The 55871-nt window shown below is 67.2% G+C and carries 54 protein-coding genes and 1 tRNA gene (1 of these 55 running past the window's edge); 15 read left to right on the top strand and 40 right to left on the bottom strand.

Annotated features, from left to right (window positions below):
• Window positions 1–333: 333 nt before the first annotated feature.
• Both tadA and M8R19_RS23080 read right to left on the bottom strand, forming a co-directional pair.
• Window positions 334–852: a tRNA adenosine(34) deaminase TadA gene (gene tadA / locus M8R19_RS23085; protein WP_083426738.1), complete on the bottom strand. Its 519-nt coding sequence runs from the start codon at window positions 850–852 to the stop codon at window positions 334–336.
• A complete protein-coding gene (locus M8R19_RS23080) occupies window positions 840–2231 on the bottom strand; it encodes a multicopper oxidase family protein (RefSeq protein WP_249919022.1) in 1392 nt (463 codons plus the stop codon). Before M8R19_RS23080 ends, tadA begins: the two co-directional genes overlap by 13 nt.
• Window positions 2232–2440: 209 nt before the next feature.
• On the opposite strand from M8R19_RS23080, the gene M8R19_RS23075 reads away from it, so the two are divergent.
• Window positions 2441–3226, top strand: a complete 786-nt coding sequence (locus M8R19_RS23075; RefSeq protein ID WP_249919021.1) for a crotonase/enoyl-CoA hydratase family protein — start codon at window positions 2441–2443, stop codon at window positions 3224–3226.
• Window positions 3227–3311: 85 nt separating this feature from the next.
• Here the strand turns inward: M8R19_RS23075 and guaA are convergent, their stop codons facing one another.
• A complete protein-coding gene (guaA, locus tag M8R19_RS23070; protein WP_116422920.1) occupies window positions 3312–4892 on the bottom strand; it encodes a glutamine-hydrolyzing GMP synthase in 1581 nt (526 codons plus the stop codon).
• Window positions 4893–4993: 101 nt separating this feature from the next.
• Complete coding sequence (gene guaB, locus M8R19_RS23065) at window positions 4994–6463, bottom strand: IMP dehydrogenase (protein WP_009616195.1); 1470 nt, start codon at window positions 6461–6463, stop codon at window positions 4994–4996.
• A 137-nt stretch (window positions 6464–6600) separates the two neighbouring features.
• Between guaB and xseA the strand changes: the two genes are divergently transcribed.
• Both xseA and M8R19_RS23055 read left to right on the top strand, forming a co-directional pair.
• Complete coding sequence (gene xseA, locus M8R19_RS23060) at window positions 6601–7980, top strand: exodeoxyribonuclease VII large subunit (protein ID WP_249919020.1); 1380 nt, start codon at window positions 6601–6603, stop codon at window positions 7978–7980.
• 328 nt (window positions 7981–8308) lie between these two features.
• A complete protein-coding gene (locus M8R19_RS23055; RefSeq protein WP_249919019.1) occupies window positions 8309–9145 on the top strand; it encodes a M23 family metallopeptidase in 837 nt (278 codons plus the stop codon).
• A 3-nt stretch (window positions 9146–9148) separates the two neighbouring features.
• Here M8R19_RS23055 and M8R19_RS23050 read toward each other — a convergent pair whose 3' ends face one another.
• The 4 genes from M8R19_RS23050 to M8R19_RS23035 form a co-directional block, all read right to left on the bottom strand.
• Window positions 9149–9556: a DUF6491 family protein gene (locus M8R19_RS23050; RefSeq protein ID WP_249919018.1), complete on the bottom strand. Its 408-nt coding sequence runs from the start codon at window positions 9554–9556 to the stop codon at window positions 9149–9151.
• A 102-nt stretch (window positions 9557–9658) separates the two neighbouring features.
• On the bottom strand, window positions 9659–10171 hold the full coding sequence (locus M8R19_RS23045) for a copper chaperone PCu(A)C (protein ID WP_249919017.1): 513 nt from the start codon (window positions 10169–10171) through the stop codon (window positions 9659–9661).
• Window positions 10172–10289: 118 nt separating this feature from the next.
• Window positions 10290–12413, bottom strand: coding sequence for a TonB-dependent copper receptor (locus M8R19_RS23040; protein ID WP_502942954.1), 2124 nt, complete (start codon window positions 12411–12413; stop codon window positions 10290–10292).
• A 98-nt stretch (window positions 12414–12511) separates the two neighbouring features.
• Entirely contained in the window at window positions 12512–12922 is a 411-nt protein-coding gene (locus M8R19_RS23035; RefSeq protein WP_074979111.1) for a DUF2946 domain-containing protein, read from the bottom strand.
• A 404-nt stretch (window positions 12923–13326) separates the two neighbouring features.
• On the opposite strand from M8R19_RS23035, the gene leuA reads away from it, so the two are divergent.
• Entirely contained in the window at window positions 13327–14997 is a 1671-nt protein-coding gene (gene leuA / locus M8R19_RS23030) for a 2-isopropylmalate synthase (RefSeq protein ID WP_074978951.1), read from the top strand.
• Window positions 14998–15319: 322 nt separating this feature from the next.
• On the opposite strand, the gene M8R19_RS23025 is transcribed toward leuA, so the two are convergent.
• A complete protein-coding gene (locus M8R19_RS23025) occupies window positions 15320–15655 on the bottom strand; it encodes a DUF5629 family protein (protein WP_249919015.1) in 336 nt (111 codons plus the stop codon).
• A gap of 65 nt (window positions 15656–15720) precedes the next feature.
• Window positions 15721–16587 carry a 4-hydroxy-tetrahydrodipicolinate synthase gene (gene dapA, locus M8R19_RS23020; RefSeq protein ID WP_249919014.1) on the bottom strand — a complete coding sequence of 289 codons (867 nt, stop codon included), beginning with the start codon at window positions 16585–16587 and terminating at the stop codon, window positions 15721–15723.
• Between the two features lie 343 nt (window positions 16588–16930).
• Here dapA and M8R19_RS23015 point away from each other — a divergent pair, with 343 nt between their 5' ends.
• Both M8R19_RS23015 and M8R19_RS23010 read left to right on the top strand, forming a co-directional pair.
• Window positions 16931–17884 (top strand): aldo/keto reductase, encoded by a 954-nt coding sequence (locus M8R19_RS23015; RefSeq protein ID WP_116422913.1) that lies wholly within the window; start codon window positions 16931–16933, stop codon window positions 17882–17884.
• Window positions 17885–17983: 99 nt separating this feature from the next.
• The gene (locus M8R19_RS23010; RefSeq protein WP_249919013.1) at window positions 17984–18913 is read left to right on the top strand and encodes a sulfotransferase; all 930 of its coding nucleotides are present in this window, start codon (window positions 17984–17986) and stop codon (window positions 18911–18913) included.
• 552 nt (window positions 18914–19465) lie between these two features.
• Here the strand turns inward: M8R19_RS23010 and M8R19_RS23005 are convergent.
• From M8R19_RS23005 to trmJ, 21 genes are all read right to left on the bottom strand, one after another.
• Window positions 19466–20260: an amidohydrolase gene (locus M8R19_RS23005; RefSeq protein ID WP_249919012.1), complete on the bottom strand. Its 795-nt coding sequence runs from the start codon at window positions 20258–20260 to the stop codon at window positions 19466–19468.
• On the bottom strand, window positions 20248–21396 hold the full coding sequence (locus M8R19_RS23000) for a pyridoxal phosphate-dependent aminotransferase (protein WP_249919011.1): 1149 nt from the start codon (window positions 21394–21396) through the stop codon (window positions 20248–20250). The genes M8R19_RS23005 and M8R19_RS23000 overlap by 13 nt, the downstream gene beginning before the upstream one ends.
• A 117-nt stretch (window positions 21397–21513) precedes the next feature.
• Entirely contained in the window at window positions 21514–23001 is a 1488-nt protein-coding gene (gene der, locus M8R19_RS22995) for a ribosome biogenesis GTPase Der (protein ID WP_064584189.1), read from the bottom strand.
• 86 nt (window positions 23002–23087) lie between these two features.
• On the bottom strand, window positions 23088–24230 hold the full coding sequence (gene bamB / locus M8R19_RS22990; protein WP_099049079.1) for an outer membrane protein assembly factor BamB: 1143 nt from the start codon (window positions 24228–24230) through the stop codon (window positions 23088–23090).
• Window position 24231: 1 nt separating this feature from the next.
• A complete protein-coding gene (locus M8R19_RS22985; RefSeq protein WP_074978967.1) occupies window positions 24232–24876 on the bottom strand; it encodes a YfgM family protein in 645 nt (214 codons plus the stop codon).
• A gap of 26 nt (window positions 24877–24902) precedes the next feature.
• Window positions 24903–26192, bottom strand: a complete 1290-nt coding sequence (gene hisS, locus M8R19_RS22980; RefSeq protein WP_074978970.1) for a histidine--tRNA ligase — start codon at window positions 26190–26192, stop codon at window positions 24903–24905.
• An 18-nt stretch (window positions 26193–26210) separates the two neighbouring features.
• Window positions 26211–27323: a flavodoxin-dependent (E)-4-hydroxy-3-methylbut-2-enyl-diphosphate synthase gene (gene ispG, locus M8R19_RS22975; protein ID WP_249919010.1), complete on the bottom strand. Its 1113-nt coding sequence runs from the start codon at window positions 27321–27323 to the stop codon at window positions 26211–26213.
• A 2-nt stretch (window positions 27324–27325) separates the two neighbouring features.
• On the bottom strand, window positions 27326–28360 hold the full coding sequence (locus tag M8R19_RS22970; RefSeq protein ID WP_074978972.1) for a helix-turn-helix domain-containing protein: 1035 nt from the start codon (window positions 28358–28360) through the stop codon (window positions 27326–27328).
• The gene (gene pilW, locus M8R19_RS22965; protein WP_009616172.1) at window positions 28357–29112 is read right to left on the bottom strand and encodes a type IV pilus biogenesis/stability protein PilW; all 756 of its coding nucleotides are present in this window, start codon (window positions 29110–29112) and stop codon (window positions 28357–28359) included. The genes M8R19_RS22970 and pilW overlap by 4 nt, the downstream gene beginning before the upstream one ends.
• A gap of 18 nt (window positions 29113–29130) precedes the next feature.
• A complete protein-coding gene (gene rlmN / locus M8R19_RS22960; RefSeq protein ID WP_074979114.1) occupies window positions 29131–30273 on the bottom strand; it encodes a dual-specificity RNA methyltransferase RlmN in 1143 nt (380 codons plus the stop codon).
• Window positions 30274–30300: 27 nt separating this feature from the next.
• Window positions 30301–30732 carry a nucleoside-diphosphate kinase gene (gene ndk / locus M8R19_RS22955; protein WP_074978975.1) on the bottom strand — a complete coding sequence of 144 codons (432 nt, stop codon included), beginning with the start codon at window positions 30730–30732 and terminating at the stop codon, window positions 30301–30303.
• Between the two features lie 407 nt (window positions 30733–31139).
• Window positions 31140–31340, bottom strand: a complete 201-nt coding sequence (gene iscX / locus M8R19_RS22950; RefSeq protein WP_074978977.1) for a Fe-S cluster assembly protein IscX — start codon at window positions 31338–31340, stop codon at window positions 31140–31142.
• A 10-nt stretch (window positions 31341–31350) separates the two neighbouring features.
• Window positions 31351–31689 (bottom strand): ISC system 2Fe-2S type ferredoxin, encoded by a 339-nt coding sequence (gene fdx / locus M8R19_RS22945; protein WP_074978979.1) that lies wholly within the window; start codon window positions 31687–31689, stop codon window positions 31351–31353.
• A gap of 6 nt (window positions 31690–31695) precedes the next feature.
• Window positions 31696–33555 carry a Fe-S protein assembly chaperone HscA gene (gene hscA / locus M8R19_RS22940; RefSeq protein ID WP_074978981.1) on the bottom strand — a complete coding sequence of 620 codons (1860 nt, stop codon included), beginning with the start codon at window positions 33553–33555 and terminating at the stop codon, window positions 31696–31698.
• A gap of 45 nt (window positions 33556–33600) precedes the next feature.
• Complete coding sequence (hscB, locus tag M8R19_RS22935) at window positions 33601–34122, bottom strand: co-chaperone HscB (protein ID WP_043273029.1); 522 nt, start codon at window positions 34120–34122, stop codon at window positions 33601–33603.
• A 7-nt stretch (window positions 34123–34129) separates the two neighbouring features.
• A complete protein-coding gene (gene iscA / locus M8R19_RS22930) occupies window positions 34130–34453 on the bottom strand; it encodes an iron-sulfur cluster assembly protein IscA (protein WP_009616165.1) in 324 nt (107 codons plus the stop codon).
• A gap of 25 nt (window positions 34454–34478) precedes the next feature.
• Window positions 34479–34865: a Fe-S cluster assembly scaffold IscU gene (iscU, locus tag M8R19_RS22925; protein ID WP_074978984.1), complete on the bottom strand. Its 387-nt coding sequence runs from the start codon at window positions 34863–34865 to the stop codon at window positions 34479–34481.
• A 28-nt stretch (window positions 34866–34893) separates the two neighbouring features.
• Window positions 34894–36108 (bottom strand): IscS subfamily cysteine desulfurase, encoded by a 1215-nt coding sequence (locus M8R19_RS22920; protein ID WP_074978986.1) that lies wholly within the window; start codon window positions 36106–36108, stop codon window positions 34894–34896.
• 28 nt (window positions 36109–36136) lie between these two features.
• The gene (iscR, locus tag M8R19_RS22915) at window positions 36137–36634 is read right to left on the bottom strand and encodes a Fe-S cluster assembly transcriptional regulator IscR (RefSeq protein ID WP_009616162.1); all 498 of its coding nucleotides are present in this window, start codon (window positions 36632–36634) and stop codon (window positions 36137–36139) included.
• Between the two features lie 140 nt (window positions 36635–36774).
• Window positions 36775–37551, bottom strand: coding sequence for a serine O-acetyltransferase (gene cysE / locus M8R19_RS22910; protein ID WP_249920213.1), 777 nt, complete (start codon window positions 37549–37551; stop codon window positions 36775–36777).
• The gene (trmJ, locus tag M8R19_RS22905) at window positions 37544–38323 is read right to left on the bottom strand and encodes a tRNA (cytosine(32)/uridine(32)-2'-O)-methyltransferase TrmJ (RefSeq protein WP_074978989.1); all 780 of its coding nucleotides are present in this window, start codon (window positions 38321–38323) and stop codon (window positions 37544–37546) included. The genes cysE and trmJ overlap by 8 nt, the downstream gene beginning before the upstream one ends.
• A 152-nt stretch (window positions 38324–38475) precedes the next feature.
• On the opposite strand from trmJ, the gene suhB reads away from it, so the two are divergent.
• Complete coding sequence (suhB, locus tag M8R19_RS22900; RefSeq protein WP_009616159.1) at window positions 38476–39291, top strand: type III secretion system regulator SuhB; 816 nt, start codon at window positions 38476–38478, stop codon at window positions 39289–39291.
• A gap of 398 nt (window positions 39292–39689) precedes the next feature.
• On the opposite strand, the gene M8R19_RS22895 is transcribed toward suhB, so the two are convergent.
• The 6 genes from M8R19_RS22895 to queA all read right to left on the bottom strand — a co-directional run bounded on the left by M8R19_RS22895 (window position 39690) and on the right by queA (window position 45821).
• Complete coding sequence (locus M8R19_RS22895) at window positions 39690–40226, bottom strand: glycine zipper 2TM domain-containing protein (RefSeq protein ID WP_009616158.1); 537 nt, start codon at window positions 40224–40226, stop codon at window positions 39690–39692.
• Between the two features lie 182 nt (window positions 40227–40408).
• On the bottom strand, window positions 40409–41326 hold the full coding sequence (secF, locus tag M8R19_RS22890) for a protein translocase subunit SecF (RefSeq protein WP_009616157.1): 918 nt from the start codon (window positions 41324–41326) through the stop codon (window positions 40409–40411).
• 13 nt (window positions 41327–41339) lie between these two features.
• On the bottom strand, window positions 41340–43202 hold the full coding sequence (gene secD, locus M8R19_RS22885; protein WP_249919009.1) for a protein translocase subunit SecD: 1863 nt from the start codon (window positions 43200–43202) through the stop codon (window positions 41340–41342).
• Window positions 43203–43268: 66 nt separating this feature from the next.
• The gene (gene yajC / locus M8R19_RS22880; RefSeq protein ID WP_249919008.1) at window positions 43269–43607 is read right to left on the bottom strand and encodes a preprotein translocase subunit YajC; all 339 of its coding nucleotides are present in this window, start codon (window positions 43605–43607) and stop codon (window positions 43269–43271) included.
• A 39-nt stretch (window positions 43608–43646) separates the two neighbouring features.
• Window positions 43647–44765, bottom strand: a complete 1119-nt coding sequence (gene tgt / locus M8R19_RS22875) for a tRNA guanosine(34) transglycosylase Tgt (RefSeq protein WP_134163504.1) — start codon at window positions 44763–44765, stop codon at window positions 43647–43649.
• Window positions 44766–44777: 12 nt separating this feature from the next.
• The gene (gene queA, locus M8R19_RS22870) at window positions 44778–45821 is read right to left on the bottom strand and encodes a tRNA preQ1(34) S-adenosylmethionine ribosyltransferase-isomerase QueA (protein ID WP_009616153.1); all 1044 of its coding nucleotides are present in this window, start codon (window positions 45819–45821) and stop codon (window positions 44778–44780) included.
• Between the two features lie 103 nt (window positions 45822–45924).
• Between queA and M8R19_RS22865 the strand changes: the two genes are divergently transcribed.
• The 3 genes from M8R19_RS22865 to M8R19_RS22855 all read left to right on the top strand — a co-directional run bounded on the left by M8R19_RS22865 (window position 45925) and on the right by M8R19_RS22855 (window position 48006).
• Window positions 45925–46010 (top strand) — tRNA-Leu (locus tag M8R19_RS22865).
• Between the two features lie 133 nt (window positions 46011–46143).
• On the top strand, window positions 46144–47589 hold the full coding sequence (locus M8R19_RS22860; RefSeq protein ID WP_249919007.1) for a SulP family inorganic anion transporter: 1446 nt from the start codon (window positions 46144–46146) through the stop codon (window positions 47587–47589).
• Window positions 47590–47679: 90 nt separating this feature from the next.
• Window positions 47680–48006 carry a hypothetical protein gene (locus M8R19_RS22855; protein ID WP_249919006.1) on the top strand — a complete coding sequence of 109 codons (327 nt, stop codon included), beginning with the start codon at window positions 47680–47682 and terminating at the stop codon, window positions 48004–48006.
• A gap of 93 nt (window positions 48007–48099) precedes the next feature.
• On the opposite strand, the gene M8R19_RS22850 is transcribed toward M8R19_RS22855, so the two are convergent.
• Window positions 48100–49641, bottom strand: coding sequence for an EAL domain-containing protein (locus M8R19_RS22850; RefSeq protein ID WP_249919005.1), 1542 nt, complete (start codon window positions 49639–49641; stop codon window positions 48100–48102).
• 168 nt (window positions 49642–49809) lie between these two features.
• Here M8R19_RS22850 and M8R19_RS22845 point away from each other — a divergent pair, with 168 nt between their 5' ends.
• Window positions 49810–50322 (top strand): RDD family protein, encoded by a 513-nt coding sequence (locus M8R19_RS22845; RefSeq protein ID WP_249919004.1) that lies wholly within the window; start codon window positions 49810–49812, stop codon window positions 50320–50322.
• A 286-nt stretch (window positions 50323–50608) separates the two neighbouring features.
• On the opposite strand, the gene lptG is transcribed toward M8R19_RS22845, so the two are convergent.
• Window positions 50609–51676, bottom strand: coding sequence for an LPS export ABC transporter permease LptG (lptG, locus tag M8R19_RS22840; RefSeq protein ID WP_249919003.1), 1068 nt, complete (start codon window positions 51674–51676; stop codon window positions 50609–50611).
• The gene (gene lptF, locus M8R19_RS22835) at window positions 51669–52793 is read right to left on the bottom strand and encodes an LPS export ABC transporter permease LptF (RefSeq protein WP_249919002.1); all 1125 of its coding nucleotides are present in this window, start codon (window positions 52791–52793) and stop codon (window positions 51669–51671) included. The genes lptG and lptF overlap by 8 nt, the downstream gene beginning before the upstream one ends.
• Before the next feature lie 200 nt (window positions 52794–52993).
• Here lptF and M8R19_RS22830 point away from each other — a divergent pair, with 200 nt between their 5' ends.
• The 4 genes from M8R19_RS22830 to M8R19_RS22815 form a co-directional block, all read left to right on the top strand.
• Window positions 52994–54481 carry a leucyl aminopeptidase gene (locus tag M8R19_RS22830; RefSeq protein WP_249919001.1) on the top strand — a complete coding sequence of 496 codons (1488 nt, stop codon included), beginning with the start codon at window positions 52994–52996 and terminating at the stop codon, window positions 54479–54481.
• Window positions 54482–54515: 34 nt separating this feature from the next.
• On the top strand, window positions 54516–54944 hold the full coding sequence (locus tag M8R19_RS22825) for a DNA polymerase III subunit chi (protein WP_249919000.1): 429 nt from the start codon (window positions 54516–54518) through the stop codon (window positions 54942–54944).
• Between the two features lie 15 nt (window positions 54945–54959).
• Complete coding sequence (locus M8R19_RS22820) at window positions 54960–55331, top strand: DNA polymerase III subunit chi (protein WP_249918999.1); 372 nt, start codon at window positions 54960–54962, stop codon at window positions 55329–55331.
• Window positions 55332–55849: 518 nt separating this feature from the next.
• A protein-coding gene (locus M8R19_RS22815) for a valine--tRNA ligase (RefSeq protein WP_249918998.1) crosses the window boundary here: on the top strand, window positions 55850–55871 show its beginning. The gene runs 2828 nt beyond the window's last position; 22 of the gene's 2850 nt are visible here — the first part of the coding sequence; the start codon lies at window positions 55850–55852; the stop codon falls past the right edge of the window.

Genomic DNA, 55871 nt, shown 5'->3' with positions numbered 1-55871 from the left:
AGGAGGTCATGCGACATGGATGTCGCGAGAGCCCCGCGGGCTACAGGGACGTACCCTCGGGGCGGGCCTCCGTGGCGGGGGAATTCGTGAGGGTAGCCCGGCTCCATCGGGCCCGTATGTTGGGGCAAGCCTTTTTGGTTCCTTTTGTGGCGTTTGACAAAAGGGACTCGCCCGAGGGGGCGAAACAAAAAATCTCCGCAGACTCGGAGCGGCGCGGTACACCCAAACAAGAAGGCAGCTGGGTTCCCGCGTTCGCGGGAATGACGGGGGTTAGGTTGGGTGCGCAAGACCAAGGTTCGCGAGCAAGCTCGTTCCTACACGCACCTATAAACCCTACCCCTTGCGCCTCGCCTTGAAGAAGGCCGACAACATCGCACTGCACTCCTCCGCCAGCACCCCGCCCTCCACCAACACCTTGTGATTGAGGAAATCCTGGGCAAAGAACTCCCCCCGGCTGACCACCACCCCCGACTTGGGCTCGGTGGCGGCATAGACCAGGCGCTGGATGCGCGCGTGCACCAACAGGCCGGCGCACATGCTGCAGGGCTCCAGGGTGACATAGAGGGTGCTGCCGGGCAGGCGGTAGTTGCCGGCCGCCGCCGCAGCCTCGCGGATGGCGATCATCTCGGCATGGGCGCTGGGGTCATGGGCGGTGATCGGCTGGTTGAAGCCACGGCCGATGACCTGGCCTTCCAGCACCAGCACGGCGCCCACCGGCACCTCGCCCAGGGCCGCGCCCTGCTCGGCCAGGGCCATGGCCTCGCGCATGAATTCGCGGTCGCGGCTGCGGTCGATCACAGGGGCCAGCCCCTTCACCGTCGGGTGGCCCTTGCTGTTGGTCAGCCGCACCAGGCGTCACCCACGGCGATGGTGCCCATCAGGCCGGTCTCCATATGGTCGATGACGTGGCAGTGGAACATCCACAGGCCAGGGTTGTCCGCCACCAGCGCCACCTTCGCGCTCTCGTTCTTGCCCAGCAGGTAGGTATCACTGTAGTACGGGATGATCTTGCGGCGGTTGGACGCCAGCACCTTGAAGGTCATGCCGTGCAGGTGGATCGGGTGCTGGTACTGCGTCAGGTTGCGCAGGGTGAAGATATAGCTCTTGCCCAGCTCCAGCTTGGCCAGCGGCGGCGCGTTGTGCTTGTGCTCCTCGCCGCCCTGCCAGGCCACGCCGTTGATCTGCCACAGCGACGGGGTCGCCTGGCCCTTGGAGTAGTCGGTCATGGCGCCCACCCACTCGAACTTGAAGTCGATGGTCTCGGCCTTGTCCAGGTCCGGCTCGCTCACCGGGTTGTGCGGCAGCGCCGGCGGCCATTCGGCGGAACCACCCTGCAGCGGCGCCACGCCGCGCACCGTGCCCAGGCGCACCACGCCGTCGCGCAGGGACAGCTCCTGGCCCTCGGCCGGACCGCGGATGGCCAGCTCCAGGCGCATGCCCGGGCCGATCCAGTATTGCTCGTCGAGGTCCCGCGGCTCCACCGGGTGGCCGTCAATGGCGTAGATCTTCGCCTCGCTGCCCGGCAGGTTGAGCCGGTAGGTCACGGTGTTGTCGATGTTGAGGATGCGCACGCGGGTCACCTGGCCGGCGGGCAGCTCGATCACCGGCACGTGCTCGCCGTTGATGGTCGACAGACTGCCGCGGGTGCCCTCGCGAGCGGCCTCGCGCGGCACGCTGAAGGCGGTGAAGGCGCCCTGCTCGTCCACGTGCCAGGTCTTCAGGCAGAGGATTCTCTCGTGGCTGAAGCCGCTGGGCTCGCGCTCGTCGATGATCAGCGGGCCGACCAGGCCGCGGCCCAGCTGCTCGCTGCTCATCAGGTGCGGGTGGTACCAGTAGCTGCCGGCGTCGGGGGTCTTGAACAGGTAGACGAAGCTCTGCCCCGGCTGCACCGGCGGCTGCGAGATGTAGGGCACGCCGTCCATCTCGATGGGCAGGCGGATGCCGTGCCAGTGGATGGTGGTCGGCTGGTCCAGCTTGTTGGTGAAACGCACGCGCAGCCAGTCGCCCTGGCGGGCGCGGATCTCGAAGCCGGGGAAGCGGTTGCCGTAGAGCAGCGCCGGGGTCTTGTGCCCGGGCACCAGCTCCAGGTCCATGGGCGCGGCGATCAGTTCGTAGTCGTGCTCCGCGGTCACCTGCGGGCGCGCCAGCCATAGACGCGCGCCGCCGGCGCCGAGGCCGACCACGGCGAGGCCGGCGATGCCACCCAGTACCTGTCTGCGGGTAAAGCTCATGTCTCCCCCAACCCCTGCGGGTATCTCGCAAATGCAAGATTTTCTCATTTTCCCGGTGGCAAGGCGAGCACGAAGGCGCTGCGCGATGTCGCATCCCGGGCAACCGCAGCAAATGCCTGACAGACATGGACAGCCACGCCACGGAAGGCTATCTGAATAACTTCGCTTCCACGGCGATACACCGCCATTGACGACGAGAGAGACGAGGCATGAGCCAGAAACTGAAGGTGGAACGCAAGGGCCATGTGCTCTGCATCGGGCTGAACCGCCCGGAGAAGTACAACGCCATGGACGTGGAGCTGTACCTGACGCTGGCCGACGCCTACGGTGAACTGCAACGCGACGACGAACTGCGCTGCGGCCTGCTCTACGGCGAAGGCAAGCACTTCTGCGCCGGCCTGGAGCTGGACAAGTGGGGCCCGCAGTTCGCCAGCGGCCGCTTCCCCGAACTGCCTCCAGGCGCCTGCGACCCCTTCGGCCTGGACCCGGCTCGGCGGGTGGCCAAGCCGATCGTGGTCGCTGCCCGCGGCGTCTGCTTCACCGCCGCCCTGGAACTGATGCTGGCCGCCGACGTGCGCATCGCCGCGGAAGATGCCCGCTTCGGCCAGATCGAGGTCAAGCGCGGCATCTATGCCGTGGGCGGCGCGACCATCCGCTTCGTGCAGAACATCGGCTGGGGCAACACCATGCGCTACCTGCTCACCGGCGACGAATTCGACGCCCGGGAAGCCCACCGCATAGGCCTGGTGCAGGAAGTGACGGCCCCCGGCGAGGAATTCGCCGCAGCCCTGGCCGTAGCCGAACGCATCGCCCGCCAAGCCCCGCTGGGCGTGCGCGCCACCCTGGCCAGCGCGCGCCTGGCCCTGGCCGAAGGCGAGACGGAAGCCGCCCGTCGCCTGCTGCCGGACCTGCAGCCGCTGATGGGCAGCGAGGACGTCAAGGAAGGCGTGGCCTCCTTCCTCGAACGCCGCGAGGCGAACTTCGTCGGCCGCTGAAACGACGACGGGGCGGCGTGGATGACCACGACCGCCCCGTCTTCCAGCTGCCGGCGCCGCGTTCAGCGGCGCCGGATCGCTGGGATCACTCCCACTCGATGGTCGCCGGCGGCTTGCTCGACACGTCGTAGGTGACGCGGGAGATGCCTTCGATCTCGTTGATGATGCGGTTGCTGACCTTCTCCAGCAGCTCGTAGGGCAGGTGCGCCCAGCGTGCGGTCATGAAGTCGATGGTCTCCACCGCGCGCAGGGCCACGACCCAGGCGTAGCGACGGCCGTCGCCGACCACGCCGACGGATTTCACCGGCTGGAACACCACGAAGGCCTGGCTGGTCTTGTGGTACCAGTCGAAGTTGCGCAGTTCCTCGATGAAGATGTGGTCGGCGCGGCGCAGCAGGTCGGCGTATTCCTTCTTCACTTCGCCGAGGATGCGCACGCCCAGGCCCGGGCCCGGGAACGGGTGGCGGTAGACCATGTCGTAGGGCAGGCCCAGTTCCAGGCCGATCTTGCGCACTTCGTCCTTGAACAGTTCGCGCAGCGGCTCGACCAGTTCGAACTGCATGTCTTCGGGCAGGCCGCCGACGTTGTGGTGCGACTTGATCACGTGGGCCTTGCCGGTCTTGGCGCCGGCCGACTCGATCACGTCGGGGTAGATGGTGCCCTGGGCGAGGAACTTCACGTCCTGCAGCTTGGTGGCTTCCTCGTCGAAGACCTCGATGAAGGTGCGGCCGATGATCTTGCGCTTCTCTTCCGGGTCGGCGACGCCGGCCAGGCGGCCGAGGAACTTGTCTTCGGCGTTGGCGCGGATCACCTTGACGCCCATGTTCTCGGCGAACATGGCCATCACCTGGTCGCCCTCGTGCAGGCGCAGCAGGCCGTTGTCGACGAAGACGCAGGTCAGCTGGTCGCCGATGGCCTTGTGCAGCAGGGCCGCGACCACCGAGGAGTCGACGCCGCCGGACAGGCCCAGCAGCACCTTGGCGTTGCCCACCTGGGCGCGCACGGTGGCGATGGCGTCGTTGACGATGTTCGACGGCGTCCACAGGGCTTCGCAGCCGCAGATGTCGAGGACGAAGCGCGAGAGGATGCGGCCGCCCTGCTTGGTGTGGGTCACTTCCGGGTGGAACTGCACGCCGTAGTAGCCGCGGGCGTCGTCGGCCATGGCGGCGATCGGGCAGCTCGGGGTGCTGGCGAGGATGTGGAAGCCCTCGGGGATGTCGGTGACCTTGTCGCCGTGGCTCATCCACACGTCGAGGCCGAACACGCCGTCTTCATCGACGTGGTCCTCGATGCCGTCGAGCAGGCGCGCCTTGCCGACCACGTCGACGCGGGCGTAGCCGAACTCGCGCAGGTCCGAACCCTGCACCTTGCCGCCCAGTTGCTCGGCCATGGTCTGCATGCCGTAGCAGATGCCGAACAGCGGCACGTTGAGGTCGAACACCGCCTTGGGCGCGCGCGGGCTGTCCAGCTCGTGCACCGACTCCGGGCCGCCGGCCAGGATGATGCCGCGCGGGGCGAAGGCGCGGATGTCGTCGTCGCTCATGTCGAACGGGTGGATTTCGCAGTACACGCCGATCTCACGCACGCGGCGGGCGATCAGCTGGGTGTACTGGGAACCGAAGTCGAGGATCAGGATCCGGTGAGCATGGATATCTTGATGGGCCATTTTCTTCCCCTGGGGAAATGGCTGAAGGCTGAAGGCTGAAGGCTGAACGAAAGAGCAATCTCGTCCAGCCTCCAGCCTCCAGCCTCCAGCGAAAGAGCGGTTTAGCCGACGCGGTAGTTCGGCGCTTCCTTGGTGATCTGCACGTCATGCACGTGGGATTCGGCCATGCCGGCACCGGTGATGCGTACGAACTGCGGCCGGGTACGCATGTCCTGGATGTCGGCGCTGCCGGTGTAGCCCATGGCTGCGCGCAGGCCACCCATCAGTTGGTGGACGATGGCGGTCAGCTGGCCCTTGTACGGGACGCGGCCTTCGATGCCCTCGGGGACCAGCTTCTCGGCGCCGGCGGAGGCGTCCTGGAAGTAGCGGTCGGAGGAACCGGTGGCGCCGGCCATTGCACCCAGGGAGCCCATGCCGCGGTAGGACTTATAGGAACGGCCCTGGAACAGCTCGATCTCACCCGGAGCCTCTTCAGTACCGGCGAACATGGAGCCCATCATCACGCAGTAGGCGCCAGCCACCATGGCCTTGGCCAGGTCGCCGGAGAAGCGGATGCCGCCGTCGGCGATCAGCGGGACGCCGGTGCCTTCGAGGGCGGCGGCGACGTTGGCGATGGCCGAGATCTGCGGCACGCCCACGCCGGCGACGATGCGGGTGGTGCAGATGGAGCCCGGGCCGATGCCGACCTTGACCGCGTCGGCGCCGGCGTCGGCCAGGGCCTTGGCGGCTTCGCCGGTGGCGATGTTGCCGCCGATCACCTGGACCTGCGGGAAGGTTTCCTTCACCCAGCGCACGCGATCGATCACGCCCTTGGAGTGGCCGTGGGCGGTGTCCACCACCACTACGTCGACGCCGGCGGCGACCAGCGCGGCGACGCGCTCGGCGGTATCGGCGCCGGTGCCGACGGCGGCGCCGACGCGCAGGCGGCCCTGCTCGTCCTTGGACGCCAGCGGGTAGGTCTTGGCCTTCTCGATGTCACGGAAGGTGACCAGGCCGGTGAGGCGGAACTGCTCGTCGACCACCAGCATCTTCTCGATGCGGTTCTCGTACAGCTTGGCCTTGATCTCTTCCAGGGCGGTACCTTCGCGGGCGGTGATCAGCTTGTCCTTGGGCGTCATGATCGCCGCCACGCTGTCGCCGACGTTCGGCTTCACGCGCAGGTCGCGGCCGGTGACGATGCCCACCAGCTCACCCTCTTCCACCACCGGGAAGCCGGAGAAGCCGTATTCGCGGGCGATCTGCAGCAGCTCGATGATCTTGGTCGAGGGCGTCACGGTGACCGGGTCGCGAACGATGGCGGTCTCGTGCTTCTTGACCTTGCGCACCTCGGCAGCCTGCTGCTCGATGCCCATGTTCTTGTGGATGATGCCGATACCGCCTTCCTGCGCCATGGCGATCGCCAGGCGGGATTCGGTCACGGTATCCATGGCGGCGGACACCAGCGGGATGTTCAGTTCGATGCCCCGGGTCAGGCGAGTCTTCAGACTCACGTCCTTGGGCAGGACCTCGGAGTAACCGGGGATGAGGAGGACGTCGTCGAACGTCAGGGCTTCTTGGCTGATGCGCAGCATGGCGAGGGCTCCCACACGGGAAAATGGAAGCGCGGCATTATACCCCAGCTTCACGCTCGGGCTCAACGCGCCCGACCGCTGGATTCGCGGGTTTCGCGCTGGCCCTCGGCAAGGCCCCGGGCTTATCATCCAGCGCCATGTTCAATGACCCTTTCCAACGGCTGGGCCTCGACCGCGAGGTGCTGACCGTCAGCCAGCTCAACCAGCGCGCCCGCCAGCTCCTGGAGGACGTGTTCCCGCAGGTGTGGGTGGAAGGCGAGATCTCCAACCTCGCCCGCCCCGCCTCCGGGCACATCTATTTCACCTTGAAGGACGGCAACGCCCAGGTGCGCTGCGCGCTGTTCCGCCAGCACGCCCTGCGCGTGCGCCAGGCCCTGCGCGACGGCCTGGCGGTCAAGGTGCGCGGCAAGGTCTCGCTGTTCGAGGGCCGCGGCGACTACCAACTGATCGCCGACGCCGTCGAACCGGCCGGTGACGGCGCCCTGCGCCTGGCCTTCGAGGCACTGAAGCAGAAGCTCGCCACCGAGGGCCTGTTCGCCGCCGAGCGCAAGCGGCCGCTGCCGGCCCATCCGCGGCGCATCGGCATCGTCAGCTCGCCCACCGGCGCGGTGATCCGCGACATCATCAGCGTGTTCCGCCGCCGCGCGCCGCAGGTCGAGCTGACCCTGGTGCCCACCGCGGTGCAGGGCCGCGAGGCCACCGCGCAGATCGTCCGCGCCCTGAAGCTGGCCGATGCGCGCGGTTTCGACGCCATCATCCTGGCCCGCGGCGGCGGCTCGCTGGAAGACCTCTGGTGCTTCAACGAGGAAGTCGTGGCCCGCGCCATCGCCGCCTGCGCCACGCCGGTGGTCAGCGCCGTGGGCCACGAGACCGACGTTTCCATCAGCGATTTCGTCGCCGACGTCCGCGCGCCCACGCCCTCGGCCGCCGCCGAGTTGCTGGCGCCGCACGCCGGCGACCTGCAGCAGCGCCTGGACGGCCTGCGCCGCCGGTTGATCCTGCGCATCCAGGACCGCCTGACCCGCGAGCGCCTGCGCCTGGAAGGCACCGCCCGGCGCCTGCGCCACCCCGGCGAGCGCCTGCGCCAGCAGGCCCAGCGCCTGGACGACCTGGACATGCGCCTGCGCCGCGCCTTCGAGCGCCAGCTGCAGGTGCGCCAGGAACGCATCGGCCGCCTGCAGACGCGCCTGCAGGCACAGCACCCGGGCCGCGCCCTGGCGCTGCTGCGGCAGAAACTCGACAGCCTGGCCGCGCGCCTGCCCCACGCCACCCGGGCGATCCTCCGCGAGCGCCGCCAGCGCCTCGACGGCCTGGCCCAGAGCCTGCACATCGTCAGCCCGCTGGCGACCCTCGGGCGCGGCTACAGCATCCTCCTCGACGAGCGCGGCCAGGCCATCCGCCGCGCCGCCCAGGCCCAGCCCGGCCAGCGTCTGACCGCGAAACTGGGCGAAGGCCAACTGGAAGTGCGGGTGGAAGACAACCACCAGGCCCCGGTCACCCTCTCGCTGCTGGACTGACCTGGGCCTTGGCTGTGACATGCGCCGAAATCGCGGACGGAGTCCGCTCCTACGTTTCCAAGAAGCACGGCTCTTCGTAGGATGGTGTTGAGCGAAGCGATACCCATCACCACGACCGCATGGGTTTCGCAGGCTCAACCCATCCTACGAAGAGCCCTCCGGTGCAAGATTGCCCCGTAGGATGGCGTTGAGCGGAGCGATACCCATCACCCCGGCGCAGCCGGCAAGACAGTTGCTCCTACAGGGACTGATGAATAACCGCCAACGGTTACACGCCCGACGTTCGCGCCATGTAGACTGCCGGCTTTACCGGATTTACGGAAAGCCCATGTTCCGCGTCTTCTGCCTGCTGTTCGCCACCCTTCTCTCCCTGCCCGCCCATGCCGAGGGTTTCATCAGCCGTACCCTGAACAAGCCGGTGCCCGGCGGCGTCGCCGTGGTCCAGCTGGGCAGCGCGGGGCCGGCGCCGAGCGCCAGCTACCAGGGCAAGCCGGTGCTGGTGGTGCGCGAGGAAGGCCGCGACTGGATCGCCGTGGTCGGCATCCCGCTCAGCGTCAAGCCGGGCCAGCAACAACTGCAGGTGAAGCAGGCCGGCGCCAACCGCAGCCTGCCGTTCCAGGTCGGCAGCAAGCACTACCGCGAGCAGCGCATCACCCTGAAGAACACCCGCCAGGTCAACCCGCTGCCCGAGGACCTCAAGCGCATCAACCGCGAACTGGCCGAGCAGACCGCCGCCTACCGCAGCTTCAGCCCCGGCACGCCGAGCAACCTGGTGCTGGACAAGCCGGTGAACGGCCCGCTCTCCAGCCCCTTCGGCCTGCGCCGCTTCTTCAACGGCGAGGAACGCAACCCGCACTCCGGGCTGGACTTCGCGGTGCCCGCCGGCACGCCGATCAAGGCCCCGGCGGCGGGCAAGGTGATCCTCATCGGCAACTACTTCTTCAACGGCAACACCGTGTTCGTCGACCACGGGCAGGGCTTCATCAGCATGTTCTGCCATATGTCGAAGATCGACGTGAAGCTCGGCGACCAGGTCCCGCGCGGCGGCGTGGTCGGCCGCGTCGGCGCCACCGGCCGGGCCACCGGGCCGCACATGCACTGGAACGTCAGCCTCAACGATGCCCGCGTCGACCCGGCGATCTTCATCGGCGCCTTCAAGCCCTGAGGTTCATTCTGCGCGGCTGGGCACCCGCTCCAGACGATAGAGCTCGCCGATCAGGCAGGGCTCGGGGATACCGGTCGAGTCGTACGAGAGGATGCGGTCGAGCCTGGTCACCGCTCCCACTGTGCTGCTGATGTTCAGGCGGTTGCTGAACGACAGGTTGTCGCAGGGCGAGGAGAAGGCCACCAGGTAGCGCCGGCCGGGCGCGTGGCCGAGGACGATGTGGCCCTTGTCGAGGTATTCCCAGCCCTGGGTTTCCCACACCGGGATCGACTTGACCATCTCGCCCTGGCGGTAGCCGAGGCGTTCCAGGTGCTGGTCGAGGGGCAACTGGTCGTTGCGCAGCCCGGACTGGCTGCAGGCGGCCAGCAGGACGGCAACCGCCAGCATGGCGGCACTGCGGACATTGCGCATGCTCACCTCCCGGCCACGGATGGGTGGCCCATGTCGAGCCGAAACCGGCCCGGCTCCATTTTCCCACCCTGGGAAAAGGCCGGCGCGCGGCCGGCCGGACGGTCAGTTCATCTTCATCCCGGGCATGTCGTGGCCCGACATATCGTGGCCGGACATGCCGTGCTCACCGGCCTCGGGCGCCTGTTTCTGCACCTGTACCTCGACCTTGAGGTCGCCGGCCTGCTGGAAGTGCAGGGTCACGGGGAAGCGCTCGCCGTCGGCCAGCGGCTTCTTCAGGCCGAACAGCATCAGGTGGTAGTGGCCCGGGGCGAAGGTGACGGTGCCGCCGGCGGGGATGTCCACGCCGTCGACCTTCTGCATCTTCATCATGCCGTCCTTCATCTGGTGCTCGTGGACCTCGGCGCTGGCCGCGCGCTCAGTGTCGGCGCCGAGCAGGCGGTCGGCCGCCTTGCCGTGGTTGTGCACGACGAAATAGGCCGCGCCGTTCTCCGAGTTGGCCGGCAGCAGCAGCGACCAGGGGTGCTCGACGTCGAGGTCGCCGGCCTTGTATTCGTGGGCCAGCAGCGGAGTGGAGAAGGACAGCATGGCCGCCAGGGCCAGGAGGGTCTTGCGCATGTTGGAAACTCCTAACGATCTCATGGGCCGCCCGTCGAGCGGGCGGCTTCGTAGGGGGCTCGGTCAGCATAGCTGCTGGGCGCCCCCGCTCATACCGGCGGCCGCGGCCGCCGGGGGCTCAGAAGCTGAAGTCCACCTTGGTCCAGAGCGTACGGCCCGGTTCGCGGATCGCCTGGGGATCGTTCGCCGGGTAGCCGAAGCCGGCGTTGCCGGCGAGGTTGAGGTGCTCGGCGTAGTCCTTGTCGAACAGGTTGTCGACGCCGGTGCTGACCTTGAAGTGCTTGTTCACGCGGTAGGCGGCGTTGAGCGAGAAGACGCCGAAGCCGGCGCTCTCGTCGAAGTCCTTGCCGACCACGTTGCCCTGCCCCTCGGCCACCCGCCCCTGCTTCGCCACCAGGCGCCACAGGGCGCCGGCGCTCCAGTCGCCCTGCTCGTAGGTCAGGCCCAGGCGGGTTTCCAGCGGCGGCATCTGCGGCAGCGCGCGGTCGTCGCTGGTGTTCTTGCCCCAGGCGTAGGCCAGGGTGGCGTCGGTCTTCCAGTTCGGCGCCAGCTGGTAGGCCGCGCCCAGCTCGCCGCCCATGATGCGGGCGTCCACGTTGGTCGCCTGGGACGTTGCACCCATCATGCCGCCGCTGGTGTAGGTGAACAGGATGTAGTCGCGGATCTCGCCGACGTAGCCCGAAGCCCAGGCCTTGAGCTTCTCGCCCTCGTACTGGGCGCCGAAGTCGAGCTGGGTGGTCTTCTCCGGCTTGATGGCGTCGAAGGCGTTGGCCGAGCCGGCCGGGCCCATGTTGGGGGAAAACAGCTCCCAATAGTCGGGGAAGCGCTGCACGTGGCCGAGGCCGGCGTAGAGCGTGGTGGGCGAGTCGGCCAGGTCGTGCTCGTAGCGCAGGAAGCCGCTGGGCAGGGTGTCGGCGCGGGTGTCGTCGGCCGTGGGGTTGGGCCGCGTCGTCATTCCCGAGCCGGTGGTCTGCCGGTAGTCCTTGGCCGAGGCGCGGTCCAGCCGCGCGCCGGCGATCACCCGGTCGCGCTCGGCGGCATACCAGGTCAGCTCGCCGAAGGCGCCGTAGTCGTGGAAGACCGCGTCCTTGTTCCACGGCACTTCGTCGTAGGCGCCGATGCCCATGGCGCTGCGCTGGCGGTGTTCGCTGCTCTGGGCGTCGACGCCGGAGATCAGCTTGAAGTCGTCCCAGCGCCAGGTGGCCGCCAGGCGCCCGCCGAGGGTGCGGCGGTCGACGTTGGAGGCCATGGGCCCGGCCATCATGCCGGTGCCCGAGGGCGTGCGCAGGCTGTAGTTGTCCATCACGTGGTCGGCGTAGTTGTAGTAGACCTGCGCCTCCAGCTTGTCGAGCACGCCGCCGAGGTTGGACTTCTCGAAGCGCAGGCCCAGGCTCTCGCGCTTGAACTGCGAGCCGTCCATGCCGCGCCCGGCGTAGCGCGCCTCGCCGTCGCCCTTGCCGGCGGTCAGCTCGACCAGGGTGTCGGCGTCCGGCGTCCAGCCCAGGGCGACGTCGCCGTTCCACTTGTTCCAGCGCGAGGGCACGGTGTTGCCGCCGCCGTCCTCGTAGTCGTCGGACTGCGAGCGGTTGCCGGTGAAGCGCAGGTAACCCTCGGGGCCGCCGGCGGCGGCGTCCAGCACTCGGTCGAAGCGGCCGTTGGAGCCGGCCACCAGGCTGCCGTTTATCCGCGTGCCCAGTTCGCCGAAGCGCTCCGGCTCGCGGTCGAAGCGGATGGTCCCGGCCGAGGCGCCGGGGCCCCAGATCACGGTTTCCGGGCCCTTGACCACGGTGAGCCGATCGTAGGTCTCCGGCGATATATAGGAAGTGGGCGCGTCCATCCGCGCCGGGCAGGCGCCGAGCATCACGCCGCCGTTGGTGAGGATGTTCAGCCGCGAGCCGAACATGCCGCGCAGCACCGGGTCGCCATTGCTGCCGCCGTTGCGGATGGCGGAGAAGCCGGGGATGGTCTTCAGGTAGTCGGCGCCGTCGCTGGCCGGGATCGGCTGGCGCGCCTGCTTCGGGTCGGTGACCACGGTCAGCGGCGAACTCTGCGCCACCGCGGTGATGACACTGGGTTGCAGTTCGATGGCGTGGTGGCCGGCGTGTGGGTCGTCGGTCTCGTCGGCGCGTACGGACGGGGTCAGGCCGACGATGCCGCCGAGGGCGGTGAGTGCGCAAAGGGTGCGCAGGCGCGCCGGGCGAACGCGCCCGCGCAGGAAGAGTCTGGACATGCGAAATTCCATGATCGATGACGATGTTCTTCTGGCCAGGCGCGGCGGACGCGCACGGAGGAAGGTTCCTCTGCGCGATGGCACTTGCGCTGGCTACGGCGAAAGAAAGGTCAGGCGGTCATGGACGGTGGCGCGCGCGAACGGGCGCCGGGGAAGATCGGCGAAGGCGGGATGGATTGTTCGATGACGACCTGGGGCGCCGGGGCAGCCCCGGGCAGGTCGGCGGAGAGCGCCAGGCGTGGGGTTTGCAGGGCCGGGCTGTGGAGCAGCAGGCCGCAGTAGCCGCACTTCTCCATGAAGTGGTCGGCGGAGAAGCCCTGCTGCGCGGCATCGGAGCCATGGTGGCCGCCGCGCATCTGTTCGGAGCAGGCCATGTCCTCCATCCCGGCCATGGCCGGCATGGGGTGATCCATGGGCATGGACTGCGACAGCAGCGGGCCGAGGTGGATCATCAGCATGGCGAAGAGCGCCAGCCAGATGCCCGTGCCTTGTCCTGTGCCTCGCCGTCTGCGACCTGTCACTGGAAGTCCCCGAATCGATTGGCGGCGTTTTACCCTGCCGAGCCGATGGGCGCAATTCGCCGATGGCTCAATGCTGTGCGGCATGGAGACGCATCGGAGAGTAAAGCAGAAAAAGCGCTTCGCAATTCCTTGCGCAATAAAGCTCACATACGAGCAGAAAATCTCGTTTAGCTTTATTGATCGACGATTAATACCAATTTTTCCACAATGCTTGCCATCCACCCCCAAAGCGCACTAGGGTGGGCGCTATGAAAACCGCACACACCCTCATCCTGCTTCGCCAACACGCCTGCCTGCGCCTGGTCAGCCCGCAACTGCGTGGCTGAATCCGTTTCCCGGCTTCACCTCTTCATCTTTCTACCGCGCAGGGCCGCCGCTGGCCCGGAAGAACAAGGATTCCGCCCATGACCATGCTCAAAGACCCGTCGAAGAAATACCGTCCCTTCACCCCGATCACCCTGCCCGACCGCACCTGGCCGGACAAGATCATCGACCAGGCGCCGATCTGGCTGAGCACCGACCTGCGCGACGGCAACCAGTCGCTGATCGAGCCGATGGACGCCGAGAAGAAGATGCGCTTCTTCAAGTGCCTGGTGCAGGTGGGCCTGAAGGAAATCGAAGTGGGCTTCCCGTCCGCCTCGCAGACCGACTTCGACTTCGTCCGCGAGCTGATCGAGGGCGGCCACATTCCCGATGACGTCACCATCCAGGTGCTGACCCAGGCCCGCGACGACCTCATCGAGCGCACCTTCGAGTCGCTGAAGGGCGCCAAACGCGCCATCGTGCACTACTACAACGCCTGCGCGCCAAGCTTCCGCAAGATCGTCTTCAACCAGGACAAGGAAGGCGTCAAGCAGATCGCCATCGCCGCCGGCAAGACCATCAAGCGCCTGGCCGCCGCCGCGCCGGAAACCCAGTGGGGCTTCGAGTACTCCCCCGAGGTGTTCAGCTCCACCGAGACCGACTTCGCCGTCGAGGTGTGCAACGCGGTGATCGACGTGTTCCAGCCGACCCCGGCCAACCGCCTGATCCTCAACCTGCCGGCCACCGTCGAGTGCGCCACGCCGAACAACTACGCCGACCAGATCGAGTGGTTCGGCCGCCACATCGACAAGCGCGACAGCGTGATCATCAGCCTGCACACCCACAACGACCGCGGCACCGGCGTGGCCGCCTCGGAGCTGGCGCTGATGGCCGGCGCCGACCGCGTGGAAGGCTGCCTGTTCGGCAACGGCGAGCGCACTGGCAACCTCTGCCTGGTGACCATGGCGCTGAACATGTACACCCAGGGCATCAACCCGGGGCTGGACTTCTCCGACATCGACGCCGTGCGCAAGGTGGTGGAAGAGTGCAACCAGATTCCGGTGCACCCGCGTCACCCCTACGTCGGCGACCTGGTCCACACTGCCTTCTCCGGCTCCCACCAGGACGCCATCCGCAAGGGCTTCGCCCAGCAGAAGGACGACGCCGTGTGGGAAGTGCCCTACCTGCCGATCGACCCGGCCGACATCGGCCGCAGCTACGAGGCGGTCATCCGCGTCAACAGCCAGTCGGGCAAAGGCGGCATCACCTTCCTGCTCGAACAGGAATACGGCATCAGCCTGCCGCGCCGCATGCAGATCGAGTTCAGCCAGGTGGTGCAGAACGAGACCGACCGTCTCGGCCTGGAAATGACCGCCGAGCAGATCTACAACCTGCTGCAGAGCGAGTACCTGCAAGCCGTCTCGCCGTTCGGCCTGAAGAACTACCGCCTGCAGGAAGAGAACGGCATCTGCGCCATCGACATCGACGTCACCCACAAGGGCGAGCAGCACCGCTGGCACGGCAAGGGCAAGGGCACCCTGGAAGCCCTGGTCGCCGCGCTGCCGGTGGACGTCGAGATCATGGACTACAACGAGCACGCCATCGGCGCCGGCACCAACGCCCGCGCGGCAGCCTACATCGAGCTGCGCGTCGAAGGCGGCCGCTCGCTGCACGGCATCGGCATCGACGAGAACATCACCACCGCCAGCTTCCGCGCCCTGTTCAGCGCGCTGAACCGCGCCGTGACCCTGGGCCAGGCGAAAGCCGCCTGAGTTCACCGGTGATGTGAAAAAGGGGCCTTCGGGCCCCTTTTTTCGCCTGCTCGGCCAGGCAAGCAACTGTTTTGCCGACTGCGCCGAGGTGCCCTTCGTAGGAGCGAGCTTGCTCGCGAACAAAGGCTGTGCCATGCGGTTCGCGAGCAAGCTCGCTCCTACGAGAAGCCGTGCTCACCTGCTACGTAGGACCTTGTCCGCGATAGCCGGGCATCTCGGCGCGGATCGCGGATAAGATCCGCGCCTACGCCATCCCCCTGTAGGAGCGCGCCCTGCGCGCGATATCGCGGGCAGGGCCCGCTCCTACAGGGAGACGCCATGCCTACTCGTCGTCGCCGCTGGCGCTCACCGCGCCCAGGCAGCGCAGGCGGTGCTCGCTGCCGTTGGATTGCAGCGTCCAGCTGTCGTCGCTGGCCTCGTACCGGGCTTCCATCACCTCGTTGTAGGTGAACTGCCAGCGCCGCTTGTCGCGGCCGTCGACCACCTCCACGCGCAGCACCACGTCTTCGCTGGCGAAGGCCTGGCCGGCTTCGGCGGCGATCTCGGCGCGGTCCAGCAGGTCTTCGTCGAGGCTGAATTCCCAGGCGTGCAGGCCGTCCAGTTCGAGCATGTCGGTCAGTTCGAGCTGGTCCAGCAGATAGAGGGTTTCTTCGGACATTTTTCGTATTCCCGGTGAGACAGGCCGCCATCATAGAGCAAAGCCCCGCCGGCGGCCCTCCCCGCCTAGTCGGCCAGTGCAGCCAGCACGCCGCGCAGACGCTCGACGGTGGCCGCCGAGCAGGGCTGCATGGGCTCGCGCAGTTCGTCGGCGATCAGCCCCTGCAACGCCAGGGCGGCCTTCAGCGGTGCCGGGTTGGGCTCGACGAAGGCAGCCTGCATCCACGGCAGCAGGCGCAGGAAGGTGCTCCGCGCGCCGGCCAGGTCGCCCGCCTCCGCCTGGCGCTGCATGCGCACGTAGAGGTCGGCGCGCACGTGGGCGGACGCGGAGATGGCCCCGGCGCCGCCCAGGCACAGGTTGGCGAAGATCTGCAGATCCTCGCCGGCCAGCACTTCGACGTCGCCGTCGGCGATCAGCGCCAGGGTGGTCTCGAAGTCGCCGCTGCAGTCCTTGATCGCGACGATGCGCGGGTGGCGGACGATGCGCCGCAGGGTCTCGCGCTCGATGCGCACGCCGGTGCGGTAGGGAATGTCGTAGAGCACCACGGGCACGCTGGCGGCGTCGGCCACGGTCTGGAAGAACGCCTCCAGGCCCTGCTGCGACGGGCGGATGTAGTAAGGCGCCGGCACCAGCAGGCCAGCCACGGGGCGGCGCTGGATTTCCTGCTGGAAGGCCAGCAACTCGCGCAGGTTGTTGCCGGCCAGGCCCATGATCACCTGCTGCGGCGGCACCCACTGCAGCACGGCGTCGAGCACCGCCAGTTGCTCCTCATGGCTGAGCGCGGCGGCCTCGCCGGTGGTGCCGCAGACCACGAAGCCGGCGACGCCGTCCTCCAGCAACCTGCCCACCAGGCCGCGCAGGGCGGCGAAGTCGATTTCCCCGGCACGGAAGGGCGTGGCCAGGGCCACCCAGATCCCACGAAACGTAGACATGCGAAAAACTCCTTGTGGCTGACCGTCTGGTCGCCGTCAGGGAGGGTGCGGGATGCAAGCGGGGGAAGATCGACCTGGCGCCTGGTTGTCCTGTCAGCCCATCTGACGGGACAGCGCGCCCCGGTCAAATGAGCGACTGTTTCTTCGATTTCTTGGCAACGGCGACGCACGTGCAGGCCGGGGCGAAAGAGCCCGGGAGCGGCAGCGAGTGGTCGGAGTTGGCGAACATGGGAAGTCCGTTGCGCGAATCAGGCACCGAATATGCTCAACGTCGGACTTGGCTGTCAACCTTCTCCTAGGGTCTATGCTGGTTCAACCACACCGCAGTATGGAGAAGTGACAGGTGAACTCTCGCGAACTGGGCCGCTCCGGGCTGGCCATTCCGCCGCTGGTGTTCGGCGGCAACGTCTTCGGCTGGAGCGCCGACGAGGCGACCTCCTTCCGCCTGCTCGACGCCCTGCTGGACGCCGGGCTGAACTGCATCGACACCGCCGACGTATACTCGCGCTGGGTGCCCGGGCACAAGGGCGGCGAGTCCGAGGCCATCATCGGCAAGTGGATGAAGCAGCGCGGCAACCGCAGCAGGATGATCATCGCCACCAAGGTCGGCATGGACATGGGCAACGGCCACAAGGGCCTTTCCGCGGCCTACATCGAACAGGCCGTGGAGCACTCGTTGCAGCGCCTTCAGACCGACTACATCGACCTCTACCAGTCCCACTGCGACGACACCCACACCTCCCTGGAGGAAACCCTCGGTGCCTACGCCGAGCTGGTTAAAAAGGGCAAGGTGCGCGTCATCGGCGCCTCCAACTACGACGGCCGGCGCCTGCGCGAAGCCCGCGAAGTGGCCGAGCACCTGCACATGCCCAGCTACCAGAGCCTGCAGCCGAACTACAACCTCTACGACCGCGCCGACTACGAGACGCGCCTGGAACCGACGGTGCGCGAACTGGGCATCGGCGTCATCCCCTACTATGGCCTGGCCGGCGGCTTCCTCAGCGGCAAGTACCGCAGCGAAGCCGACCTGGACAAGAGCCCGGCGCGGGCGGACAAGGTCAAGGGCTACCTGAACGAGCGCGGCGTGACCATCCTCGTGGCCCTGGACGAAGTGGCAGAGGAATACGACGCCACCCCGGCCCAGGTGGCCCTGGCCTGGCTGATCGCCCGCCCGGGCATCACCGCGCCCATCGCCAGCGCCTCCAACCTGGAGCAGTTGCCGGACCTGGTCGCGGCGACACGGCTGCAATTGAGCCAGGAGGATATCCACCGGCTGGATGCGGCGAGCGCCTATTGAGGCGCCCGCCGGGTGGCCGCGGAGACTTGCCGCGGCCTCCCATGGCCCCGTACTCTCTGCTGCGCGTCTCCCCCGACAAGAAGAAAAACGGAGCAGAGAATGCTGTCCACGCCGCAACGCCTCTGGCAGGTTCTGAAGTCCAACCCACAGCGCGAGGAATCGTTCCTGGCGGAAACCGCCGACATCGCGGTGCCAGACGACCGTGGCCTGTTCGTCATCGGCACGGCGCGCAGCGGCACCACCGTCTTCCAGAACGCCCTGAACAGCTCGCCGGAGATATTCCTCCTCGGCGAACCGGCGCTGCAGGACGACCCGGGCACCCCGGACTTTGCCGCGCGCTACAACGCCATGCACAGGTCCTGGGGCAACCAGGAGAACAAGAGCAGCTTCTGCCCGCCGCTGTTCGACCAGGACGCCCCCTGGCACCACTACCTGGCCCGGCTAGCCCGGCACTACCGCTACGTCGGCAGCAAGATCGTGGTCAATCCCCACGAGGCCGCGCGTACCTGCCAACAGCTGTTCGAATTCCATTGCCGGCATTTCTACCGTTCGCACTACGTCTTCACCTTCCGCAACCCCATCGACGTGCTCATGTCGACCCGCGGCCTGGCCGAACTGAACGGCGACGAGGCGGCCGGCTACGACACGGTGCTCAAGAGCTTCCTGCAGGTGATGGCGCTGTACATCCGCTTCCTGCGCAACCTGCCCTCGGTCAGGGCGGTGTTCCACGAGGACCTCGGCGAGGCGGTGCTGCGCGACACCGGCGCATGGCTGGGCGTCGACCTGGGCGAGGCCGCCGGCTACTACGACAACGCCCGCGTCAGGCGCTACAGCCTGGATCAGGTGCCGGAGCACGCCCGCGCCCTGGCGGAAGAGGTCATCGCCGCCTACGAGGAACTGCGCGGGCAGGTCGCCGGAGGCATGCGCCTGGTGCAGCTGGAGCAGAATTCCAACCACATCGATCCGGCGCACTTCACGCCGCTGGGCAACCTGCATCGGCGTATCGAGGGGTTGCTGGCGGCGTCCTGACGGTTCGAATCGCGGACGGAGTCCGCTCCTACAGGGGCGCGAGGCATGGCATTCCGCCTGTAGGAGCAACTGTCTTGCAGGCCGCACCGGGGCGCTCTTCGTAGGATGGGTTGAGCTTGCGAAACCCATGCGGTTGCGGTGATGGGTATCGCTTCGCTCAACACCATCCTACGAAAAGCCATGCTCGCTCATGCGGTAGGAGCGGACCTTGTCCGCGATGGCCGGAGGTCCCGGCGCGATTCGCGGATGGGATCCGCTCCTACGATACTGCCCGACCATGCCATTTCCATGTAGGAACGGGCTTGCTCGCGAACGGTGCTTACCGGCGACAACTGTGTTGTGGGTTACTCCGCTCCCTCTCCCCAATCCTCTCCCGCAAGCGGGAGAGGGGGCTGTCCGGCATGGGCGCAAGGTTCGGCATCAACCTGTAGGAGCGCGCCCTGCGCGCGATTCGCGGGCAGGGTCCATTCCGGACCAGAGCGTAGGAGCGGATTTATCCGCGATGGGTATCGCTTCGCTCAACACCATCCTACGAAAAGCGTGCCTACAGCCTCAGGGCTCGATGACGAAGTGGTCGGCGTCGAGGTAGGCCGGGAAGCGTTCGCGGTAGGCGGCCAGCGCCTGGGCCGAGAGGCTGGCGTGGAACACGCCGTCGCCGTTGGCCGCTTCCAGCAGCGTTTCGCCCTGGAAGTCCAGCACCTGGCTGTCGCCGGCATAGGCGTGGCCCTTGCCGTCCTCGCCCACGCGGTTCACCGCCGCCACGTAGCACAGGTTCTCGATGGCCCGGGCCGGTAGCAGGCGGTTCCAGTGCAAGCGCCGGGCGGCCGGCCAGTTGGCGGTGTAGAGCAGCAGGTCGGTGTCCTGGGCATCGCGGCTCCAGGCCGGGAAGCGCAGGTCGTAGCAGACCAGCGGGCGCACCCGCCAGCCCTTCCACTCCAGCAACACCTGGCGCTCGCCCGGCGTGTAGTGCTTGTGCTCGCCGGCCATACGGAACAGGTGGCGCTTGTCGTAGTAGAGGATTTCGCCGTCCGGGCGGGCCCAGAGCAGGCGGTTGCGGTGGCTGCCGTCGGCGGCGCGGACGATCACACTGCCGGTCACCACCGCGTCCAGGCGCGCGGCCTGGTGGCGCAGCCAGGCGTAGGTCTCGCCTTCCTCCGCCTCGGCCAGGACCTCGGAATCCATGGAGAAGCCGGTGGTGAACATCTCCGGGAGGATGACGATGTCGGCGCCGCGGGCCTGTTCCAGCAGCGCGTCGAAGTGCGCGCGGTTGGCCGGCGCGTCGTGCCAGGCCAGGGTGGTCTGCACCAGGGCCAGGTTCAGGTCGGGCAGTTGGCTCAGATCGCGCATAGCTTGTCCGCCGCCTGGCGCAGCGTCTCCTCTTTCTTGGCGAAGCAGAAGCGCACCAGGCGCATGTCCGCCGGGGCCTGCTGGTAGAACACCGAGACCGGGATGGCCGCCACGCCGTGTTCGCGGGTCAGCCACTCGGCCATGGCGACGTCGTCCAGGTCCGGGCGGATCGCCGAGTAGTCGACCACCTGGAAGTAGGTGCCGGCAGCGCGCTGGAAGCTGAAGCGCGAGCCGCTCAGCAGGTCGCAGAACAGGTCGCGCTTGGCCTGGTAGAAACCCGGCAGCTCGCGCAGATACTCGGGGTGCGCGGCCATGAAGTCGGCCAGCGCCCACTGCAGCGGGGTGACGCCGCAGAAGTTCACGTACTGGTGGATCTTGCGCATCTCCGCCGACAAAGCCTGCGGCGCCACCACGTAGCCGGTCTTCCAGCCGGTGACGTGGTAGGTCTTGCCGAAGGAGCTGACCACGAAGGCGCGGGCGTAGAGCTCGTCGTGGGCCAGCACGCTGGCGTGCTGCACGCCGTCGTAGATCAGGTGTTCGTAGACCTCGTCGCTGATGACGTAGATCTCGCGCTCGCGGATCAGCGCCGCCAGGCGGTCCAGGTCGGCGCGGTCGATCAGCGCGCCGCTGGGGTTGTGCGGGCTGTTGAGGAAGATCAGGCGGGTGCGCGGGGTGATGGCGTCGGCCAGGCGCTGCCAGTCGATGCGGAAGTCCGGCAGGTTCAGCGGCACGTGCACGCAGCGGCCGCCGGCCAGTTCCACCGAGGGTTCGTAGCTGTCGTAGCAGGGGTCGAGGACGATGGCCTCGTCGCCGGGGCGGATCAGCGCCTGCACCGCGCAGAAGATCGCCTCGGTGGCGCCGGGAGTGATGGTCACCTCGGCGTCGGCGCTGACGTTGCGCCCGTAGAAGGCGGCGACCTTGGCCGCCACCTGCTCGCGCAGCGCCGGCAGGCCGGTCATCGGGCAGTACTGGTTGTGCCCGGCCATGACGTGGCGGGCCACGGCTTCGCGCAGGGCGGCGGGGCCGTCGAAGTCGGGGAAGCCCTGGGACAGGTTGAGCGCGCCGCACTCGGCGGCGAGCTGCGACATGCGGGTGAAGATGGTGGTGCCGACGTTGGGCAACTTGCTGGCGAGCATAGCGGTTCCTAATAAAAGCCGATTAAGAGCGCTGAAAGCTTGAGGCTAAACGAAATACAGAGCGCCGGAGGATTCTCGCTCGTCCAGCCTTCCAGCCTCCAGCGCTCTTTTCGGCTTTCAACGCTTCTTGTCTTTTTTCTTCTTCTCGGCCTTCTTGTGGTGCGACATCAGCCGGCGCTTCTTGTTGACCTGGCGCTCGGTGAGCTGGGTCTTCTTGCCTTCGAAGGGGTTGTCGCCGCCCTTGTATTCGATGCGGATCGGCGTACCGACCAGCTTCAGCACGCGCCGGTAGGTCTTCTCCAGGTAGCGGGTGTAGGCCTTGGGCACCGCTTCGGTCTGGTTGCCGTGGACCACGATCAGCGGCGGGTTGGCGCCGCCCAGGTGGGCGTAGCGCAGCTTGATGCGGCGGCCGTTGACCATCGGCGGCTGGTGCGTCTGCACCGCGTCCTCGAGGATCTGCGTCAGCTTGCTGGTCGGCCAGCGGGTCACGGCGGAGCGGAACGACTCCTGCACCGACTTGTACAGGTGGCCCACGCCGGTGCCATGCAGCGCCGAGATGAAGTGGATGTCGGCGAAGTCGACGAACAGCAGGCGGCGCTCCAGCTCGGTCTTGACGTAGTCGCGCTCGCCCGACTCCATGCCGTCCCACTTGTTCAGCGCGATGACCAGCGCGCGGCCGGTCTCCAGCACGAAGCCGAGCAGGTTGAGGTCGTGCTCGACCACGCCCTCGCGGGCGTCCATCACGAAGATCACCACGTTGGCGTCCTGGATGGCCTGGAGGGTCTTCACCACCGAGAACTTCTCCACCGCCTCGAAGATCTTGCCGCGGCGGCGCACGCCGGCGGTGTCGATCAGGGTGTACTTCTCTTCGTTGCGCTCGAAGGGGATGTAGATGCTGTCGCGGGTGGTGCCGGCCTGGTCATAGACGATAACCCGCTCCTCGCCGAGCATGCGGTTGACCAGGGTCGACTTGCCGACGTTGGGGCGGCCGATGATGGCGATCTTGATGCCATCCTTCTCGCTCGGGCCGGGGATGCGCTTGGCTTCCTCGCCCTCGGCGACCTCTTCCAGCTCGTCCGGCAGGTCGTTGTCTTCCGGCGCCTCGGGCTCGGGCTGGAACATCTCGCCCAGGGCCGTCTGCAGCATGTGGGTGATGCCGCGGCCATGGGCGGCGGCGATGGTCAGGGCGTCACCCAGGCCCAGCGGGCTGAATTCGGCGCGGGCGATGTCCGGATCGACGGTGTCGATCTTGTTGGCCACCAGGTAGCTGCGCTTGTTCCGCTTGCGCAGGTGCTCGGCGATCATCTCGTCGGCGGCGGTCAGGCCCGCGCGCGCGTCGACCATGAAGAGCACCGCATCGGCTTCCTCGATCGCCTGCATCGACTGCTCGGCCATCTTGGCGTCGATGCCTTCCTCGTCACCGGTGATGCCGCCGGTATCGATGACGATGAATTTCTTGCCCTGCCACTTGGCCTCGCCGTACTGGCGGTCGCGGGTCAGGCCGGCGTACTCGGCGACGATGGCGTCGCGAGTCTTGGTCAGGCGGTTGAACAGGGTGGACTTGCCGACGTTCGGGCGGCCCACCAGGGCGATTACGGGAACCATGCGGCTCTCCAGGAAATTTCAGGAATTCGTAAAAAACACGCCGGCCGCTGTCGTCATCCAACAGCGGCCGGCAGGTAGAACATAGCTTAGCGAATGGTGAAGGCGACCAGCTTTCCGCTGTTGCCGTACACGTACATCCACCGGTCGACCACCAGCGGGCGCACGCGCACGCCGTCGCCGTCGACCTTCTCGCGGCCGACGAAGCGGCCGTCCACCTGGCTCAGCAGGTGCACGTAGCCTTCCAGGTCGCCCACCACCACGTTGCTGGAAAACACCGCCGGGGCCGACAGTTGGCGGCGCGCCAGGGCGTCGTTGCTCCACAGCGAGGACGAGCTGCGGCCGTCCAGGGCTTCCACGGTGCCGCTGGCATCGCTGACGTAGACGCTGCCGATGCCTTCGGCGACGCCGGCGTAGCTGGAGGCCTCGCGCTGCCAGATCACCCGGCCGCTGGCCAGGTCGAGGGCGGCGGCGCGGCCCTGGTAGCTGGCAACGTAGATCACGTTGTCGACCAGGGTCAGGCCGCCGTCGATGTCCACCACGCGGTCCAGTTCGGAACGGCCCTGGGGCACGGCGACGCGGGTTTCCCAGATCGGCAGGCCACGCTGCACGTCCACCGCCACCACCTTGCCGCTGGCCAGGCCGGCGATGGCCATGCGCCCGGCGATGATGGGGGCGCCGGTGCCGCGCAGGGTCAGCACGGGCACGGTGTTCTCGTACACCCAGCGCTGGTTGCCGGTGCTGGCGTCGAGGGCGATCAGCTTGTCGTCCTGGGTCTGCACGATCACCACGTCGCCGTCGGTGGCCGGCGCCGCCAGCACTTCGCTGGGCACGCGGGTACGCCACTTCTGCTCGCCGTTGGCGGCATTCAGGGCGATGACGTCGCCCTTCAGGGTGCCGACCAGCACCAGGCCGCCACCGACGCCGACACCGCCGGAGATCGGCAGGTCGAGGTCCTGTTTCCAGAGCACGTCGCCGTTCTCGCGCTGCATGGCCATGACGCGGCCTTCGGCGGAAGCGGCATAGATGCTGGAACCGTCCACGGCCGGCTGCAGCAGTTCGTAGAGGTCGCCCTGGCCGTCACCGACCGAGCGGCTCCACTGCTTGTCCAGGCGCACCTCTTCCTTGAAGTCGGTGAGTTCCGCCGGCGGCAGTTCCTTCTTGCTGTTGCTGCTGCAACCGACCGCGAGCAGGGTCAGCGCCAGCAGCGCCGCATGTTTCCAGCGCAGCATGTCAGGCACCTCCCTTGGCGAGGTCGTCGAGTTTCACCTGCAGGGCGCCAGCGGCGGCCTCTTCGGGCAGGGCGGCCTTGGCCTTCTCGTAGGCGCTGCGGGCGTCGTCGGTGCGCTTGAGCTGCACCAGCAGGTCGCCCTTGAGTTCTTCGCGGCTGGAGAGGTAGGCCTTGTCGGCGTCGCCTTCGAGCAGCTTCAGGCCGTCCTCGGCCTTGCCCTGGGCAGCCAGGACACGGGCCAGGCGCTGGCGGGCCAGCTCGCCGAGGGTGGCGTCAACCGGCTTGTCGACCACGGATTTCAGCTCGCTGGCGGCATCGTCCAGCTTGCCGGCGTCCACCGCCACCTTGGCGACGAACAGGCGGCCGTACTGGGCGTAGTGGGTACCGCCGTACTCGCTGGTCAGCTTGTTGGCCAGCTCGGCGACGCGCGCGGTGTCCGGCTGGCCGGAGGGCGTCAGCGAGGCTTCGACCAGTTGCTGGTAGAGGATGGAGGCGTTCTGCGACTGGTTGGCCTGGTACTTCTTCCAGGCCTGCCAGCCGAACACCACCACCAGCGCCAGGGCGGCCCCGGTGAGCAGGGGCATGCCGTTGCGCTGCCACCAGTCCTTGAGATCCGCCAGTTGTTCTTCTTCGGTACGCGTGGTCACCCCAATACTCCTAATCCGCTCGATTCTCAGGCCCGCTGGATGCAGGCTGCCAGGTGCTCGGGCAGAGCCTCCCAGGCTATGTTCTGTTGCTCACCCTCGCCACGCAGGGGCTTGAAACCTACCACGCGCGCGGCCAGTTCGTCGTCACCCAGGATCAGGGCGAATTGGGCACCGCTCTTGTCGGCCTTCTTGAACTGGCTCTTGAAGCTGCCGGCGCCGGCGTTGAGCAGCAGGCGGATGCCGGGAACGGCGTCGCGCAGCTTCTCGGCCAGGCTCAGGGCGGCCAGTTCGGCCGGCTCGCCGAAGGCGCAGACGTAGACGTCGGCCGGGCGCTTCAGCTCGGCGGGCACCACGCCCAGGGTCTCCAGCAGCAGCACCAGGCGTTCCACGCCCATGGCGAAGCCCACGCCCGGCGTCGGCTTGCCGCCGAACTGGCTGACCAGGCCGTCGTAGCGGCCCCCGCCGCAGACGGTGCCCTGGGCGCCGAGCTTGTCGGTGACCCATTCGAAGGCGGTGCGGCAGTAGTAGTCCAGGCCGCGCACCAGCTTCTGGTTGATCTCGTAGCGCAGGCCGACCGCGTCCAGGCGGGCCTTCAGGCCCTCGAAGTGGGCGATCGACTCTTCGTCCAGGTAGTCGTGCAGGGTCGGCGCGCCAACCAGCAGCGCCTGGGTGCTTTCCACCTTGCTGTCGAGGATGCGCAGCGGGTTGGTGGTCATGCGCCGCTGACTGTCTTCGTCGAGCTGCTCGAAGCGTTCCTGCAGGTAGGCCACCAGCGCTTCGCGGTAGCGCGCGCGGGCCTCGCTGGAGCCCAGGGTGTTGAGCTGCAGGGTCACGGCGTCGGCCATGCCCAGCTTCTGCCACAGGCGCCAGGTGAGGATGATCAGCTCGGCGTCGATGTCCGGCCCCGGCAGGTTGAAGACTTCCACGCCAATCTGGTGGAACTGGCGGTAGCGGCCCTTCTGCGGCTTCTCGTAGCGGAACATCGGCCCGGTATACCAGAGCTTCTGCACCTGGCCGCCGCCGGTCAGACCGTGTTCGAGCATGGCCCGCACGGTGCCCGCTGTGCCTTCGGGGCGCAGCGTCAGCGACTCCTCGTTGCGGTCGAGGAAGGTGTACATCTCCTTGTCGACCACGTCGGTGCCTTCGCCGATGCCGCGGGCGAAGAGCTCGGTGAACTCCATGATCGGCAGGCGGATTTCGCTGTAGCCGTATTCTTCCAGCAGGCCGGCGAAGGTGTTTTCCAGGTAGCGCCATACCGGGGTCTGGTCCGGCAGGATGTCGTTCATGCCACGAATGGCTTGCAGGGACTTGCTCACATGTTGTCCTTGTTGCGGTCAGCCGCGCACGATCAGGGCGGCGTCGGCTTCGGCCTTGGCGGCCGCTTTTTCGCGGATCAGCCGTTCCAGCTCATCCACCAGGTTTTCGTTCTGCAGCTTCTGCGCCGGCTTGCCGTCGATGTAGACGAGGTTGTTCGGCGTGCCGCCGGTGAGGCCGATGTGGGCCTCCTTGGCCTCGCCCGGGCCGTTGACCACGCAGCCGATCACGGCCACGTCCATCGGCACCAGCAGGTCTTCGAGGCGGCCTTCCAGCTCGTTCATGGTCTTGACCACGTCGAAGTTCTGCCGCGAGCAGCTCGGGCAGGCGATGAAGTTGATGCCGCGCGAGCGCAGGTGCAGGGACTTGAGGATGTCGAAACCGACCTTGATCTCTTCCACCGGGTCGGCGGCCAGGGAGATGCGGATGGTGTCGCCAATGCCCTCGGCCAGCAGCATGCCCAGGCCCACCGCGGACTTCACGGTGCCCGAACGCAGGCCCCCGGCCTCGGTGATGCCCAGGTGCAGCGGCTGCTCGATTTCCTTGGCCAGCAGGCGGTAGGCCGCCACGGCCATGAACACGTCGGAGGCCTTCACGCTGACCTTGAAGTTCTGGAAGTCCAGGCGCTGGAGATGCTCGACGTGGCGCATGGCCGATTCCAGCAGGGCCTCGGGGGTCGGCTCGCCGTATTTCTTCTGCAGGTCCTTCTCCAGCGAACCGGCGTTGACGCCGATGCGGATCGGGATGTTCTTGTCGCGGGCCGCGTCCACCACCGCCTTGACGCGGTCCTCGCGGCCGATGTTGCCGGGGTTGATGCGCAGGCAGTCGACGCCCAGCTCGGCCACGCGCAGGGCGATCTTGTAGTCGAAGTGGATGTCGGCCACCAGCGGCACGCGGACCTGCTGCTTGATCTTGCCGAAAGCCTCCGCCGCGTCCATGTCCGGCACCGAGACGCGCACGATGTCCGCGCCGGCGTCTTCCAGGCGGCGGATCTGCGCGACGGTGGCGGCCACGTCCAGCGTATCGGTGTTGGTCATGCTCTGTACGGCGATGGGTGCATCACCGCCCACCGGCACCGAGCCGACCCAGATCTTGCGGGAGTGGCGGCGTTTGATCGGAGAAGCGCAATGCATCTTTAGTTACCACCCAACTTCATGCGTGCCGTCTCGCCGCGGGAGTAGGGCGAAACGTCGACCGGCTGGCCGTTGTAGCTGACCTGGGCGCCGCGGGCGAAGCCCAGGCGCAGCTCCAGGGGAACCTTGGCGGCGACTTCCATAGAGTCGCCCTTGCGCTTGAGCGCGCTGACCAGGACCTTGCCGTCGGCGTCGGTGACCTGGGTCCAGCAGTCGGCGATGAACTGCACCTTGACCACGCCCTGGCCGGCCGAAGCCACCACCGGAGCGGCAGCCGGAGCAACAGGTTCGGCAGCGGGCGCAGCCGGGACCGCCGGGACAACCGGAGCGACCGGAGTCGCAGGCACGGCAGCAGTGTTGGCGGCCGGTACGGCGGGAGCAGTCGGCGCTGCAGGGGCGGCCACCTGGGGCGCGGCCTCGGCCGGGTTGGCCGGGGCTTCGGCGTTCTGTTCGGGCTCGGCGGCGGCGGTATCGCCGGCCGGCTCGCTCGGCGCGCTGGCCTTGTCTTCGGCGACGGCCTGGTCTTCGGGCTCGTCGAGGCTGTGCACCTCGGTGGTGCCGTCGGCGCTCTCGACCTCGACGTGCTCCAGGTTCAGGCCGCTGTTCTCGGCGAGGTTGCGCCCGGCGCGCTCCTGCCACCAGAAGTAGCCGAAGCCCACCAGGATCGCCAGCAGCAGCAGGCTGAACAGGCGCAGCAGGTTGCGCGACAGGCGCATCGGCTCGGCCACCCGGCCGAGGCTCTGCACGTTGCTGCCGGTGGCGTCGGTGCCGGTGAACTGGTCGAAGGCGGTGACCATCTGCGCCTGGTCCATGCCCAGCAGCTTGGCGTAGGCGCGCACGTAGCCGCGGGCGAAGGTGTGGCCCGGCAGCTTGTCGAAATTGCCCAGCTCCAGCTGGCGCAGGGAATTCTCGGTGAGGTTCAGCTGACCGGCCACCTGCGAGGTCGACCAGCCCCTGCTCTCGCGCGCCTGGCGCAAGGCCTCACCCGGATTGGCGCGGCTCGTGCTGGCGACTTCTGGCTGCGACGTCTTCATCATTTCTCTGCCTGGTATGCCTGGTATTCGGGGGATGCGGGATACAGGCGCTTGAGCTGCAGGCCGTAGCTGGCGGCGGTGTCCTTGTCGTCAAAGACCCGCGCCAGCCGCACGCCCAGCAGCAGGCTCTTGGCGTTCTGCTGTCCCTGCTTCAGGTATTCGTTGTAGTAGTCGCGCGCCGGCACGTACTGGCGATCGTCATAGGACAGCTGCGACATTTCCAGCAAGGCGCTGGGCTGCCGGCGGTTCAGGCGCAGGGCCTTTTCGAAGTACTGCTTGGCCTGCTCGCGCTGCTTCAGCTGGAGGCTGACCAGGCCGAGGTTCTCGAAGACCCGCGAGCGCTCCGGGTAGAGGCTGTCCTCGGCGGCCTTCTGGAAGGCATTGGTGGCCTCGTCGTAGCGCTTCTGTTCGTACAGGAAGCTGCCGTAGTTGTTCCAGATGCGCGCATCCGAGCGCGAGGACAATGCCTTGCGGTATTCCTGCTCGGACAGCTTGGGCTCCATCTCCTGCTGGTAGACCAGGGCCAGCGCAGCGTGGGCGTCGGCGCTCGAGGAGTCCAGCTCCAGGGCCTGGCGCAGCGGCACCTTGGCCTGCTCGGTATTGCCGTTCTGCAGGTAGCCGATGGCCAGCTGGATGTAGGCGTCGCGGGCCTCTTCACGGCCCTTGGCGGTGCTCAGGGGATCCTGCTTCCCAGACGTCACGCAACCCGCCAGCAGGCTGGCCAGGAATACGAACAGCGCGGCGCGCAAGGTCATCGGAATCCTCCCTCGAGATCAGTTTCGATTGGCGGGCGCCTTCTCGGCGTCGGCCGCCAGCTGGCGTACGGCGATGTAGCGTTCGCTGCGGCGGGTACGGTCCATCACCTGGCCGACCAGTTGGCCGCAGGCGGCGTCGATGTCGTCGCCGCGGGTGGTGCGCACGGTGACGTTGAAGCCGCCCTTGTGCAGCATGTCCTGGAAACGGCGGATCGAGTTGTTGCTCGGCCGCTCGTAACCGGAATGGGGGAACGGATTAAACGGAATCAGGTTGATCTTGCAAGGAATTTCCTTGAGCAATGCGATCATCTGCTCAGCGTGCTCGGGCTGGTCGTTGACGTCCTTGAGCAGGGTGTACTCGACGGTCAGCACGCGCTCCTTGCCCAGGCGGGTGATGTAGCGCTGGCAGGCGTCCAGCAGCACCGCCAGGGGGTACTTCTTGTTGATCGGCACCAGCTGGTTGCGCAGCTCGTCGTTGGGCGCATGCAGCGACAGCGCCAGGGACACGTCGGTGACTTCGCCGAGCTTGTCGATCATCGGCACCACGCCGGAGGTGGACAGCGTCACCTTGCGCTTGGAGATGCCGTAGCCGAAGTCCTCCATCATGATGCTCATGGCGGTGACGACGTTATCGAAGTTCAGCAGCGGCTCGCCCATGCCCATCATCACCACGTTGGTGATAGCGCGGTCGATCTTGCCGGGCACGGTGCCGAAGGATTTGTTGGCGAGCCACACCTGGCCGATGATCTCGGCGGAGGTCAGGTCGCTGTTGAAGCCCTGCTTGCCGGTGGAGCAGAAGCTGCAATCCAGGGCGCAGCCGGCCTGGGACGACACGCACAGGGTGCCGCGGCCGTTCTGCGGGATGTACACGGTCTCGACGCAGCTGCCGGACGCCACGCGCACCACCCACTTGCGGGTGCCGTCGCTGGAGATGTCCTGGCTGACCACTTCGGGGCCGCGGATCTCGGCACGGGCCTTGAGCTTTTCGCGCAAGGCCTTGCCGACATTGGTCATGGCGTCGAAATCCTCGGCGCCAAAGTGGTGAATCCATTGCATCACCTGGCCGGCGCGGAAGCGCTTTTCACCGATGGACTCGAAGAATTCCTCGAGCTGGGGCTTGGTCATGCCCAGCAGGTTGGCCTTTGCAGCGGTATCAGTCATGGATTCACCCTCGCCCATTCGCCTGGATCAGCGAATGCGCTCGCACACCTCGGTGCTGGAGAAGAAGTAGGCGATCTCGCGGGCAGCCGAAGCTTCCGAGTCGGAACCGTGAACGGCGTTCTCGTCGATGGAAACGGCGAAATCGGCGCGGATGGTGCCGGCGTCGGCTTTCTTCGGATCGGTGGCGCCCATCAGCTCACGGTTTTTCAGGATGGCGTCTTCGCCTTCCAGAACCTGAACGACGACCGGGCCGGAGGTCATGAAGGCAACCAGGTCCTTGAAGAAGGGACGCTCTTTGTGCTCGGCGTAGAAGCCGCCGGCTTCGCGCTCGGACAGCTGGACCATCTTGGAAGCGACGACGCGCAGACCGGCCTTCTCGAAGCGGGTCAGGATTTCGCCGATGACGTTCTTGGCGACGGCGTCGGGCTTGATGATGGAGAAGGTACGTTGCAGGGCCATTTGGGATAACTCCGAAAAGCAAGGTTGGTAATGCCGAGAAGCCCCTGGGGCGGCCCCAGGAGCTTCTGTGATTCAGGGTGAGCCGCGCGACAGCGGCAGCCTCTGGCTGGCACGCACGGGGCCGGTACACGCTCGGCGTTCCGGCAGGCGCCGGCAGGTACCGCGGGGAACCTGACCGAACACCTAAAGATAAAACCCGCGAATTATACGCGGGTTCGGGGAAAAGCATAAGGGCAGCTGCAAGCTACAGGCCGCAAGCGGCAGGCGAAAGCGAAAGGCCACTTCCACACCCGTAGGATGGGTTGAGCGAAGCGATACCCATCACAGTGGCCGCATGGGTTTCGCAAGCTCAACCCATCCTACGAAAGGCCCGCTCTTCACCTGCAGCCTGCCGCCTGCCGCCGCTTTCAGTCCGCCTCTTCGATCCAGGCGCCCTGGATGGCTTCCAGGACTTTCTCGCCGCCACGCGACGGATCGTCGCTGAACTCCGGCAGGCCGACCACCCAGTTGTGCAGGTCGACGAAGTTGACGTAGTGCGGGTCCACGTCGGGATGGCTTTCCGCCAGCTGGATGGCGATTTCCAGCACATCGGTCCATTTCAGGCTCATGTCCGCTCCCTCAATGACCTTCGGAAACCTGGTTGATGGTGTATTTCGGAATCTCCACCACCAGGTCCTCGTCCGCCACCACCGCCTGGCAGGACAGGCGCGAATCAGGCTCCAGGCCCCAGGCCTTGTCCAGCATGTCGTCTTCCAGCTCGTCGGAAGGCTCCATGGAGTTGAAGCCCTCGCGCACGACCACGTGGCAGGTGGTGCAGGCGCAGGACATCTCGCAGGCGTGCTCGATGTCGATGCCGTTGCGCAGCGCAGCCTTGAGGATGGTCTCGCCCGGCTGGGCCTCGACCACCGCGCCCTCCGGGCAATGCTCGGGGTGGGGCAGAAATACGATCTGCGGCATCTTCGCTTATTCCTCGATTTCGTTGAGCCGGCGACCGGCCAGGGCGGCCTTGACGGAAGCGTCCATCCGTCGCGCGGCGAAGGCGTCGGTCACCTGGGACAGACGCTTGATCTGTTGCTCGATGGCGGCGGTATCGCTACCGGCGGCCAGTTCGCGCAGGGTATCCATGCCGGCCTCGATGGCCAGCCGCTCGTCGGCGTCCAGCAGGCGCTCGCCATCGGCGTCCAGCGCCGAGCGCACGGCTTCGAGCAGGCGCTCGGCCTCCACCTGCTGCTCGCGCAGCGCACGGGCGTTCATGTCGTCGCCGGCGTACTGGAAGGAGTCCTGCAGCATGCGGGCGATCTCGCCGTCGGTCAGGCCGTAGGACGGCTTGACCTGGATGCTCGCCTCGACGCCGGAGCTCATCTCGCGGGCGGACACCGCCAGCAGGCCGTCGGCGTCCACCTGGAAGCTGACGCGGATCTTCGCCGCGCCGGCCACCATCGGCGGGATGCCGCGCAGCTCGAAGCGCGCCAGGGAGCGGCAGTCCTTGACCAGCTCGCGCTCGCCCTGCAGCACGTGGATCATCATGGCCGTCTGGCCATCCTTGTAGGTGGTGAATTCCTGGGCGCGGGCCACCGGGATGGTGGTGTTGCGCGGGATCACCTTCTCCATCAGCCCGCCCATGGTCTCGAGCCCCAGGGACAGCGGGATGACGTCCAGCAACAGCAGCTCTTCGCCGCGCTTGTTGCCGGCCAGGGCATCGGCCTGGATGGCGGCGCCGATGGCCACCACCTGGTCGGGGTCGATATCCACCAGCGGCTCGCGGCCGAACAGCTCGCCCACCGCCTGGCGCACGCGCGGCACGCGGGTGGAGCCGCCGACCATGACCACGGCGCCGATGTCCTCCAGCTCGATGCCGGAGTCGCGCACGGCGCGGCGGCAGGCCTTGAGGCTGCGGGCGACGAAGGGTTCGATCAGGGCATCCAGCTGGCTGCGGTCCAGCTTGCCGCGCCAGTCGCCATAGGCGACCTCGACGCTTTCGTTGAGGGTCAGGGCTTCCTTCGCCGCGCAGGCGGCCTGCAGCAGTTGGCGCTGGCTGCCCGGGTCGAGGTCGTCGGAAGCGCCGGCCTGCTGGATGATCCAACTGGCGATGGCATGGTCGAAGTCGTCGCCGCCCAGCGCGCTGTCGCCGCCGGTGGCCAGGACCTCGAAGACGCCACGGGTCAGGCGCAGGATGGAAATGTCGAAGGTGCCGCCGCCCAGGTCATAGATGGCCACCACGCCCTCGGCGTTCTTGTCCAGGCCGTAGGCGACCGCCGCGGCGGTGGGCTCGTTGAGCAGGCGCAGCACGTGCAGGCCGGCCAGGCGCGCGGCGTCCTTGGTGGCTTGGCGCTGGGCGTCGTCGAAATACGCCGGCACCGTGATCACCGCGCCGACCAGCTCACCGCCCAGGGTGGCTTCGGCGCGCTGGCGCAGGCTGCGGAGGATTTCCGCGGAGACCTCGACCGGGCTTTTCGGGCCCTGCACGGTCTCGATGAACGGCATGTGCGACTCGCCCTGGGTGAAGCGGTAGGGCAACTGGCCACCGAGCTGCTTCACATCCTCCAGGCCACGGCCCATCAGGCGCTTGACCGAGATGATGGAGTTCAGCGGGTCGGCGGAGGCGCCGCGCTTGACCGACTCGCCGACCTCGACGCGGTCGGCCAGGTAGCGCACCGCCGACGGCAGGATCAGGCGCCCCTCGGCATCGGCCAGGGGTGCGGCGACGCCGCTGCGTACGGCGGCGACCAGGGAATTGGTGGTGCCCAGGTCGATGCCCACGGCCAGCCGGCGCTGGTGCGGCTGAGGGGTTTGTCCGGGCTCGGCGATCTGCAATAGGACCATGCGGCTTCTAATCAGGCGTAACGGGCGCGGCGCGGGCCGCGCGGATTAATCGTCGAGTCGCTCTTCGAGTTGGCGCACTTCCTGCGCCAGCTTGTCGAGAAACTGCATGCGGCGCACCAGGCGCTCGGCTTGCTCGCGGCGCGCGGCGTCGTCCCAGCAATCGGCGAAGCTGTCCTCCAGCTGCTGCTGGGCAGCCTTCAGGCGGCGCTTGAAGGCGGCTACGCCATCCAGATCGGCGCTGTCCTGCAGGTCTTCCAACTCCTCGCGCAGCTGCATCTGCTGCAGGAGGAACTCCGGGTCCTGCACCGTGGCTTCCAGCGGCAGCGCCTGGCCACGCAGGGACAGCAGGTACAGCGCCCGGCGCGGCGCGCTCTTCAGCGTCTGGTAGGCGTCGTTCAGCTCGGCGGCGCGCTCCAGCGCCACGCGCTGCTCGCGCTCGGAAGCATCGGCGAAGCGGTCCGGGTGGACGCTGCGGACCAGCTCACGATAACGCTGGCCAAGGGCATCCAGATCGAGGCGGAAAGCCGGCTGCAGGTCGAAGAGCGCGAAGTGACAAGGACTACCCACGCCGGCCTCAGACGTTGAAGCTTTCGCCGCAGCCGCACTCGCCACGAACGTTCGGGTTGTTGAACTTGAAGCCCTCGTTGAGGCCTTCCTTGGTGAAGTCCAACTCGGTGCCGTCGAGGTAGACCAGGCTCTTCGGGTCGATGATGACCTTCACGCCGTGGCTCTCGTAGACCAGGTCCTCGGGCGCCAGCTCATCGACGAACTCGAGCACGTAGGCCAGGCCGGAACACCCGGTGGTGCGCACGCCAAGACGAATGCCCTCGCCCTTGCCGCGCCCCTCGAGGGAGCGCTGGACATGCTTGGCGGCGGCTTCGGTCATGCTGATGGCCATGGGAACTCCTTACTCAACTGAGCGGTTAGAGCAGACCCTTCTTCTGCTTGTAGTCGCGCACGGCCGCCTTGATGGCGTCCTCGGCGAGCACCGAGCAGTGGATCTTCACCGGCGGCAGGGCCAGCTCTTCGGCGATGGTGGTGTTCTTGATGGCTTCGGCCTCGTCCAGGGTCTTGCCCTTCATCCACTCAGTGGCGAGGGAGCTGGAGGCGATGGCCGAACCGCAGCCGTAGGTCTTGAACTTGGCGTCTTCGATCACGCCCTGCTCGTTGACCTTGATCTGCAGGCGCATCACGTCGCCGCAGGCCGGCGCGCCGACCATGCCGGTGCCGACATCGGGATCCTCGGCGTCGAGCTTGCCGACGTTGCGCGGGTTTTCGTAGTGGTCGATGACCTTGTCACTGTATGCCATGGCTAATCCTCACTCTCTATGGGGCGGGTCAGTGGGCCTGCCATTCGACCTTGGACAGGTCGACACCCTCTTTGAACATGTCCCACAGCGGCGAGAGCTCGCGCAGCTTGGAAACGGCTTGCCCCACGATACCGGCGGCGTAATCGACCTCTTCCTCGGTGGTGAAGCGGCCGAAGGTGAAACGGATGGAACTGTGCGCCAGCTCGTCGTTGCGGCCCAGGGCGCGCAGCACGTAGGACGGCTCCAGGGAGGCGGAGGTGCAGGCCGAACCGGAAGAGACCGCGAGGTCCTTCAGGGCCATGATCAGCGACTCGCCTTCCACGTAGTTGAAGCTCAGATTCAGGTTGTGCGGCACGCGCTGGGTCAGGCTGCCGTTGACGTAGAGCTCCTCCAGGCCGTCGAGCTTGGCGAAGAAGCGGTCGCGCAGGGCGCGGATGCGCTCGTTCTCGGCGTGCATCTCTTCCTTGGCGATGCGGAAGGCCTCGCCCATGCCGACGATCTGGTGGGTGGCCAGGGTGCCCGAACGCATGCCGCGCTCGTGGCCGCCACCGTGCATCTGGGCTTCCAGGCGCACGCGCGGCTTGCGGCGCACGTACAGGGCGCCGATGCCCTTGGGACCGTAGGTCTTGTGGGCGGAGAAGGACATCAGGTCGACCTTGAGCTTGTCCAGGTCGATGTCGACCTTGCCGGTGGACTGCGCGGCGTCGACGTGGAACAGGATGCCGCGCGAGCGGGTCAGCTCGCCGATGGCGGCGATGTCGTTGATGGTGCCGATCTCGTTGTTCACGTGCATGATCGAGACCAGGATGGTGTCGTCACGCAGCGCCGCCTCGACCATGGCCGGGGTGATCAGGCCTTCCTCGGTGGGGTCGAGGTAAGTCACTTCGAAGCCTTCGCGCTCCAGCTGGCGGGTGGTGTCCAGCACCGCCTTGTGCTCGATCTTCGAGGTGACGATGTGCTTGCCCTTGCTGCCGTAGAAGTGCGCCACGCCCTTGATGGCGAGGTTGTCGGACTCGGTCGCGCCGGAGGTCCAGACGATCTCGCGGGGGTCGGCATTGACCAGCTCGGCGACCTGGCGGCGGGCGTTCTCCACGGCTTCCTCGGCCTTCCAGCCGAACACGTGGGAGCGCGAGGCGGGGTTGCCGAAGTTGCCGTCCACCAGCAGGCAGTCAGCCATCTTCTGAGCGACGCGCGGGTCCACCGGGGTGGTAGCGGAGTAGTCGAGGTAGATCGGCAATTTCATCAGGTAACTCCTACAGGCTGGCGCGCGCTCAATCGATGGCGGACGCTTCAATCTTATCGAGGCTCGGCCGTTTGCCGGTGCCTCCGCAACGACGCTCATCCTGCCGCTGCGCGACTTCCTGGACTTCACGGCGCTCGACCAGGTCGGCGAGGCTGATGCCGCTGAGGAATTCGTGGATCTGCTGGCTGAGGTCGCACCAAAGGTGGTGGGTCAGGCAGGTGTCGCCGGAGTGGCAATCCCCCTGCCCTTGGCAGCGCGTGGCGTCGACCGATTCGTTGACCGCATCGATCACCTGGGCGACGTGGATGCCGGCCATGTCGCGGGACAGCTGGTAGCCGCCGCCGGGACCGCGCACGCTGGTCACCAGGTTGCCACGGCGCAACTTGGCGAACAGCTGTTCGAGATAGGACAGGGATATGCCCTGGCGCTCGGAAATGTCCGCCAGGGAAACCGGACCACGCTGGGCATGCAACGCCAGGTCGAGCATGGCGGTTACGGCATAGCGGCCTTTGGTGGTCAAACGCATGGGACATTCCCGAATGGATCACTGGACTGGCAGAAGAATGCCATTTTCCGAGTATTTAAGTCAACTATAAGACCTATCAAATTACTCGGGATTAGCCAGCGAAGGGCGGCATAATGTAGCAGGAAATCGTTAGCGGCGCATCAATGCGCCGCCTTGCCCTCTTCATCCTTCACGCCGGCGAAGTCCTCTTCACGCAGCTCCGGCAGCTTTTTCGCACAATAGTCGCTACCCAGGGCCGTCAGCGCCTGACACATGCCTTCCAGCCGGCCGTCCACCGCCTGCAGGTGGTCGAGCAACTGACCGATGGCACGCGCCACCGGGTCGGGCATGTCCTGGCTGACGCCGTAGGCGTCGAAGCCGAGCTTCTCGGCCATGGCCTGGCGCTTGGCCAACTGCTCGGCGTCGTCCTTCATGATGATGCGCCCGGGAATGCCCACCACGGTGGCGCCCGGCGGCACTTCCTTGGTGACCACGGCGTTGGAGCCCACTTTCGCCCCGGCGCCGACGGTGAACGGGCCGAGTACCTTGGCGCCGGCGCCGACCACCACGCCATCGGCCAGGGTCGGGTGGCGCTTGCCCTTGTTCCAGCTGGTGCCGCCGAGGGTCACGCCCTGGTAGAGGGTGACGTCGTCACCGATCTCGGCGGTCTCGCCGATGACGATGCCCATGCCGTGGTCGATGAAGAAGCGCCGGCCGATCCTGGCGCCGGGGTGGATCTCGATGCCGGTCATCCAGCGGCCGAAGTTGGACACCAGGCGCGCCAGCCACTTCCAGCCGGAGGCCCACAGCAGGTGCGCCAGGCGGTGCAGCCACACGACGTGCAGGCCGGGGTAGCAGGTGAGTACCTCGAAGGCATTGCGCGCTGCCGGGTCGCGATGGAATACGCTCTGGATATCTTCGCGCACACGCTCAAACATCATCTTCACTCCGCTTGCAGGCCGCGCCCTGCGCGACCTTCTGTGTTTCGGTGAGGATACCCCGGAGGATATTCATCTCCAGCTTGCTGACCCCGGCGCGGCCGTACAGGCGGCGCAGGCGCGACATCAGGTGCCGCGGCTTCTGCGGATCGAGGAAGCCGATGTCGACCAGGGTGGACTCCAGGTGCGCGTAGAAGCGCTCCAGCTCGTCGGCGGTGACCGGCAGGCTGTTGAGCATGGCGGTGGTCTCCAGCTTCTCCTGCTTGGTCGGCTGGCCTTCGGCGGCCAGCCAGGCCATGCGCACCTCGTAGGCGAGCACCTGGACCGCCGTCGCCAGGTTCAGCGAGCTGAACTCGGGGTTGGCGGGAATGTGCACGTGGAACTGACATCGCTGCAATTCTTCGTTGGTCAAACCCGCGTACTCGCGGCCGAACACCAGGGCCACCTCGCCGCCCTGCTGGGCGTGCTGCAGGCTGGTGGTCGCGCACTCGCGGGGGTCGAGCAACGGCCAGGGGATGCGCCGGTCACGGGCGCTGGTGCCGAGCACCAGGCTGCAGCCCACCAGGGCGTCTTCCAGGGTCGGCACCACCTGGGCGGCGTCAAGGATGTCGGTCGCCCCGGAGGCGCGGGCCACCGCCTCGCCGCTGGGGAAGTCCATAGGGTCGACCAGCACCAGGCGCGACAGGCCCATGTTCTTCATGGCCCGGGCGGTACCGCCGATATTGCCGGGATGACTGGTGTTCACCAGCACCACGCGAATTCTGTCGAGCAACCGAAGCTCTCCACACAAGCAGATACGAAAAGGAACGGAATCCTACCGCAGCGCTCGGTCTTGCGCCACGCAAGCGACAGGCCGCCCTATGAGCGCCACGGTTTTCTGGTACAATGTTCGGCTTTCTTTAACATCATCCAGGTGACCTCTCCATGCAGCCCATGCTGAACATCGCCCTGCGCGCGGCCCGCAGCGCCGGTGAACTGATCTTCCGCTCCATCGAACGCCTGGACACCCTCTCGGTCAACGAAAAAGACGCCAAGGACTACGTCACCGAAGTCGATCGCGCCGCCGAACTCAGCATCGTCACCGCCCTGCGCAAGGCCTACCCGAACCACGGCATCATGGGCGAGGAAGGCGGCTACCTCGAGGGCAGCGGCGAAGGCGCCGACTACCTGTGGATCATCGACCCGCTGGACGGCACCACCAACTTCATCCATGGCGTCCCGCACTTCGCCGTCAGCATCGCCTGCAAGTACAAGGGCCGCCTGGAGCACGCCGTGGTCCTCGACCCGGTGCGCCAGGAAGAATTCACCGCCAGCCGCGGCCGCGGCGCCGCACTGAACGGCCGCCGCCTGCGGGTGAGCAACCGCAAGAGCCTGGAAGGCGCCCTGCTGGGCACCGGCTTCCCGTTCCGCGACAGCCAGCTGGACCATCTGGACGCCTACCTGGGCATGTTCCGCAGCCTGGTCGGCCAGACCGCCGGCATCCGCCGCGCCGGCGCCGCCAGCCTGGACCTGGCCTACGTCGCGGCCGGCCGCTTCGACGCCTTCTGGGAGTTCGGCCTGTCCGAGTGGGACATGGCTGCGGGCGCCCTGCTGGTGCAGGAAGCCGGCGGCCTGGTGAGCGACTTCACCGGCAGCCACGAATTCCTCGAGAAGGGCCACATCGTCGCCGGCAACACCAAGTGCTTCAAGGCGCTGCTGACCAGCATCCAGCCGCACCTGCCGCCGTCGTTCAAGCGCTGAGCGCCAGCGGAATGAAAAAGCCCGGCCATGTGCCGGGCTTTTTGTTGGGCGCATCCAGCGAGTCCTCCGGCAAGCTCAACTCCCCGTAGGATGGGTTGAGCGAAGCGATACCCATCACCATGGCCCGATGGGTATCGCAAGCTCAACCCATCCTACGAAAGCACCTCGGCACAGCCCCCTGTAGGAGCGGACCTTGTCCGCGATAGCCGGAGGTATCGGCGCGATTCGCGGATAAGATCCGCTCCTACGCTATGGGCGGCACGGATTCTCGTAGGAGCGAGCTTGCTCGCGAACAGACTCCGCTGCGGGGCTCATTCGCGAGCAAGCTCGCTCCTACAAAGAGCTTCTGCCGGAAACGAAGAAGGCGCCCCGCGGGGCGCCTTCTCGTGCTTCGATGCTTACTGCTGGCTGAGGATCAACCGGCCGCTCTTGTCCACCGGGATCTGGCTGCCCGGGTCGCGGTCCATGCGCACCTGGCCGGCCTTGCCGTCGAGCATGTACTTGACGTCGTAGCCCACCACTTTCTCGCTGGTGTCGTTCACGGTGCTGCAGCGGGTTTCGGTGGTGGTGTAGGTGTCACGCTCCTGCATGCCTTCCTGCACCTTGTTGCCGGCGTAGCCGCCGCCGACCGCACCGGCCACGGTGGCGATCTTCTTGCCATTGCCGCCGCCGATCTGGTTGCCCAGCAGGCCGCCGGCGATGGCGCCGATGGCGGTGCCGACGATCTGGTGCTGGTCCTTGACCGGGCGCTGGTGGGTGACCGCCACGTCCTTGCAGACCTGGCGCGGCGTCTTGATGGTCTCCTTGACCGGCTGGACGGCGACCACCTCGGCGTACTCGGGGCCACGGTCCACCAGGCTGTACGTGGCCACCGCTCCACCTGCCGTAACGCCGACTGCGCCCAACACGGTACCGATGAGCAACGACTTGTTCACATAGACCTCCTGGCTTTCCTTTCATACGGGCACCTGCCCTTGTCCTTGCCTTGGAGCAGGGAATTCTTAGGAAAGTTCCGACATTCCTTCACGATGCGCCACTGCATGCCGACACACGGCCGGATCGCGCACAAAGAAAAACTCCCGCCGGAGCGGGAGTTTCGAAGGACGGCAGGACGGCCTCAGGGGCGGTCGTCGACTTCCTTGGCCTGCGGCGGGATCAGGTCCTCGGCCGAGAGCTTCAGCCAGATCAGCACCACGTCGGCGATGTAGATCGACGAGTAGGTGCCGGCCAGCACGCCGACGAACAGCGCGATGGAGAAGCCGAACAGGTTGTCGCCGGCGAAGAACAGCAGCGCGGCGATGGCCAGCAGGGTGGAGATCGAGGTGGCCAGGGTCCGCAGCAGGGTCTGGCTGGTCGAGATGTTGATGTTCTCGATCAGGCTGGCCTTGCGCAGCACGCGGAAGTTCTCGCGCACCCGGTCGAAGATCACGATGGTGTCGTTCAGCGAGTAGCCCACCACCGCCAGCACCGCGGCGAGCACGGTCAGGTCGAAGGTGATCTGGAAGAACGACAGCACGCCCATCACGATGATGGCGTCGTGGATCAGCGAGAGAATGGCGCCCACGGCGAACTTCCACTGGAAGCGGAAGCCGACGTAGATGAGGATGCCGCCCAGGGCCAGGAGCATGCCCAGGCCGCCCTGGTCGCGCAGTTCCTCGCCGACCTGCGGGCCGACGTACTCCACGCGCTTGAGGCTGGCCGGGTTCTGGGTGTCAGCCTGCTGCAGCGCCGCGGCGACCTTCTTGCCCAGCTCCGGGTCTTCGCTGGGCATGCGCACCAGCACGTCCCTGGTGTCGCCGAAGCTCTGCACCACGGCCTCGGCGTAGCCGGCCTTGACCAGCTCGTCGCGGACCTTGCCCAGGTCGGCCGGCTGCTGGTAGTTCAGCTCGATGAGGGTGCCACCGGTGAAGTCCAGGCCGAAGTTGATGCCCTTGGTGATCCAGCTGCCGAGGGCGATCAGGGTGAGGACCAGGGTGGCGGCGAACGCAATGTTGCGCACGCCCATGAAGTTGATGGTACCGATCTTGATATTCATCTCATGATCCCCCTTAGATCCACAGCTTCTTGAAGTCACGCCCGCCGAAGATCAGGTTGACCATTGCGCGGGTGACCATGATGGCCGTGAACATCGAGGTGAGAATGCCCAGCGACATGGTCACGGCGAAGCCCTTCACCGGGCCGGTGCCCATGGCGTAGAGGATGCCGCCGACCAGCAGCGAGGTCAGGTTGGCGTCGACGATGGCGGTGAAGGCGCGGTTGAAGCCTTCGTGGATGGCGCGCTGCACCGACATGCCGCCGGCCAGTTCCTCGCGTATCCGCGAGAAGATCAGCACGTTGGCGTCTACCGCCATGCCCATGGTCAGCACGATACCGGCGATGCCCGGCAGCGTCAGGGTCGCGCCGAGGATCGACATCAGCGCCACCAGCAGGACCATGTTGAAGCCCAGGGCGACGGTGGCGATCACGCCGAAGAAGCGGTAGATGACGATGATGAACAGCGACACGAACACCATGCCCCACAACGAGGCGTCGATGCCCTTGGCGATGTTGTCCGCACCCAGGCTCGGGCCGATGGTGCGTTCCTCGGCGAAGTACATCGGCGCGGCCAGGCCGCCAGCGCGCAGCAGCAGGGCCAGTTCCGAGGATTCGCCCGGGCCGTCGAGGCCGGTGATGCGGAACTGGTTGCCCAGGGCCGACTGGATGGTCGCCAGGCTGATGATCTTCTTCTCTTCCTTGAAGGCCGGGACGGCGACTTCCTGCTCGACGCCGTCGACCACCTGTTTGGCATAGCGGGTGATCGGCTTCTGCTCGATGAACACCACGGCCATGCTGCGGCCGACGTTGTTGCGGGTGGCGCGGTTCATCAGCTCGCCGCCGTGGCCGTCGAGGCGGATGTTCACCTGCGGGCGGCCGTTCTCGTCGAAGCTGGCGCTGGCGTCGGTGACCTGGTCGCCGGTGATGATCACGCTGCGCTCCAGGGCCACCGGCGGGCGGCGCGGCTCGCGGAACTCGAAGGTCTCGGTGGCCGACTTGATGGCGTCGGGCTCGGCGGCCAGGCGGAATTCCAGGTTGGCGGTCTTGCCGAGGATGCGCTTGGCTTCGGCGGTGTCCTGCACGCCCGGCAGCTCGACCACGATGCGGTTGGCGCCCTGGCGCTGCACCAGCGGCTCGGACACGCCCAGCTCGTTGACGCGGTTGCGCACGGTGGTGAGGTTCTGCTTGATCGAGTATTCGCGGATCTCGGCGAGCTTGGCCGCGGTCATGGCCAGGCGCAGCACCTGCATGCCGTTGCGCGAATCCTGGGTCACCTCGAAGTCGCGGTAGTCCTTGGCGATCAGCGCCTTGGCCTTGTCCAGCGATTCGTCGTCGGTGAAGCCCAGTTGGATGGCGCGGTCCTGCACCGGCAGGCTGCGGTAGCGCAGGCGCTCCTTGCGCAGGGCGCTCTTGATCTCGCTCTCGTAGACGTTCAGGCGGGCGTCAACGGCCTTGTCCATGTCCACTTCGAGGAGGAAGTGCACGCCGCCGGAAAGGTCGAGACCCAGCTTCATCGGGTGGGCGGCGATGTTGCGCAGCCAGTTCGGGGTGGTCTGCGCCAGGTTCAGGGCGACCACGTAGTCGTCGCCCAGGGCGCGACGCACGATGTCCTTGGCGGGAAGCTGGTCTTCCTGCTTGACCAGGCGGATCAGGCCGCTGTTCTTGCCGAGGCTGCCCGCCTTGACGGCGATGCCGGCGTCGGTCAGCGCCTTGCTGGCCTTGTCGATGTCGGCCTGGGTGATCTGCAGCGCGCTGCTGGCGCCGCTGACCTGCACGGCCGGATCGTCCGGATAGAGGTTGGGTGCGGAATAGATGAAGCCGACGGCAAGCACCGCCAGGATCAGCAGGTATTTCCACAGGGGATATTTGTTGAGCATTGGTACCGCCCGTTATGACGCGGGGCGCTTCATGCGCCCCGTCTATTGGTTTTCTTTGCCTGGAACTCAGATGGCCTTGAGCGTGCCTTTCGGCAGGGTCGCGGCGATGGCGCCCTTCTGGAACTTCAGCTCGACGTTGTCGGCGACTTCGACGACCACGAAGTCCTCGGCGACTTTCAGCACCTTGCCGGCGATACCGGCGGAAGTGACGACTTCGTCACCCTTCTGCAGGTTGGACAGGAGGCTCTTGTGCTCCTTGTTACGCTTGGCCTGCGGACGCCAGATCATCAGGTAGAAGATGACCAGGAAGCCGACCAGGAAGACCCACTCAAAACCAGTGCCGACCGGGCCTGCGGCGGCCGGAGCAGCGGCGTCGGCGTAGGCGGCGGGAATCAGAAAGCTCATCGGATACTCCTGTCTCTATATTCTTTTGGATAATCGGGATCAATCGCCCAACGGCGGCGTCGGAAGGCCGCGTTTGGCATAGAAGGCGTCGACAAAGGCGGCCAATGTACCCTGTTGGATTGCCTCGCGCAAACCAGCCATAAGCCGCTGATAATGCCGCAAGTTATGGATGGTATTGAGCATGCTGCCGAGCATTTCCCCGCACTTGTCCAGGTGGTAGAGGTAGGCGCGGGAGAAGTGCTTGCAGGTGTAGCAATCGCAGGTCGGGTCCAGCGGCGATTCGTCGTGCTTGTGCACGGCGTTGCGGATCTTGATCACCCCGGTGTCGACGAACAGATGGCCGTTGCGCGCGTTGCGCGTGGGCATCACGCAGTCGAACATGTCGACGCCGCGGCGCACACCTTCCACGAGGTCCTCGGGTTTGCCCACCCCCATCAGGTAACGGGGTTTGTCGGCCGGCATGCGCGGCGGCAGGAAGTCCAGCACGCGGATCATCTCTTCCTTGGGCTCGCCCACCGACAGGCCGCCGATGGCCAGGCCGTCGAAGCCGATCTCCTGCAGGCCCTCCAGCGAGCGCATGCGCAGCTCTTCATGCATGCCGCCCTGGACGATGCCGAACAGCGCCGAGGGGCTGTCGCCATGGGCGATCTTCGAGCGCTTGGCCCAGCGCAGCGACAGCTCCATGGAACGCTTGGCCACGTCGAACTCGGCCGGATACGGGGTGCACTCGTCGAAGATCATCACGATGTCCGAACCCAGCGCGCGCTGCACCGCCATGGACTCCTCGGGGCCCATGAAGACCTTGGCGCCGTCCACCGGCGAGGCGAAGTACACGCCCTCTTCCTTGATCTTGCGCAGCGCGCCCAGGCTGAACACCTGGAAACCGCCGGAGTCGGTGAGGATCGGCCCCTGCCACTGCATGAAGTCGTGCAGGTCGCCGTGCTTGCGGATCACCTCGGTGCCCGGGCGCAGCCACAGGTGGAAGGTGTTGCCGAGGATGATCTGCGCGCCTATGCCCTCGATGTCGCGCGGCAACATGCCCTTGACCGTGCCATAAGTGCCCACCGGCATGAACGCCGGGGTCTCGACCACCCCGCGGGGGAAGCTCAGGCGGCCGCGCCGGGCCTTGCCGTCGGTGGCCAGCAGTTCGAACTTCATGAAACTCATGGATCAGTCCTCGGGCCCGCGCGGCGCGGGGTTGCGGGTGATGAACATGGCATCGCCGTAGCTGAAGAAACGGTACTCGTGCTCCACCGCCGCGGCGTAGGCGGCCATGGTCTGCGGGTAGCCGGCGAAGGCCGAGACCAGCATCAGCAAGGTCGACTCGGGCAGGTGGAAGTTGGTCACCAGGGCGTCGACCACATGGAAGGGCCGGCCCGGGTAGAGAAAGATGTCGGTGTCGCCGCTGAACGGCTTGAGCTGGCCGTCGCGGGCCGCGCTCTCCAGCGAACGCACGCTGGTGGTGCCGACGGCGATCACCCGGCCACCGCGCGCTCGGCAGGCGGCCACGGCGTCGACCACGTCCTGGCCGACCTCCAGCCACTCGCTGTGCATGTGGTGGTCTTCGATCTTCTCCACGCGCACCGGCTGGAAGGTGCCGGCGCCGACGTGCAGGGTGACGAAGGCGGTGTCCACGCCCTTCTCGCGGATGGCCGCCAGCAGCCCTTCATCGAAATGCAGCCCGGCGGTGGGCGCGGCCACGGCGCCGGCGCGCTCGGCATAGACGGTCTGGTAGCGCTCGCGGTCGGCGGCCTCGTCGGGCCTGTCTATATAGGGAGGCAGCGGCATGTGCCCGACCCGCTCCAGCAACGGCAGCACGTCCTCGGCGAAGCCCAGTTCGAACAGCGCGTCGTGGCGCTGCAGCATCTGCGCCTCGGCGCCGCCGTCGATGAGGATCTTCGAACCCGGCTTGGGCGACTTGCTGGAACGCACGTGGGCCAGCACGCGGCGGCTGTCCAGCACGCGCTCGACGAGGATTTCCAGCTTGCCGCCGGACTCCTTCTGGCCGAACAGCCGCGCCGGGATCACCCGGGTGTTGTTGAACACCATCAGGTCGCCCGGCCGCAGGTATTCCAGCAGGTCGGCGAAGTGACGGTGGCTTAGGGCGCCGCTCGGCCCGTCCAGCACCAGCAGGCGGCTGGCGCGACGTTCGGCGAGCGGATGGCGGGCGATCAGGGCCTCGGGCAGATCGAAATGGAAGTCGGCGACGCGCATGGGGTATATCTCGAAGGGCCGGATATATTACTGGAATTGCGATGGCATCGCCACGCGGGTGGATTGACCGGTACCGAGGGCCTCCCTATACTGCCGCGCCATTGCCTCGGTGGCGGAATGGTAGACGCGGCGGATTCAAAATCCGTTTCTGGCGACAGAGTGAGAGTTCGAGTCTCTCCCGGGGCACCATCCAGATTCCCAGTGAATCTCGGAACACCAGAAGAACCGGCCCTTGAGCCGGTTTTTTGTTGCCTGCGCGCACCCGCGCGACGCCTTGCGCACCGCCCGCGACCGCCCATTGCGGTCCAACTTCAGGAACGCCATGAAACCCGCCCGTCTGCGCGCCGACATCCTGGCCGGCCTCACCACGTCCTTCGCCCTGGTGCCCGAGTGCATCGCCTTCGCCCTGGTGGCCCACCTCAACCCGCTGATGGGCCTGTACGGCGCCTTTTTCATCTGCACCCTCACCGCCCTGTTCGGCGGGCGGCCGGGCATGGTTTCCGGGGCCGCCGGCTCCATGGCCGTGGTGATAGTGGCGCTGGTGGTGCAGCACGGCGTGCAGTACCTGCTGGCCACCGTGCTGCTGGGCGGCCTGGTGATGATCGCCTTCGGCCTGCTGCGCCTGGGCAAGCTGGTGCGCATGGTGCCGCACCCGGTGATGCTGGGCTTCGTCAACGGCCTGGCGATCGTCATCGCCCTGGCCCAGCTGGAGCACTTCAAGGCCGGCGGGGCCTGGCTCGGCGGCGCGCCGCTGTACCTGATGCTGGGCCTGGTGGCGCTGACCATGGCCATCGTCTACCTGCTGCCGAAGCTGACCCGCGCGGTGCCGCCGGCGCTGGTGGCGATCCTCGGCGTCGGCCTGCTGGTGTACCTGCTCGGCCTGCCCACGCGCACCCTCGGCGACATGGCGCACATCGCCGGCGGCCTGCCCGCCTTCGCCCTACCGCAGGTGCCGTGGAACCTGGAGACGCTGCGGATCATCGCGCCCTACGCCATCCTCATGGCGCTGGTCGGCCTGCTGGAAACCCTGCTGACCTTCAACCTCACCGACGAGATCACCCAGAGCCGCGGCTACCCGGACCGCGAGTGCGTGGCCCTGGGCGCGGCCAACATGGTCTCCGGCGCGTTCGGCGGCATGGGCGGCTGCGCCATGATCGGCCAGACCATGATCAACCTCGGCTCCGGCGGCCGCGGGCGGGTTTCCGGGGTGGTCGCCGGGGTGATGATCCTGCTCTTCGTGCTGTTCCTCTCCCCGCTGATCGAGCGCATCCCGCTGGCGGCGCTGGTCGGGGTGATGTTCGTGGTGGCCCAGCAGACCTTCGCCTGGGCCTCGCTGCGGGTGCTGAACAAGGTGCCGGCGAGCGACGTGCTGGTGATCATCGTGGTGACCGTCATCACCGTGTCCACCGACCTGGCCACCGCGGTGCTCTGCGGCATCGTCGTCGCCGCCCTGGACTTCGCCTGGAAGCATGCCCGCGAGCTGTACGCCGACAGCCACCTGGAGGCCGACGGCAGCAAGCTCTACCGCCTCCACGGCACGCTGTTCTTCGCCTCCACCACGCCCTTCCTGGAGCAGTTCGACCCCGCCGGCGACCCGCAGCAGGTCACCCTGGACTGCCGCCACCTGAGCTTCGTCGACTACTCGGCCATCGCCGCGCTGAAGACTCTGCGCGAGCGCTATGCCAGGGCCGGCAAGCACCTGCGCGTGGTGCACCTGTCCGAGCGTTGCAAGCAGTTGTTCAAGCGTGCCGGGGTACAGCACGGCTGATTCGGACGTTCTTCCGAAAATGACCGGCAGCGCTGGCGCGCCGGGAACCCTGTGGAATAATGCCGCCCCTTTTTTGACTAGGAGGTCCACATGGTCACTCACTTCCTGATTGGCACCAGCCAGGCCGCTTGCGGCCGCAGCGACCCGAACGTGGCGGGCTCGCAGGATGTCGCGCAGGTCAGCTGCAAGACCTGCCGCCGCACCAACGCCTTTACCCAGGCGCAGGAAGCCACGGGCACCGCGCCCGCCGTTCCGAGCCCTGCGCCGGCTGCGGCGCCGAAGGGCAAGCAGCCCGCCCGCGCCCCGGCACAACCCGGCCGCGACGCCGCCCGGCAAGCCTGGCAGGCGCGCCTGAGCGCCCTGTCCGGCAAGACCCGCCTGCCCCGCGGCAGCCGCCGCGCCCAAGCGTACGTCTGATCGCCGCTGCGCTGCCGGCGGTGCCCGCTGGGCGCCGTCGGCATGCATAGGCTCGGCATCTTTACGGGCCACGCAGTTCGGCGCGCCGCCGCCCTAGACGCCTGTACGGACGCGGCGCTCCAGTTCGGCGACGAACTCCGCCAGCGGCATCGGCTTGCCGAACAGGTAGCCCTGCAGGCAAGGCACGCCGCGGGCCGCCAGGTAGTCGCGCTGCGCCGGCGTCTCGATGCCTTCGGCGATGACCTGCAGGTCCAGGCGGTCGCAGAGGTCGAGGATGCTGTCGAGGATGTGCCGGGAGCGGCTGTCGTCGTCGACGGTGGCGACGAAGCTCTTGTCGATCTTCAGGGCGTCCACGCGGAAGCGGCGCAGGTAGGCCAGGCTGGAATGGCCGGTGCCGAAGTCGTCTATCGCCAGGGTCACGCCCAGGTCGCGCAGGCAGCCGAGCAGGTCGTCGGTGGGGGTGTCGATCAGTTCGCGCTCGGTCAGCTCCAGCATCAGTTGCACCGAGCCCACCGGGAAAGCGCCGAGGAAATCCAGGCAATCGGTCAACAGGCTGCTGCTGCGGCAATTCACGGCGCTGACGTTGACGCCCAGGTGGAAGCCGTCGCCCAGCAGGTGCGCGTGCTTAGGCAACTGGGCCGCCAATTGCTGCAAGAGCGCGCGGGTCATGGGCACGATCAGGCCGCTCTGCTCGGCCAGGGGAATGAAGATGTCCGGGCTGACCAGTCCCGCGCGCGGGTGGCGCCAGCGCATCAGCACCTCGGCGCCGATCCAGCGGCCGCTGGCGGCGTCCACCAGCGGCTGGAGGAAGGGCACGAATTCGCCGGCGTACATGGCCCGCTCGATCTCGCGGGCAGGCGTCGCCGCGCGCCCCAGCATCCAGTAGCAACCGAGGCCGAACAACCCGCCGAGCACCGCCAGCATGGCGAACAGCGGCCAGTAGTCGTCGCGCATCACTCCCCACTGGGCGCCGGCCGGGAAGCCACCGACCACCTGGTAGGGAAAGCGCGTCGAGGTCTGCTGCGTCTCGGCCAGGGGGAAGGCGTCGGGCGCGCCCTCGTGCACCTCGCCCGCCTCGTCCATCCAGCGCGGGCCGACCTGGACCAGCAGTTCGCTGCGCTGGTCCACCAGTTGCAGGACGTTGCTCAGGTAGCGCCCGTCCACCGCCGCCAGCACGGCGGCGGGACCTTCGGCCAGGCGGTACACGATCAGCGCGAAGTCCGGCGTCACCGCATTGCCGGGCAACAGGTTGAGGCGCCCGTCGACGAAATCGGCCGTGTTCACCGCTTCGTCGACGTTGCCGAACAGCGAGCTGCAGAACACCCGGCCATCACGCACCAGGTTGACGGTGCGCACGAAGGGCACGGTGGCGACCTGTTCGCGCAGCACCAGCTCGGCCGCGGCGCATGGCCCTTCGGCGTAGGCGATGGTGGCCCGCGCCGAGCCGGCGGCGTTGCCGAGCATCACGTCGATCAGGTGCAGCGCCTCGTTCGAGGCGAGCCCCGCTTCACGCTGGAGGCTGACCAGTGTCTGCCAATAGATGATGCCCCCGCCCAGCAGCAGCGGCAGCAGGGCGACCAGCAGGGAAACGCACAGGCGCCAGAGCAGGCGCCGGACTTTGCTCGATCCAGGCATCCGTGTCATCCCGGGCGCCGCCGCTGTCATCGGGCTCGGCGAGCAGCCTGAGCGGGCGCCTGAAACCAGCGTAGATCATTCCGCCTGCGGCACCCTGGCCTCGGTGGCGATCGGCCAAAGGTCGTATAATCCCCGCCCTCGTCCCTGCTCCGAGCGCCGAACGACGCCATGCCCAAAGCCCGACTCCAGCCGGAGGGGAACTTCCCCCCCGCGCCCCTGCTGCGCCGCTTCGCGGCCATGTTCTACGACTTCCTGCTCTGCGTGGCCCTGCTGATGGTGGTCACCCTGCTCTACCAGCAGGTGCTGCTGCGCCTGATCCTTGGCGGCGAAAAGCTCCGGCAGCTCGCCGACCAGGGCGGGCTGGTCGGCGACCCGCTGCTGTCCAGCCTGCTGTTCATCAGCCTGTTCGCCTTCTTCGCCAAGTTCTGGACGCACAAGGGCCAGACCCTCGGCATGCAGGTCTGGGGCGTGCGCGTGCAGAACGCCGACGGCACGCCGATCAGCCTGATGCAGGCGCTGCTGCGCTTCATGATCGCCATCGGCTCCTGGGCCTGCGGCGGGCTGGGCTTCCTGTGGATGCTCAGGGACAAGGACAAGCGCACCTGGCACGACCGCTATTCGGAGAGCGTGGTGATCCAGATTCCCAAGGCGGTGCGCAAGGCGACGCAGGGGCGGGGCTGAGGCTGGGGCGTGAAGGGAGAGGGGGCCGTTCGTGCCGCCGGGGCGTCCGGCGTGGCCTGGGAATCCAATCGCGGACAGAGTCCGCTCCTACGCCCGTGCTTCCCTGAACCTGTCTTGCGCCGAGGTGCTCTTCGTAGGATGGGTTGAGCTTGCGATACCCATGCTGCCGTGGTGATGGGTATCGCTTCGCTCAACGCCATCCTACGAAAAGCCGTGCTTCCTGGAACCGTAGGAGCGGACTCCGTCCGCGATTGGACCCGCCACCCGCACCGAACCGTCCGGGATATCACCCCGCCCGCTTGAGCAACCACGCCCCCAACAACGCACAGATCGCCGCCGGCAGCAGCACCGCCAGCAACGGCGGGAAGTTGAATACCTGGCTCGACGGCCCCAGCAGATCCTGGGCGATGCGGAAGGTAAAGCCCACCAGCACCCCGGTGAACACCCGCTGGCCGAGGGTCACGCTGCGCAGCGGGCCGAAGATGAAGGAAATGGCCATCAGCACCAGCGCCGCGGTCACCGCCGGCTGCAGCACCTTGGTCCAGAACGCCAGCCAGTAGCGGTTGGTGCTCAGACCCTGGTCCTTGAGGTAGTGGATGTATTCCCACAGGCCGCTGATGGACAGCGCCTCGGGCTCCATCACCACGGTGCTGAGCAACTGAGGGCTGAGCTGGATGCTCCAGGCTTCCGACGGCGTGCTGACCACTTCGCTGCGCTTCTCCTGCGGGTGCAGCAGCGTGGTGGTCACCTCTTCCAGCGCCCACTGGCCGTCGTGGAATACCGCGCGCTTGGCGAAACTGGCGCTCTTGAGCACGTGGCCCTCGGCGAAGTCGTAGCGCGTCACGCCCAGCAGGGTGCCGTCGGCCTGCACCACGTTGATGTGGATGAATTCCTGGCCCTGGCGGTGCCACAGGCCATTGCGCGAGCTGACCGCGCCGCCGCTGCTCTGCGCCAGCGCGCGGTCGCTCTGGGCCTGGGTCTCGGTGTAGGGCACCACGTATTCGCCGATCAGGATGCCGGCGAACATCAGCACCAGCATCGGCTTCATCACCGCCCAGACGATGCGCTGCAGCGACACCCCGGCGGCGCGCATGATGGTCAGCTCACTGTTGCTGGCCAGGGTGCCCAGGCCCACCAGGCAGCCGATCAGCGCGGCCATCGGCAGCATGTCGTAGGCGCGGCTGGGCGCGGTGAGCAGCACGTACTTCAGGGCCACGCCCAGGGTGTAGTTCTCGTCCAGGGCGCCCAACTGGTCGATGAAGGCGAACAGCAGGGCCAGGCCGAGGATCACCCCCAGCACGGCGAGAATGGCGACGAAGATGGTGGTGCCGATGTAGCTGTCGAGCTTACGCATGCTTGCGCTCCTTCACGGAGCGTGCGCGCGAGGCCGCCCATTTCAGACTCAGCGGTTCCCAGAAGGCCAGCAGCAGGCCGATGGCCAGGAAGATCGCATGCACCCACCATAGCCCCAGGGCCATGGGGATCTTGCCCTTGTCGAGCATGCCGCGGGCGGCGATCAGCAGGGCCAGGTAGGCCATGTACAGCAGCACCGCCGGCAGCAGCTTGAGGAAGCGGCCCTGGCGCGGGTTGACCCTGGACAGCGGCACCGCCAGCAGGGTGACGATGAACACCAGCAACGGGATGGAGAAGCGCCACTGCAGCTCCGAGCGCATGCGCGGCTCCTTGCTGGCGAACAGGTCGCTGGTGGGGATGGCGTCGCGGTCGTCGATCTCGCTGCTCACCTCCGGCTTGGGCAGCAGCACGCCGTAGGTGTCGTACCTGATGGCGCGGTAGTCGGCCTGGCCGGGCACGCCGTCGTAGCGGAAGCCGTCCTTGAGGATCAGGTAGCGGCTGCCGTCGGGGTGGATCTGCTGCTGGCCGCTGGTCGCCACCAGCACCGCGAGGCCGCGGTCCTGGCCGTTGCGCGGCGGGTTCTTGTCGGAGATGAACACCCCGCCCAGCTCGGTGCGGTCGTTGCTCAGCTGCTCGGTGTAGGTCACCCGCGAGCCGTCGCGCATCGACTGGAAGCGGCCCGGCGCCAGGGTGTCGAACTCGGTCATGGCGTCCTGCTTGTTCAGGATCAGCTGCATCTGGGCGATGCCCTGGGGCGCCAGCGACAGGCTCAGCCAGGCCACCAGCGCGGCCACCAGCGCCGCCGGGGCCATGCTGTAGCCCAGCAGGCGCTGCTGGCTCATGCCGGTGGCGGTGAGCACGGTCATCTCGCTTTCCAGGTACAGCCGGCCATAGGCCAGCAGGATGCCGAGGAACAGGCCCAGGGGCAGGATCAGCTGGAGGAAGCCGGGCAGGCGCACGCCCATGATCATGAACAGCGAGCCGGGGTCCAGCATGCCCTGGGCGGCCTGCGCCAGGTACTTGATGAAGCGGCCGCTCATGATGATGACCAGCAGCACGGCGCTCACCGCGCTCATGGTGATCAGCACTTCACGGGACAGGTAACGGAAGACAATCAAACCGGGCACTCCAGGGTTGTCACGCTCGGGCGGCTACGCTCAAACTAGCCGCCGTGAGGCACTGCCGGCACGCCCTACGACGGGCCGGTGAAAAATACGCGGCATTATCCTGCGATTCGCCGGGCCTGTCACTGCGCAGACACCGGGACGGGTCGCCGACCACCCGCCACTTCGACCCTTCGCTCCGGGGACACCTTGTCATGGAATTCCTTGTAAAAAGCGTCAGTCCGCAAACCCTGAAGACCGCCACCCTGGTGCTCGCCGTCGGCGAAGGCCGCAAACTCGGCGCCGTGGCCCAGGCCGTGGACGCCGCCAGCGGCGGCGCCATCGCCGCCCTGCTCAAGCGCGGCGACCTGGCCGGCAAGGTCGGCCAGACCCTACTCCTGCAAGCTTTGCCCAACCTTAAGGCCGAACGCGTGCTGCTGGTGGGCGCGGGCAAGGAGCGCGAACTCTCCGACCGCCAATACCGCAAACTGGTTTCCTCGGTGCTCGGCAGCCTGAAGAGCCTGGGCGGCGGCGACGCCGTGCTGGCCCTGGGCGACCTGGCGGTCAAGGGCCGCAACGCCCACGGCAAGGCGCGCCTGCTGGTGGAGACGCTGGCCGATGGCCTGTACGTGTTCGACCGCTTCAAGAGCCAGAAGGCCGACGCGCCCAAGCTGAAGAAGATCACCCTGCTGGCCGACAAGGCCGACGCTCCTACCGTCGAGCAGGGCGCCAAGGAGGCCCAGGCCATCGCCAACGGCATGGCCCTGACCCGCGACCTCGGCAACCTGCCGCCGAACCTCTGCCACCCCAGCTTCCTGGCCGACGAGGCCAAGGCCCTGACCAAGGCGCACAAGAACCTCAAGGTCGAGGTGCTGGACGAGAAGAAACTCCGCGAGCTGGGCATGGGCGCCTTCCTCGCCGTGGCCCAGGGCAGCGAGCAGCCGCCGCGGCTGATCGTGCTGCAGTACAACGGCGGCAAGAAGGACGAGGCGCCCTACGCGCTGGTGGGCAAGGGCATCACCTTCGACACCGGCGGCATCAGCCTCAAGCCCGGCCTGGGCATGGACGAGATGAAGTTCGACATGTGCGGCGCCGCCAGCGTCTTCGGCACCTTCCGCGCGGTGCTGGAACTGCAGCTGCCGATCAACCTGGTGGGCCTGCTGGCCTGCGCCGAGAACATGCCCAGCGGCCGCGCCACCCGCCCCGGCGACATCGTCACCACCATGAGCGGGCAGACCGTGGAAATCCTCAACACCGACGCCGAAGGCCGCCTGGTGCTGTGCGACACCCTGACCTACGCCGAGCGCTTCAAGCCGCAGTCGGTGGTGGACATCGCCACCCTCACCGGCGCCTGCATCGTCGCCCTGGGCGCCAACACCTCGGGCCTGATGGGCAACAACGACGCCCTGGTGCGCCAGTTGCTCAAGGCCGGCGAGCACGCCGACGACCGCGCCTGGCAACTGCCGCTGTTCGACGAGTACCAGGAGCAGTTGGACAGCCCCTTCGCCGACATCGCCAACATCGGCGGGCCGAAGGCCGGCACCATCACCGCCGGCTGCTTCCTCTCGCGCTTCGCCAAGAAGTACCACTGGGCGCACCTGGACATCGCCGGCACCGCCTGGATCAGCGGCGGCAAGGACAAGGGCGCCACCGGCCGCCCGGTGCCGCTGCTCACCCAGTACCTGCTGGACCGCGTGAAGTAATGGCAAAGCGCAATCGTTCGATGGGATCGCCGGCATGACGCGGGTCGACTTCTACGTCATCCCCAGCGCCGATCCCGACGCGCGCCTGACCATCGCCTGCCGCCTGGCCGACAAGGCCTGGCGGCAGGGCATGCGGGTGTACCTGCTGTGCGCCGACGAAGCCCAGCGCGAGGCCCTGGACGCGCGCCTGTGGAGCTTCCGCAAGGAAGCCTTCGTGCCGCACAACGCCGCCGAGGAAGACGCCCAGGCCCCGGTCACCCTGGGCCTGGGCGAGCCGCCGGCGGGCCGCCGCGACCTGCTGATCAACCTGACGCTGGCGGTACCGGCCTTCGCCGGCGAGTTCTCGCGCATCGCCGAACTGGTGGTGGAGGAGCCGGCCATCCGCCAGGCGGCACGGGAGAATTTCCGCTACTACCGCGAGCAGGGCTATCCTTTGCAGGACCATCGCCTGCCGCGCCTCTGACGCTCTACCGGAAAAATGGACAGCCGCAAGCCTCCGCAAGACCCCGACCACCTGCTCGACGACCTGGAGTCGATCCACGACCTGCTCGGCGAGTCGGATGGCGAACCGCCCCTGCTCACCGAATCCTTCGAGCCGGACAACATCCCGCTGCTCTCCGACGTGGTGCAGGCCTCGCCGCGGCCGGCCCCGGCCGAGGAAGAGCCCGAGGACGACCTGCCACCAGCGGGCCACAACCGCGAACAGGCCCGCCTGGACAGCGAACTGCGCGCCGCCGCGCAACTGCTCCTGCAGGACGTGATCGACGACTTCGTGCCGCAGATCGAAGCCGAACTGCAGCGCCGGCTGGAAGCGCGCCTGCAAAGGCTGCTGGCCCAACGCAAGCCCTGACCGCCGGCCCTGCCGGCGCGATCGCGGATGAGATCCGCTCCTACGGGTCACCTCACACCACGCCCATTGTAGGAGCGCGCCCTGCGCGCGAATCGCGGGCAGGGCCCGCTCCTACAGGTTGACGCCGGACTTCCCGACCACGCCGAACGGCCCCCTCTCCCTCCGGGAGAGGGCTGAAGTGAAGGCAACGGGACCAACCTGAAAACCCCGCCGTAACGCCCCCTGCCCATTGTAGGAGCGCGCCCTGCGCGCGAATCGCGGGCAGGGCGCGCTCCTACAGGTTGACGCCGGACCTCCCGCCCACGCCGAACGGCCCCCTCTCCCTCTGGGAGAGGGCTGGGGTGAGGGCAACGGGACCAGCCTGAACACCCGCCGTAACCGGCAAACCCCATTTCGCAAGCAGGCTCCCTCCTACGCAAGCCCCCTCCAGCCCCCAGATCGCCGGTGGCCGCCGCCCCTCGGCAGCCGTTATACTCTCCGGTTTTCCGTCTAGCCGCTAACAGGGTCCCGCCGCGCTCATGGACAAGACCTACCAGCCCC

Source organism: Pseudomonas sp. R3.Fl (assembly GCF_023516765.1).
Classification (GTDB): Bacteria; Pseudomonadota; Gammaproteobacteria; order Pseudomonadales; family Pseudomonadaceae; genus Pseudomonas; species Pseudomonas citronellolis.
This window is presented reverse-complemented; position numbering and strand designations above follow the sequence as displayed.

Bases quoted from the DNA above. Each gene is read 5' to 3' on its own strand.
- M8R19_RS22920 (WP_074978986.1), bottom strand. From the start codon at position 36,108: ATGAAATTGCCGATCTACCTCGACTACTCCGCTACCACCCCGGTGGAC.
- M8R19_RS23025 (WP_249919015.1), bottom strand. From the start codon at position 15,655: ATGTCCGAAGAAACCCTCTATCTGCTGGACCAGCTCGAACTGACCGAC.
- M8R19_RS22850 (WP_249919005.1), bottom strand. From the start codon at position 49,641: ATGCCTGGATCGAGCAAAGTCCGGCGCCTGCTCTGGCGCCTGTGCGTT.
- guaB (WP_009616195.1), bottom strand. From the start codon at position 6,463: ATGCTGCGCATCAGCCAAGAAGCCCTGACGTTCGACGACGTCCTCCTC.
- der (WP_064584189.1), bottom strand. From the start codon at position 23,001: ATGGTTCCCGTAATCGCCCTGGTGGGCCGCCCGAACGTCGGCAAGTCC.
- secD (WP_249919009.1), bottom strand. From the start codon at position 43,202: ATGCTCAACAAATATCCCCTGTGGAAATACCTGCTGATCCTGGCGGTG.
- M8R19_RS22855 (WP_249919006.1), top strand. From the start codon at position 47,680: ATGGTCACTCACTTCCTGATTGGCACCAGCCAGGCCGCTTGCGGCCGC.
- M8R19_RS23010 (WP_249919013.1), top strand. From the start codon at position 17,984: ATGCTGTCCACGCCGCAACGCCTCTGGCAGGTTCTGAAGTCCAACCCA.
- iscA (WP_009616165.1), bottom strand. From the start codon at position 34,453: ATGGCCATCAGCATGACCGAAGCCGCCGCCAAGCATGTCCAGCGCTCC.
- M8R19_RS23075 (WP_249919021.1), top strand. From the start codon at position 2,441: ATGAGCCAGAAACTGAAGGTGGAACGCAAGGGCCATGTGCTCTGCATC.
- guaA (WP_116422920.1), bottom strand. From the start codon at position 4,892: ATGGCCCATCAAGATATCCATGCTCACCGGATCCTGATCCTCGACTTC.
- yajC (WP_249919008.1), bottom strand. From the start codon at position 43,607: ATGAGCTTTCTGATTCCCGCCGCCTACGCCGACGCCGCTGCTCCGGCC.
- queA (WP_009616153.1), bottom strand. From the start codon at position 45,821: ATGCGCGTCGCCGACTTCCATTTCGATCTGCCCGAGGCCCTGATCGCC.
- secF (WP_009616157.1), bottom strand. From the start codon at position 41,326: ATGAATATCAAGATCGGTACCATCAACTTCATGGGCGTGCGCAACATT.
- M8R19_RS23080 (WP_249919022.1), bottom strand. From the start codon at position 2,231: ATGAGCTTTACCCGCAGACAGGTACTGGGTGGCATCGCCGGCCTCGCC.
- M8R19_RS23050 (WP_249919018.1), bottom strand. From the start codon at position 9,556: ATGCGCAATGTCCGCAGTGCCGCCATGCTGGCGGTTGCCGTCCTGCTG.
- cysE (WP_249920213.1), bottom strand. From the start codon at position 37,551: ATGTTTGAGCGTGTGCGCGAAGATATCCAGAGCGTATTCCATCGCGAC.
- bamB (WP_099049079.1), bottom strand. From the start codon at position 24,230: ATGCTGCGCTGGAAACATGCGGCGCTGCTGGCGCTGACCCTGCTCGCG.
- iscR (WP_009616162.1), bottom strand. From the start codon at position 36,634: ATGCGTTTGACCACCAAAGGCCGCTATGCCGTAACCGCCATGCTCGAC.
- M8R19_RS22820 (WP_249918999.1), top strand. From the start codon at position 54,960: ATGGACAGCCGCAAGCCTCCGCAAGACCCCGACCACCTGCTCGACGAC.
- M8R19_RS23000 (WP_249919011.1), bottom strand. From the start codon at position 21,396: ATGCTCGCCAGCAAGTTGCCCAACGTCGGCACCACCATCTTCACCCGC.
- M8R19_RS23005 (WP_249919012.1), bottom strand. From the start codon at position 20,260: ATGCGCGATCTGAGCCAACTGCCCGACCTGAACCTGGCCCTGGTGCAG.
- leuA (WP_074978951.1), top strand. From the start codon at position 13,327: ATGACCATGCTCAAAGACCCGTCGAAGAAATACCGTCCCTTCACCCCG.
- M8R19_RS23040 (WP_502942954.1), bottom strand. From the start codon at position 12,413: ATGGAATTTCGCATGTCCAGACTCTTCCTGCGCGGGCGCGTTCGCCCG.
- rlmN (WP_074979114.1), bottom strand. From the start codon at position 30,273: ATGACTGATACCGCTGCAAAGGCCAACCTGCTGGGCATGACCAAGCCC.
- lptG (WP_249919003.1), bottom strand. From the start codon at position 51,676: ATGCGTAAGCTCGACAGCTACATCGGCACCACCATCTTCGTCGCCATT.
- iscU (WP_074978984.1), bottom strand. From the start codon at position 34,865: ATGGCATACAGTGACAAGGTCATCGACCACTACGAAAACCCGCGCAAC.
- M8R19_RS22860 (WP_249919007.1), top strand. From the start codon at position 46,144: ATGAAACCCGCCCGTCTGCGCGCCGACATCCTGGCCGGCCTCACCACG.
- dapA (WP_249919014.1), bottom strand. From the start codon at position 16,587: ATGTCTACGTTTCGTGGGATCTGGGTGGCCCTGGCCACGCCCTTCCGT.
- ispG (WP_249919010.1), bottom strand. From the start codon at position 27,323: ATGCATTGCGCTTCTCCGATCAAACGCCGCCACTCCCGCAAGATCTGG.
- M8R19_RS23045 (WP_249919017.1), bottom strand. From the start codon at position 10,171: ATGCGCAAGACCCTCCTGGCCCTGGCGGCCATGCTGTCCTTCTCCACT.
- iscX (WP_074978977.1), bottom strand. From the start codon at position 31,340: ATGAGCCTGAAATGGACCGATGTGCTGGAAATCGCCATCCAGCTGGCG.
- fdx (WP_074978979.1), bottom strand. From the start codon at position 31,689: ATGCCGCAGATCGTATTTCTGCCCCACCCCGAGCATTGCCCGGAGGGC.
- M8R19_RS22830 (WP_249919001.1), top strand. From the start codon at position 52,994: ATGGAATTCCTTGTAAAAAGCGTCAGTCCGCAAACCCTGAAGACCGCC.
- hscA (WP_074978981.1), bottom strand. From the start codon at position 33,555: ATGGTCCTATTGCAGATCGCCGAGCCCGGACAAACCCCTCAGCCGCAC.
- tgt (WP_134163504.1), bottom strand. From the start codon at position 44,765: ATGAAGTTCGAACTGCTGGCCACCGACGGCAAGGCCCGGCGCGGCCGC.
- ndk (WP_074978975.1), bottom strand. From the start codon at position 30,732: ATGGCCCTGCAACGTACCTTCTCCATCATCAAGCCCGACGCCGTCGCC.
- M8R19_RS22825 (WP_249919000.1), top strand. From the start codon at position 54,516: ATGACGCGGGTCGACTTCTACGTCATCCCCAGCGCCGATCCCGACGCG.
- M8R19_RS22970 (WP_074978972.1), bottom strand. From the start codon at position 28,360: ATGATGAAGACGTCGCAGCCAGAAGTCGCCAGCACGAGCCGCGCCAAT.
- M8R19_RS23055 (WP_249919019.1), top strand. From the start codon at position 8,309: ATGTTCCGCGTCTTCTGCCTGCTGTTCGCCACCCTTCTCTCCCTGCCC.
- suhB (WP_009616159.1), top strand. From the start codon at position 38,476: ATGCAGCCCATGCTGAACATCGCCCTGCGCGCGGCCCGCAGCGCCGGT.
- xseA (WP_249919020.1), top strand. From the start codon at position 6,601: ATGTTCAATGACCCTTTCCAACGGCTGGGCCTCGACCGCGAGGTGCTG.
- pilW (WP_009616172.1), bottom strand. From the start codon at position 29,112: ATGACCTTGCGCGCCGCGCTGTTCGTATTCCTGGCCAGCCTGCTGGCG.
- M8R19_RS22845 (WP_249919004.1), top strand. From the start codon at position 49,810: ATGCCCAAAGCCCGACTCCAGCCGGAGGGGAACTTCCCCCCCGCGCCC.